Source organism: Vibrio ishigakensis (assembly GCF_024347675.1).
Taxonomy (GTDB): domain Bacteria; phylum Pseudomonadota; class Gammaproteobacteria; order Enterobacterales; family Vibrionaceae; genus Vibrio; species Vibrio ishigakensis.
This window is the reverse complement of the sequence record NZ_AP024881.1, coordinates 2537320-2594990: the sequence shown is the minus strand read 5'-3', so window position 1 is coordinate 2594990 and position 57671 is coordinate 2537320. Positions and strand designations below refer to the sequence as shown.

The 57671-nt window shown below is 46.4% G+C and carries 51 protein-coding genes, 10 tRNA genes and 1 pseudogene (2 of these 62 only partly in view); 23 read left to right on the top strand and 39 right to left on the bottom strand.

The annotated features are described in order from the left end of the window. The 3 genes from Pcarn_RS11910 to pepA form a co-directional block, all read right to left on the bottom strand. Window positions 1–1723: the 5' portion of a valine--tRNA ligase gene (locus tag Pcarn_RS11910; protein ID WP_261834072.1), read on the bottom strand. Its footprint begins 1136 nt before the window's first position; only the first 1723 of its 2859 coding nucleotides appear in the window; its start codon is at window positions 1721–1723; its stop codon lies beyond the left edge, outside the window. A 108-nt stretch (window positions 1724–1831) separates the two neighbouring features. Then, on the bottom strand, window positions 1832–2278 hold the full coding sequence (locus Pcarn_RS11905) for a DNA polymerase III subunit chi (protein ID WP_261834071.1): 447 nt from the start codon (window positions 2276–2278) through the stop codon (window positions 1832–1834). Between the two features lie 160 nt (window positions 2279–2438). After that, window positions 2439–3947, bottom strand: coding sequence for a leucyl aminopeptidase (pepA, locus tag Pcarn_RS11900; protein WP_261834070.1), 1509 nt, complete (start codon window positions 3945–3947; stop codon window positions 2439–2441). Between the two features lie 219 nt (window positions 3948–4166). Here pepA and lptF point away from each other — a divergent pair, with 219 nt between their 5' ends. Beyond that, window positions 4167–5267, top strand: coding sequence for an LPS export ABC transporter permease LptF (gene lptF, locus Pcarn_RS11895; protein ID WP_261834069.1), 1101 nt, complete (start codon window positions 4167–4169; stop codon window positions 5265–5267). Further along, a complete protein-coding gene (gene lptG, locus Pcarn_RS11890; protein ID WP_261834068.1) occupies window positions 5268–6338 on the top strand; it encodes an LPS export ABC transporter permease LptG in 1071 nt (356 codons plus the stop codon). 38 nt (window positions 6339–6376) lie between these two features. On the opposite strand, the gene Pcarn_RS11885 is transcribed toward lptG, so the two are convergent. Continuing rightward, window positions 6377–6850, bottom strand: coding sequence for an RDD family protein (locus Pcarn_RS11885; RefSeq protein WP_261834067.1), 474 nt, complete (start codon window positions 6848–6850; stop codon window positions 6377–6379). A 188-nt stretch (window positions 6851–7038) separates the two neighbouring features. Between Pcarn_RS11885 and Pcarn_RS11880 the strand changes: the two genes are divergently transcribed. Together Pcarn_RS11880 and Pcarn_RS11875 are read left to right on the top strand one after the other, a co-directional pair. Continuing rightward, a tRNA-Leu gene (locus Pcarn_RS11880) sits at window positions 7039–7123 on the top strand. 318 nt (window positions 7124–7441) lie between these two features. After that, window positions 7442–8464: a hypothetical protein gene (locus tag Pcarn_RS11875; RefSeq protein WP_261834066.1), complete on the top strand. Its 1023-nt coding sequence runs from the start codon at window positions 7442–7444 to the stop codon at window positions 8462–8464. Between the two features lie 163 nt (window positions 8465–8627). On the opposite strand, the gene glmS is transcribed toward Pcarn_RS11875, so the two are convergent. Together glmS and Pcarn_RS11865 are read right to left on the bottom strand one after the other, a co-directional pair. Further along, window positions 8628–10460 carry a glutamine--fructose-6-phosphate transaminase (isomerizing) gene (gene glmS / locus Pcarn_RS11870; RefSeq protein ID WP_261834065.1) on the bottom strand — a complete coding sequence of 611 codons (1833 nt, stop codon included), beginning with the start codon at window positions 10458–10460 and terminating at the stop codon, window positions 8628–8630. Between the two features lie 47 nt (window positions 10461–10507). After that, a complete protein-coding gene (locus Pcarn_RS11865) occupies window positions 10508–11275 on the bottom strand; it encodes a DeoR/GlpR family DNA-binding transcription regulator (RefSeq protein WP_261834064.1) in 768 nt (255 codons plus the stop codon). A gap of 283 nt (window positions 11276–11558) precedes the next feature. Here Pcarn_RS11865 and nagB point away from each other — a divergent pair, with 283 nt between their 5' ends. Next, on the top strand, window positions 11559–12359 hold the full coding sequence (gene nagB / locus Pcarn_RS11860; RefSeq protein ID WP_261834063.1) for a glucosamine-6-phosphate deaminase: 801 nt from the start codon (window positions 11559–11561) through the stop codon (window positions 12357–12359). A gap of 79 nt (window positions 12360–12438) precedes the next feature. Here nagB and Pcarn_RS11855 read toward each other — a convergent pair whose 3' ends face one another. The 3 genes from Pcarn_RS11855 to Pcarn_RS11845 all read right to left on the bottom strand — a co-directional run bounded on the left by Pcarn_RS11855 (window position 12439) and on the right by Pcarn_RS11845 (window position 16161). After that, window positions 12439–12975, bottom strand: a complete 537-nt coding sequence (locus Pcarn_RS11855; RefSeq protein WP_261834062.1) for an MltR family transcriptional regulator — start codon at window positions 12973–12975, stop codon at window positions 12439–12441. A 50-nt stretch (window positions 12976–13025) separates the two neighbouring features. After that, on the bottom strand, window positions 13026–14174 hold the full coding sequence (locus tag Pcarn_RS11850; protein WP_261834061.1) for a mannitol-1-phosphate 5-dehydrogenase: 1149 nt from the start codon (window positions 14172–14174) through the stop codon (window positions 13026–13028). Between the two features lie 94 nt (window positions 14175–14268). Continuing rightward, complete coding sequence (locus Pcarn_RS11845) at window positions 14269–16161, bottom strand: PTS mannitol transporter subunit IICBA (protein WP_261834060.1); 1893 nt, start codon at window positions 16159–16161, stop codon at window positions 14269–14271. Window positions 16162–16598: 437 nt separating this feature from the next. On the opposite strand from Pcarn_RS11845, the gene Pcarn_RS11840 reads away from it, so the two are divergent. The 3 genes from Pcarn_RS11840 (at window position 16599) to Pcarn_RS11830 (ending at window position 19450) form a co-directional block, all read left to right on the top strand. Next, the gene (locus Pcarn_RS11840; protein WP_261834059.1) at window positions 16599–17252 is read left to right on the top strand and encodes an HAD family hydrolase; all 654 of its coding nucleotides are present in this window, start codon (window positions 16599–16601) and stop codon (window positions 17250–17252) included. Window positions 17253–17350: 98 nt separating this feature from the next. Next, the gene (manA, locus tag Pcarn_RS11835) at window positions 17351–18547 is read left to right on the top strand and encodes a mannose-6-phosphate isomerase, class I (RefSeq protein ID WP_261834058.1); all 1197 of its coding nucleotides are present in this window, start codon (window positions 17351–17353) and stop codon (window positions 18545–18547) included. Window positions 18548–18550: 3 nt separating this feature from the next. Then, window positions 18551–19450 carry a LysR family transcriptional regulator gene (locus tag Pcarn_RS11830; protein ID WP_261834057.1) on the top strand — a complete coding sequence of 300 codons (900 nt, stop codon included), beginning with the start codon at window positions 18551–18553 and terminating at the stop codon, window positions 19448–19450. 19 nt (window positions 19451–19469) lie between these two features. Here the strand turns inward: Pcarn_RS11830 and malE are convergent, their stop codons facing one another. Then, window positions 19470–20639, bottom strand: a complete 1170-nt coding sequence (malE, locus tag Pcarn_RS11825) for a maltose/maltodextrin ABC transporter substrate-binding protein MalE (protein WP_261834056.1) — start codon at window positions 20637–20639, stop codon at window positions 19470–19472. A 239-nt stretch (window positions 20640–20878) separates the two neighbouring features. Between malE and Pcarn_RS11820 the strand changes: the two genes are divergently transcribed. Next, on the top strand, window positions 20879–21289 hold the full coding sequence (locus Pcarn_RS11820; RefSeq protein WP_261834055.1) for a VOC family protein: 411 nt from the start codon (window positions 20879–20881) through the stop codon (window positions 21287–21289). Window positions 21290–21346: 57 nt separating this feature from the next. Here Pcarn_RS11820 and Pcarn_RS11815 read toward each other — a convergent pair. From Pcarn_RS11815 to mutY, 12 genes are all read right to left on the bottom strand, one after another. Next, window positions 21347–21422: transfer RNA gene (locus Pcarn_RS11815), tRNA-Asn, on the bottom strand. Between the two features lie 8 nt (window positions 21423–21430). After that, window positions 21431–21506: transfer RNA gene (locus Pcarn_RS11810), tRNA-Thr, on the bottom strand. 56 nt (window positions 21507–21562) lie between these two features. Next, window positions 21563–21638: transfer RNA gene (locus Pcarn_RS11805), tRNA-Phe, on the bottom strand. 530 nt (window positions 21639–22168) lie between these two features. After that, window positions 22169–22244: transfer RNA gene (locus Pcarn_RS11800), tRNA-Asn, on the bottom strand. Between the two features lie 8 nt (window positions 22245–22252). Beyond that, a tRNA-Thr gene (locus Pcarn_RS11795) sits at window positions 22253–22328 on the bottom strand. Between the two features lie 139 nt (window positions 22329–22467). Continuing rightward, window positions 22468–22543 (bottom strand) — tRNA-Asn (locus tag Pcarn_RS11790). Window positions 22544–22588: 45 nt separating this feature from the next. Beyond that, a tRNA-Phe gene (locus Pcarn_RS11785) sits at window positions 22589–22664 on the bottom strand. A 7-nt stretch (window positions 22665–22671) separates the two neighbouring features. Next, window positions 22672–22747, bottom strand: a tRNA-Thr gene (locus Pcarn_RS11780). Window positions 22748–22802: 55 nt separating this feature from the next. Continuing rightward, window positions 22803–22878: transfer RNA gene (locus Pcarn_RS11775), tRNA-Phe, on the bottom strand. A gap of 99 nt (window positions 22879–22977) precedes the next feature. Further along, window positions 22978–24117 (bottom strand): membrane-bound lytic murein transglycosylase MltC, encoded by a 1140-nt coding sequence (gene mltC, locus Pcarn_RS11770; protein ID WP_261834054.1) that lies wholly within the window; start codon window positions 24115–24117, stop codon window positions 22978–22980. A 62-nt stretch (window positions 24118–24179) separates the two neighbouring features. After that, window positions 24180–24452 (bottom strand): oxidative damage protection protein, encoded by a 273-nt coding sequence (locus Pcarn_RS11765; RefSeq protein ID WP_261834053.1) that lies wholly within the window; start codon window positions 24450–24452, stop codon window positions 24180–24182. Between the two features lie 10 nt (window positions 24453–24462). Further along, the gene (mutY, locus tag Pcarn_RS11760; protein ID WP_261834052.1) at window positions 24463–25506 is read right to left on the bottom strand and encodes an A/G-specific adenine glycosylase; all 1044 of its coding nucleotides are present in this window, start codon (window positions 25504–25506) and stop codon (window positions 24463–24465) included. Between the two features lie 156 nt (window positions 25507–25662). On the opposite strand from mutY, the gene trmB reads away from it, so the two are divergent. From trmB to glsB, 3 genes are all read left to right on the top strand, one after another. Next, window positions 25663–26382, top strand: a complete 720-nt coding sequence (gene trmB / locus Pcarn_RS11755; protein WP_261834051.1) for a tRNA (guanosine(46)-N7)-methyltransferase TrmB — start codon at window positions 25663–25665, stop codon at window positions 26380–26382. Between the two features lie 65 nt (window positions 26383–26447). Then, window positions 26448–27479: a TRM11 family SAM-dependent methyltransferase gene (locus tag Pcarn_RS11750; protein ID WP_261834050.1), complete on the top strand. Its 1032-nt coding sequence runs from the start codon at window positions 26448–26450 to the stop codon at window positions 27477–27479. 72 nt (window positions 27480–27551) lie between these two features. Next, complete coding sequence (glsB, locus tag Pcarn_RS11745) at window positions 27552–28472, top strand: glutaminase B (RefSeq protein WP_261834049.1); 921 nt, start codon at window positions 27552–27554, stop codon at window positions 28470–28472. Between the two features lie 164 nt (window positions 28473–28636). Here glsB and hemW read toward each other — a convergent pair whose 3' ends face one another. From hemW to proC, 5 genes are read right to left on the bottom strand one after another with little or no spacing between them, the layout of a single operon-like run. Continuing rightward, window positions 28637–29815: a radical SAM family heme chaperone HemW gene (hemW, locus tag Pcarn_RS11740; RefSeq protein WP_261834048.1), complete on the bottom strand. Its 1179-nt coding sequence runs from the start codon at window positions 29813–29815 to the stop codon at window positions 28637–28639. Next, window positions 29812–30417, bottom strand: coding sequence for an XTP/dITP diphosphatase (locus Pcarn_RS11735; RefSeq protein ID WP_261834047.1), 606 nt, complete (start codon window positions 30415–30417; stop codon window positions 29812–29814). Before Pcarn_RS11735 ends, hemW begins: the two co-directional genes overlap by 4 nt. 3 nt (window positions 30418–30420) lie before the next feature. Further along, entirely contained in the window at window positions 30421–30864 is a 444-nt protein-coding gene (locus tag Pcarn_RS11730) for a DUF4426 domain-containing protein (RefSeq protein WP_261834046.1), read from the bottom strand. 17 nt (window positions 30865–30881) lie between these two features. Continuing rightward, the gene (locus tag Pcarn_RS11725; protein ID WP_261834045.1) at window positions 30882–31451 is read right to left on the bottom strand and encodes a YggT family protein; all 570 of its coding nucleotides are present in this window, start codon (window positions 31449–31451) and stop codon (window positions 30882–30884) included. A 24-nt stretch (window positions 31452–31475) separates the two neighbouring features. Then, a complete protein-coding gene (gene proC / locus Pcarn_RS11720) occupies window positions 31476–32294 on the bottom strand; it encodes a pyrroline-5-carboxylate reductase (protein ID WP_261835679.1) in 819 nt (272 codons plus the stop codon). Window positions 32295–32653: 359 nt separating this feature from the next. Between proC and Pcarn_RS11715 the strand changes: the two genes are divergently transcribed. Both Pcarn_RS11715 and Pcarn_RS11710 read left to right on the top strand, forming a co-directional pair. Next, window positions 32654–33610, top strand: coding sequence for a TAXI family TRAP transporter solute-binding subunit (locus Pcarn_RS11715; RefSeq protein ID WP_261834044.1), 957 nt, complete (start codon window positions 32654–32656; stop codon window positions 33608–33610). Between the two features lie 55 nt (window positions 33611–33665). Next, complete coding sequence (locus Pcarn_RS11710) at window positions 33666–35825, top strand: TRAP transporter permease (protein ID WP_261834043.1); 2160 nt, start codon at window positions 33666–33668, stop codon at window positions 35823–35825. A 36-nt stretch (window positions 35826–35861) separates the two neighbouring features. On the opposite strand, the gene Pcarn_RS11705 is transcribed toward Pcarn_RS11710, so the two are convergent. Then, window positions 35862–36566 (bottom strand): YggS family pyridoxal phosphate-dependent enzyme, encoded by a 705-nt coding sequence (locus Pcarn_RS11705; protein ID WP_261834042.1) that lies wholly within the window; start codon window positions 36564–36566, stop codon window positions 35862–35864. A gap of 24 nt (window positions 36567–36590) precedes the next feature. Between Pcarn_RS11705 and Pcarn_RS11700 the strand changes: the two genes are divergently transcribed. Together Pcarn_RS11700 and Pcarn_RS11695 are read left to right on the top strand one after the other, a co-directional pair. Further along, a complete protein-coding gene (locus Pcarn_RS11700) occupies window positions 36591–37631 on the top strand; it encodes a type IV pilus twitching motility protein PilT (protein WP_261834041.1) in 1041 nt (346 codons plus the stop codon). An 8-nt stretch (window positions 37632–37639) separates the two neighbouring features. Beyond that, window positions 37640–38743, top strand: a complete 1104-nt coding sequence (locus Pcarn_RS11695; protein WP_261834040.1) for a PilT/PilU family type 4a pilus ATPase — start codon at window positions 37640–37642, stop codon at window positions 38741–38743. On the opposite strand, the gene ruvX is transcribed toward Pcarn_RS11695, so the two are convergent. The 8 genes from ruvX to metK all read right to left on the bottom strand — a co-directional run bounded on the left by ruvX (window position 38740) and on the right by metK (window position 45105). After that, the gene (gene ruvX, locus Pcarn_RS11690) at window positions 38740–39165 is read right to left on the bottom strand and encodes a Holliday junction resolvase RuvX (protein WP_261834039.1); all 426 of its coding nucleotides are present in this window, start codon (window positions 39163–39165) and stop codon (window positions 38740–38742) included. The genes Pcarn_RS11695 and ruvX overlap by 4 nt on opposite strands. Continuing rightward, window positions 39162–39722, bottom strand: coding sequence for a YqgE/AlgH family protein (locus tag Pcarn_RS11685; protein WP_261834038.1), 561 nt, complete (start codon window positions 39720–39722; stop codon window positions 39162–39164). The genes ruvX and Pcarn_RS11685 overlap by 4 nt, the downstream gene beginning before the upstream one ends. A gap of 52 nt (window positions 39723–39774) precedes the next feature. Next, on the bottom strand, window positions 39775–40722 hold the full coding sequence (gshB, locus tag Pcarn_RS11680; protein ID WP_261834037.1) for a glutathione synthase: 948 nt from the start codon (window positions 40720–40722) through the stop codon (window positions 39775–39777). A 9-nt stretch (window positions 40723–40731) separates the two neighbouring features. Further along, the gene (gene rsmE, locus Pcarn_RS11675) at window positions 40732–41463 is read right to left on the bottom strand and encodes a 16S rRNA (uracil(1498)-N(3))-methyltransferase (protein WP_261834036.1); all 732 of its coding nucleotides are present in this window, start codon (window positions 41461–41463) and stop codon (window positions 40732–40734) included. Between the two features lie 68 nt (window positions 41464–41531). Further along, window positions 41532–42233 carry an endonuclease gene (locus tag Pcarn_RS11670; RefSeq protein ID WP_261834035.1) on the bottom strand — a complete coding sequence of 234 codons (702 nt, stop codon included), beginning with the start codon at window positions 42231–42233 and terminating at the stop codon, window positions 41532–41534. 64 nt (window positions 42234–42297) lie between these two features. Further along, complete coding sequence (locus Pcarn_RS11665) at window positions 42298–42792, bottom strand: SprT family zinc-dependent metalloprotease (RefSeq protein WP_261834034.1); 495 nt, start codon at window positions 42790–42792, stop codon at window positions 42298–42300. An 83-nt stretch (window positions 42793–42875) separates the two neighbouring features. Next, the gene (locus tag Pcarn_RS11660) at window positions 42876–43673 is read right to left on the bottom strand and encodes a DUF2189 domain-containing protein (RefSeq protein WP_261835678.1); all 798 of its coding nucleotides are present in this window, start codon (window positions 43671–43673) and stop codon (window positions 42876–42878) included. Window positions 43674–43950: 277 nt separating this feature from the next. Next, the gene (gene metK, locus Pcarn_RS11655; RefSeq protein ID WP_261834033.1) at window positions 43951–45105 is read right to left on the bottom strand and encodes a methionine adenosyltransferase; all 1155 of its coding nucleotides are present in this window, start codon (window positions 45103–45105) and stop codon (window positions 43951–43953) included. Between the two features lie 347 nt (window positions 45106–45452). Between metK and tkt the strand changes: the two genes are divergently transcribed. Further along, the gene (tkt, locus tag Pcarn_RS11650; RefSeq protein ID WP_261834032.1) at window positions 45453–47447 is read left to right on the top strand and encodes a transketolase; all 1995 of its coding nucleotides are present in this window, start codon (window positions 45453–45455) and stop codon (window positions 47445–47447) included. 31 nt (window positions 47448–47478) lie between these two features. Here the strand turns inward: tkt and Pcarn_RS11645 are convergent, their stop codons facing one another. Continuing rightward, complete coding sequence (locus tag Pcarn_RS11645; protein WP_261834031.1) at window positions 47479–48417, bottom strand: glycosyltransferase family 2 protein; 939 nt, start codon at window positions 48415–48417, stop codon at window positions 47479–47481. After that, window positions 48417–50186, bottom strand: a complete 1770-nt coding sequence (locus tag Pcarn_RS11640) for a hypothetical protein (protein WP_261834030.1) — start codon at window positions 50184–50186, stop codon at window positions 48417–48419. The genes Pcarn_RS11645 and Pcarn_RS11640 overlap by 1 nt, the downstream gene beginning before the upstream one ends. A 139-nt stretch (window positions 50187–50325) precedes the next feature. Between Pcarn_RS11640 and epd the strand changes: the two genes are divergently transcribed. The 6 genes and pseudogenes from epd (at window position 50326) to Pcarn_RS11610 (ending at window position 57126) form a co-directional block, all read left to right on the top strand. After that, the gene (epd, locus tag Pcarn_RS11635; RefSeq protein ID WP_261834029.1) at window positions 50326–51351 is read left to right on the top strand and encodes an erythrose-4-phosphate dehydrogenase; all 1026 of its coding nucleotides are present in this window, start codon (window positions 50326–50328) and stop codon (window positions 51349–51351) included. Between the two features lie 152 nt (window positions 51352–51503). Beyond that, on the top strand, window positions 51504–52667 hold the full coding sequence (locus Pcarn_RS11630) for a phosphoglycerate kinase (protein WP_261834028.1): 1164 nt from the start codon (window positions 51504–51506) through the stop codon (window positions 52665–52667). A 125-nt stretch (window positions 52668–52792) separates the two neighbouring features. Further along, on the top strand, window positions 52793–53869 hold the full coding sequence (fbaA, locus tag Pcarn_RS11625; protein WP_261834027.1) for a class II fructose-bisphosphate aldolase: 1077 nt from the start codon (window positions 52793–52795) through the stop codon (window positions 53867–53869). 208 nt (window positions 53870–54077) lie between these two features. Further along, window positions 54078–54953: a small-conductance mechanosensitive channel MscS gene (mscS, locus tag Pcarn_RS11620; RefSeq protein WP_261834026.1), complete on the top strand. Its 876-nt coding sequence runs from the start codon at window positions 54078–54080 to the stop codon at window positions 54951–54953. Window positions 54954–55113: 160 nt separating this feature from the next. Further along, window positions 55114–55806: an SIMPL domain-containing protein gene (locus tag Pcarn_RS11615; protein WP_261834025.1), complete on the top strand. Its 693-nt coding sequence runs from the start codon at window positions 55114–55116 to the stop codon at window positions 55804–55806. An 82-nt stretch (window positions 55807–55888) separates the two neighbouring features. Continuing rightward, a pseudogene (locus Pcarn_RS11610) lies at window positions 55889–57126 on the top strand (IS3 family transposase). Between the two features lie 32 nt (window positions 57127–57158). Here Pcarn_RS11610 and serA read toward each other — a convergent pair. Beyond that, window positions 57159–57671 carry the final stretch of a phosphoglycerate dehydrogenase gene (gene serA, locus Pcarn_RS11605; protein ID WP_261834024.1) on the bottom strand. 717 nt of this gene lie beyond the right edge of the window, so the window shows 513 of its 1230 coding nt (coding positions 718–1230); the start codon falls outside the window, past its right edge; the stop codon is at window positions 57159–57161.

Below are 57671 nucleotides of genomic sequence, written 5' to 3'. Positions count from 1 at the left end.
CAAGGTCGATACCATCGATCATGTCGATTGGGTCTAGAACGTTACCCTTGGACTTAGACATCTTGTCGCCGTTCTCATCACGGATAAGGCCAGTAACGTAAACAGTCTTGAATGGTACTTGTGGTTTGCCGTTTTCATCTTTACAGAAGTGCATGGTCATCATGATCATGCGAGCAACCCAGAAGAAGATGATGTCAAAACCAGTTACCAGCACATCTGATGGGTGGAAGGTCTTCAGGTCTTCAGTGTTCTCTGGCCAGCCTTGAGTACCGAATGTCCATAGCGCAGAAGAGAACCAGGTATCCAGTACATCGTCGTCTTGGCGAAGAACAACTACAGGCGCTAGGTTGTTGTTTGCACGCACTTCTTCTTCAGTACGACCTACGTATACGTTGCCGTCGTTGTCGTACCATGCTGGGATGCGGTGACCCCACCAAAGCTGACGAGAGATACACCAGTCTTGAATGTCACGCATCCAAGAGAAGTACATGTTTTCGTATTGCTTAGGAACGAATTGAATCTCGCCATCTTCAACCGCTTTGGTTGCCGTCTCTGCTAGAGGAGCAGTACGCACATACCATTGGTCAGTTAGCATTGGTTCGATAACCACACCACCACGGTCGCCGTAAGGTACAGTTAGGTCGTGGTCTTTGATTTCGTCTAGTAGACCTAGCTCTTCAAACTCAGCCACGATAGCTTTACGAGCGGCGAAGCGCTCCATGCCGTGATATTTAGCAGGAAGCTCAGTTGAGTATGCATCGCTTGGCTCACCGTTAGTGGTGAACACCTCAGCCGCATCGCGGATGTCAGCGTTGAAGGTCAGGATGTTGATCATTGGTAGGCTGTGACGCTTACCAACTTCGTAGTCATTGAAGTCGTGCGCAGGTGTGATCTTCACACAACCTGTGCCTTTTTCCATGTCCGCGTGCTCATCGCCTACGATAGGGATAAGACGGTTTACAACAGGAAGCAGGATCTCTTTGCCGATTAGGTCTTTGTAGCGTGGATCTTCTGGGTTTACAGCAACACCAGTATCGCCAAGCATGGTTTCAGGACGAGTGGTCGCAACTACGATGTAGTCTTTGCCATCTGCAGTCTTAACACCGTTTGCTAGAGGGTAGCGGAAGTGCCACATGTGGCCCTTCTTGTCTTTGTTCTCTACTTCTAGGTCTGAGATAGCTGTATGTAGCTTAGGATCCCAGTTAACTAGACGCTTACCACGATAGATTAGGTCGTCTTCATATAGGCGAACAAACACTTCTTGAACCGCGTTAGATAGGCCATCGTCCATAGTGAAGCGCTCACGGTCCCAATCAACCGATGCACCCAGACGACGAAGCTGTTTGGTGATAGTGCCACCAGATTCGCCTTTCCATTCCCAGATCTTGTCAATGAAGGCATCACGACCGTAATCGTGCTTAGTTTTGCCTTCTTCTGCTGCGATCTTACGCTCAACTACCATTTGAGTAGCGATACCGGCGTGGTCGGTACCTACCTGCCAAAGGGTGTTTTTGCCTTTCATACGCTCAGCGCGGATTAGAGTATCCATGATGGTGTCTTGGAACGCGTGACCCATGTGTAGACTGCCGGTGACGTTCGGCGGTGGGATCATGATGCTGTATGATTCTTTGGTCGTGTCACCGTGTGGCTTAAAGTAGCCTTTTTCTTCCCAAGCTTGGTAGGTTGCTTGTTCAATCGAAGTTGGATTATATGTCTTTTCCATAATGCTCTTACATGGATCGTTAGATAGTTGAGTTAAGGGCAAACTGCATAAATTAAGGGTTTAGCCTAGTTAAGGGCTAAAAACTTTAGCTATGGAGTTTGAGCCACATTATTTTTTGATGGTGATGGTTTGCATTTGATAGCCCGCCTGACGGTAAATTTTATACCTTTCTCTGGCGGTATGCTTTGCTTTTTCATCGCAAGGGACGAAGTCTACCACTTGATGCACACTTCGAGCAAAGTTTGTCTCATTATTCGACACGTTGATGAGTAAGTTTCGGTTTCTGGAGAGGTGAGCGGGTAGAAAACCTATTTCAACGGGGGTGCCCTGGCGTGGGCCTTCACCGGTTAGGTTATGCGGAATAAAGGCATCATTATCTTGTTGAAACAAGAAGTCATCCCAAGATTCTGCGTCTTGTCTGTCGTCGGTATGCAGGTAGATGCGAGCACCTTGCGAAACAAAGTGCTTCAGTAGATAGAGAACATAGTCTTGAAAGCCTTGTGGACTATCGGCCTGACTGTCTGGCTCTATGATGTAAAAAGTGGCTGTGGTCATAAATCAATATACCCTTCTTACTTGAAGATGCTGGGGTGTTGGCTGGCACTCGCCAACGCCATCACATAGTTTATCTATGCTCAGGCGCTTGGCTCGTTGGCCGCCTACCAGCATCTCCAATCATTTCGGGTATACGGCCTCCCGAGGGAGGCGTAATCTATTACTCTTCGATCTCTTGGCCGCTGCGATTCAGTAGGAACTGAACCAGAAGCGATACTGGACGTCCGGTTGAGCCTTTGGCTTTACCTGACTTCCAAGCTGTTCCTGCGATATCCAAGTGAGCCCAGTTGTACTTCTTGGCAAAGCGCGCTAAGAAACAGCCAGCAGTGATGGTGCCTGCTGGGCGACCACCGATGTTTGCCATATCTGCGAACGGGCTAGCTAGCTGCTCTTGATACTCATCAGCCATAGGCAGACGCCATGCGCGGTCACCAGACTGCTCAGAAGCGTTTACCAGCTCGTGTGCAAGCGGGTTGTGGTTTGATAGAACACCACTGATGTGATGACCCAGAGCAATCACACATGCGCCAGTTAGAGTCGCAACATCGACAACTGATTCTGGCTCAAAACGCTCAACATAAGTCAGCGCATCACACAGCACTAGACGACCCTCAGCATCGGTGTTCAGAACCTCAACAGTTTGACCTGACATGGTAGTCAGAATGTCACCTGGACGGTATGCGTTGCTGCCTGGCATGTTCTCACAGCCAGCAAGTACGCCAACCACGTTAATAGGTAGGTTTAGCTGAGCCAGCGCTTTCATTGCACCGAATACACTTGCCGCACCACACATGTCGTACTTCATCTCGTCCATACCTTCGCCTGGTTTAAGCGAGATACCGCCTGAGTCGAAGGTTAGGCCCTTACCGATAAGTACAATAGGTTTAGCGTCTGAGTCAGGGTTACCCTTGTAGTCGATAACCGACATCATAGATTCGTTGTGAGAGCCACGACCAACCGCTAGATATGAAGTCATGCCTAGCTTTTCCATCTCTTGCTCACCGATGATCTTAGTGGTCACGGTATCGTAATCATCTGCTAGACGACGAGCCTGAGAGGCTAGGTATGCTGGGTTAGCCACGTTTGGTGGCATGTTGCCCAGATCTTTAGATGCGTTAACACCAGCCGCAACCGCAAGACCGTGCTTGATAGCGCGCTCACCAATGCTCAGCTCACGACGAGTTGGTACGTTAAATACTAGCTTGCGTAGCGGGCGACGAGTCTCAGGCTTGTTGCTCTTGAACTGATCAAAGGTGTACAGACCTTCGTGCGTTGCTTCAACTGCCTGACGAACCTTCCAGTAAGTGTCACGGCCTTTAACGTGCAGTTCAGTTAGGAAACATACCGCTTCCATTGAGCCGGTTTCGTTAAGGGTGCTGATGGTTTTTTGAATGATCTCTTTATATTGGCGCTCACCGAGCTCACGCTCTTTACCACAGCCAACAAGAAGAACGCGTTCAGAAAGCACACCAGGTACTTGGTGCAGGAGGAGCATTTGTCCTGGCTTTCCTTCTAGGTCACCACGACGCAGAAGTGAGCTTAGGTAACCATTACTGATCTCATCAAGCTGCTCTGCTACTGGTGAAAGACGACGTGGCTCGAATACTCCAACGACAATGCAAGCACTGCGCTGTTTCTCTGGGCTACCACTTTTTACACTGAACTCCATGCCTACTCCTACATCCTGAAGACAAACAACAATAAATGTTAGATAATGACGACTTAACTTGTTGAATCTTGGTCAAGAGCTATGTTTACTCAAGAAGTTTGAGCAAGTTAAATTGTTGTCGATTTATAAAAAAAATTGAAAAATAAAAGTTTCAATCAGAAATTATAGCGATTCCTGCAAAAATACAAGTTTTGCATCTGAGCTTATAGGGAATTTAGCGTGATTATTGTTAGATATTTGATCCGCGAGACCATAAAGAGTCAATTAGCGATCTTTTTCGTCTTGTTTTTGATCTTTCTAAGCCAGCGATTCATAAGCGTACTGGCAGAGGCATCCGACGGTGATATACCGGCGCGCCTAATCATGACTATTGTCGGTTTGAACATGCCTGCTATGGGCTTGTTGATGCTTCCACTGAGTCTATATATTGGTATTTTGCTCACTTTTGGTCGTCTGTACGCCGAGAGTGAAATTACAGTGATGAACGCGACTGGTATAGGGAACAAGTTCCTTATTCAGGCCGCGCTGTATCTTGCGGTTATCACCTCAGGTGTGGCTGCATTTAACTCTTTATACTTTTCGCCTTGGTCGCAAGACAAAGAAGCGCAGATCATGGATCAACTTGCTGCTGATACCAGTGTCGAGCTTTTGCAAAAGGGTCAGTTCCAACGTACGCCTGACGGCAGTGCGGTGGTGTTTATTGATGACCTGAAAGATAAGAAGCTCACTAATGTGTTTATTGCACAGACAGTTGGTCAGGGTTCGATTCGCCCTAGTGTAGCGTTTGCTGATTCTGGGGTAGCCCAAGAGCTTGCTGACGGTCGCCAGATCCTGAAACTGTTTGATGGTACTCGCTTTGAGGGAATTCCCACACAGCTTGACTATATGCAGACGGACTTTGATGAGTACGATGCGCTGATTGGCCAGCGTGAAGTAAAGCCTAAAGGGCGTGATTTTGAAGCGATTCCAACTATTGAGCTTTGGAATAACCCAGATCGCCGCGCTAGAGCGGAGCTTCATTGGCGTATCAGTTTGATTATCTGTATTCCGCTACTGACGTTGGTGGTTATCCCTCTATCAAAGGTAAACCCTCGTCAGGGGCGTTTCGCTAAGATGGGACCAGCAATTTTGTTCTATCTTGCTTACTTTATGTCTATCAGTGCGGCCAAATCAGCGATTGAGGATGGCAAAATCTCTGAAGTAATCGGAATGTGGCCGATGAATATCGGTCTTCTAGTGGTAGGTGTGGTCTTGAACAGTTTGGATAGTCTGCCGGTAAGGCGCTTCAAAGATAAGATTCGTCAGAAGAGGGCAGCATAGATGTTTAAGATACTAGACCTCTATATCGGTCGCACCATTATCGCGACCAGCTCTATCTGTTTGGTTACCCTAGTTGGGCTATCTGGCATCATCAAGTATGTTGAGCAACTGCGTAAGGTAGGTCGTGGTACCTATGACCTTATGCACGCCTTGTACTTCGTACTGTTGAGTGTCCCTCGTGATATCGAGCTCTTTTTCCCTATGGCAGCGTTGCTTGGCTCTTTGATCGCCCTAGGAACACTAGCAACCAGCTCCGAGCTGACCGTTATGCAGGCCTCTGGTTATTCAAAGCTAAACATAGGTATGTCAGTGCTTAAAACCGCGCTGCCACTGATGTTTATGGTCATGCTATTGGGTGAATGGGGCGCGCCTCAGGCTCAGAAGATGGCTCGTGAACTGCGTACCCTGTCTGTATCTGGTGGTCACATGGTATCTACCCGTGCCGGTGTTTGGGCGAAAGATGCCAATGATTTTATCTATATTGGTCGTGTAAATGGTGATGAGCTGAATGCGGTTAATATCTGGGAATACGATGCCGATAAGAATCTGATTCGAAGTATCTTTGCCCAGAAAGCAGAATATATTGGCGACAATGATTGGGAACTGCAAAAGGTAACAACTACCCTGTATACCAATGAAACACAGATCACCAAGGATACAGAGCCGACAATGGAGTGGAATAGCACGCTCGCTCCAGACAAGCTTGAGATAGTAACGGTAAAACCGGAAGAGCTATCTCTGTCGGGGCTAAATAGTTACGTCAATTATCTTAAAGACTCAGAGCAGGATGCATCTCGTTATGAGCTTGCGTTCTGGCGCAAGATATCTCAGCCATTGTCTATCGCGGTAATGATGTTGCTTGCACTCTCATTTGTATTTGGTCCGCTGCGAAGTGTAACCATGGGCGCGCGGATACTGTCGGGTGTAATTGCAGGCTTTGCCTTTTACATCTCTTCAGAGTTCTTTGGACCGCTGAGCTTGGTATATCAGATACCACCAATGTGGGGGGCTATAGCACCAAGCTTTGCCTTTATGCTGGTGGCGATACTCTTATTGAGGCGGAAGCTATAAATAAAAGAAAGGAGAGCATTTGCTCTCCTTTTTGCTATTTAAACCTTGGGTAAAACCACAACCTCAGATTTTGCCCAGATATCGTGGAATCCACGTTTTTGAGGGTCGAGCGGTACAGCGAAGTTACTCAGACCAAATGCTGAGGTAGCCACGCGAATTACTGCTTGGGTAATGCTGATGTTGGTGCCATCGGGGTTTTGTACTCTCAGCTTCCAAGCGCGCATGCCAACGGTTTGACCTGCTTTGCTCCAGAAGTACACAAAGAAGCCAATCCAGATTGTCGCTAGGTAGGCAGTGAATAATAGGCTCCATACCGGATGGCGACTCAGATAGTCGCTGACATCGATATAGTTGCCGTAATCCATCAAGCCAGCAGCAACCAGAGCTTCGAGAATCGCGATAACAATACCCGCTGCCATCATCTCGATAGCGATAATTATTAAACCGTCATAGAACCAGGCGGCAAGACGACGAAGTAGACCTGATTTAGGTAGGGTAGAAGATTTGTTCATTTTGAATGAAAGATAAAACTGCAAAAACTCGCGCCAGAATAGCCATTTACTCAGATATTGCCTAGCCATAAGGGGGGAAAACTGCCTCCCGTGTCTAAAAAAACAACGAACAAATAGAAATTATAAGATTTGATGTTGCGCCCTTAGTGCTGACACGTATAATGCACAACGTACCTCTGAGGTATAAAGCCGGTGTGGTGAAATTGGTATACACGACGGATTCAAAATCCGTTGCCTTCGGGCGTGGCGGTTCAAGTCCGCCCACCGGTACCATTATTTAGAAGGGTCGCTATTATAGCGACCCTTCGTCGTTTCTAGGCTTTGGGTTTTTCACTGGTTTGTACTTCAGTGAATCAAATCCTGCCTTTTCAAACAATCACTCTGCTAGCTCATATCTATCTCATAACTCTTCAATTTTCATTTAAGTAGGAACGTATTTTCATTTTTGAAATCATATTCTGTGCCTGTTTTCATATGTGCAAAAAAACATCATTATCGATAGCGAATTAATCACTAGTTTTAACCAAGCGATTGTCGGAAGTTGTATCGGGGGGGGCCTGATGAACGTTTGCATAATGTTTGGAGAAAAACATGTACAAATTAATCATACCTGCACTTTTAACCGCTTCTCTTGTTGGTTGTGGTAGTGATAGTGGCTCTAAAGCACCTGAAGTTCAGCCAAACAATGGTAATCCTGAGGCGATCGCCCAGAAAGTTCCTCAGCCAATTGCTCAAAAAGAACCAAGTTTGAGAGTGAATAAGACTCCGACACGAGTTTATGGTAACAAGACACCTAATCTGGTTGATGATGAAGGTCGCATCGCTCCACCAAACTATAAGGGCGACACTCCAGGACGTGGGCAGCTTATTGACCCTAATGCTCAAATTGCGCCACCGACCTACACTGGCGATACTCCTGGAATGGCTCAGTTGACCCCTGAAGCTCGCCGTGAAGCGGAACGTACATATCACGAGAAAGTAGCTTCGAGAAAAGCTGAAAAATCGATGAATGCTGCAAGAAATACAGCAGAGTTAACTGCTACTGAGAGAGAACAAGCCATCTTAGATGCTAATGCAAGAAATGAAGCGATTAACCGTCAAGATGAGTTGAAAGAAACATCTCTTCAACAAGATCTAGCTAACCAGCCGTCGGTAGCAGACCAGTTACAAGGCCTTAAAGACGGTACACTGGAGCGAGGTGAAGATGGTACTTTGCACCCTGTTCCTGGTGAAGACATGTATGTTGCTAGGTTAGTAGATACTTCTACACCAAATGTAAAAGAGGCAACGACCTTTGATGGTACAACTGCACTGTTTGCTCTTGTACCTCAGAAAGAGCTTTCTCTAGCAATGTCTCAAGTGGCTGCCGATGAATACAACGGTTCTGCTACTGTCGTTGTTGATGACTTGACCCTTGATATTTCAAGCTATGTTGCAATTTCTAATGATGAAGATGTAGACCTGAATATTCAGCCACAAGATTTGACCGAGCTGAACAATATTCACCACACTGCCTTCACACAACTTAAAGAGCTGGTAGGTAGCGATGGTATCTTGAGACTAGTAATAGGCTCACACACAATTAATCTTCGAGTGGAAGATACACAAGCTTAATAAAAAGCAAAGCCACCAATTAAATGGTGGCTTTTTTGTTCCTATTTTCATCAGAATGTTTTGATTCACCTGCAGCAAATGGCAAACCGATGGGGCTATGAAGCAGACACAAAAAAAGGGGCTAAAAGCCCCTTTTCCAATTCAATCTACCTCGACGCAGTCATTACTCAACAGTAACCGCTTTAGCTAGGTTACGTGGTTGGTCAACGTCGGTGCCCTTGATTAGTGCTACGTGGTAAGACAGAAGCTGCATTGGCACTGTGTAGAAGATAGGTGCCGTTACTTCATCAACGTGAGGCATGCGGATGATCTTCATGTTTTCGTCTTCTTCGAAGCCAGCTTTCTCGTCAGCGAATACATACAGTAGACCACCACGTGCACGAACTTCTTCGATGTTTGACTTAAGCTTTTCTAGAAGGTCGTTGTTTGGTGCAACAACTACTACAGGCATGTCTGCATCGATAAGAGCTAGTGGGCCGTGTTTCAGCTCACCTGCAGCGTATGCTTCAGCGTGGATGTATGAGATCTCTTTTAGTTTTAGAGATGCTTCCATCGCAATTGGGTAGAACTCACCACGACCTAGGAAAAGGGTGTGATGCTTGTCAGCGAAATCTGGTGCTAGTGCTTCGATCTCTTTATCAAATGTTAGCGCTTGCTCGATTTGTGCTGGAAGCGCGTGTAGAGATTTTACGATCTCAGCTTCACGCTCTGCAGTTACACGACCTTGTAGACGACCGATAGAAACAACCATCATTAGCATAGCCGCTAGCTGAGTGGTGAATGCTTTAGTCGATGCAACACCGATCTCGGTACCTGCGCGCGTCATGAAGGCGAAGTCAGATTCACGAACCAGTGAAGAACCTGCAACGTTACAGATAGTCATTGCAGCCATATAACCTTTCTCTTTTGCTAGGCGAAGAGCTGCTAGGGTATCTGCAGTTTCACCAGATTGAGATAGGGTTACAAGTAGGCTGTTTGGACGAGTTACAAACTTGCGGTAGCGGAATTCAGAGGCAATTTCTACATCACAGCTTACGCCAGCGATAGATTCGAACCAGTAGCGTGCTGCCATACCTGAGTTGTATGAAGTACCACATGCGATGATTTGAACGTGCTCAACCTTCTCAAGGATCTCTTCCGCTTTAACACCGATAGCATTAGTGATAACTGCTGTATCAGAGATACGGCCTTCCATAGTGTTGATAAGCGCAGTAGGCTGCTCGAAGATTTCTTTCTGCATGAAGTGACGGTATTGACCTTTGTCACCTGCATCGTGCTCAGCGTTAGACTCGTGAGCTTCACGAGTAACAGAGTTACCTTGCGCATCAAAGATAGTAACGTCACGACGAGTGATTTCCGCAACATCACCTTCTTCTAGGTAGATAAAACGGCGAGTCACGTTTAGCAGTGCAAGTTGGTCAGACGCTAGGAAGTTTTCGCCAACACCTAGACCGATTACGATAGGGCTACCTGAGCGAGCTACTACTATGCGAGAAGGGTCTTTGCGGTCAACAGCTACTGTGCCGTATGCGCCTTCAAGCTGCTTGGCTGTTTTTTGTAGTGCTTCAAGTAGCGTCTCAGAAGTACGCAGTTCCCACTCAACCATGTGAGCGATAACTTCGGTATCGGTTTGAGACGTAAATACATAGCCACGGCTTTGAAGAAGCTCACGCAGCTCTTCGTGGTTCTCGATGATGCCGTTGTGAACTACTGCAATGTCACCAGACATATGTGGGTGTGCGTTTTCTTCGCTTGGTTCACCGTGAGTTGCCCAGCGAGTGTGAGCGATACCAGTACCACCAGTTACGTCTTCAGCTTCAACTGCGTCAGCCAGTTCTTGAACCTTACCTAGACGACGAACGCGAGTTAGGTTTGAGTCTGCATCTACTACAGCAACACCAGCTGAGTCATAGCCACGGTACTCAAGGCGACGAAGGCCTTCAACTAGGATTTCTGCTACATCACGTTGTGCTACTGCACCAACAATTCCACACATGTTTTATTCTCCGGTTTCTAGTCGAAACTATGTAATAGCTTTAAAAATTATGCTGAAGCACGTAGAACACGTACTTGCTTAGATTCAATAATAGACACTTGTTCGTCGGTCAGGTCGACATCGGTGATTAGGATGTCGATGTTTTCCCACGCAAGTTCTAGGTTAGGGATACGACGCCCCACCTTTTCAGACTCGATCATTACGATAACTTCACGGGATACCTCTGCCATGACGCGGCTTAATCCCATCAACTCATTAAAGGTAGTCGTGCCGCGCTCAAGGTCTACACCGTCAGCACCAACGAATAGCTGGTCGAAGTCGTATGAGCGAAGGGCTGCTTCTGCCACTTGTCCTTGAAAGGCATCTGAATGGGAGTCCCAGGTACCACCTGTCATCAGCAGGGTTGGCTCACTTTCTAGCTCGTTTAAAGCGTTAGCTAGATTGAGTGAATTTGTCATGACCACCAGACCACGCTTCTCATTCAAATGAGGAACAAGAGCACCTGTAGTGCTACCAAAATCAATAATGATGCGGTTGTGGTCCTTGATTAATCCAGCTGCCATTTCAGCCATGGCCAGCTTGTTTTGAGAAACCTTCTTCTCAACAGCTTCTTGTAGGCTTTCGGTTGGAATAGAGACGGCACCGCCATAGCGACGTAGGAGTTGACCACTTTGCTCCAGAGAGGCGAGATCTTTGCGAATGGTGACTTCAGAGGTTTCAAATCGTTGAGCTAGTTCTTCTACGGTTACCTCTCCTTGCTGTTCAACAAGGGTGGCTATGGTATTTCTTCTTAGCTGAGTATTTCGTTTGGTCATAACAATGAAGTTTCGTTTCGATTTGTAAATTCTTTCACATCGAAACTTATCTGTCCACAAACGAAACTAAAAATATTAAATAAATAGGAGGTTCTTTGTCTAAAACATAATTCACCTAGAAAAATAATTACTAGTGTTTCGGGAATGTCTTCGATCTGAAAGATAGCTATTCATAAAAAATTAATGAGATATAGTTAAAAATTTGACCTAAAACAGTGGACAAAAAGACAACTTAATTTACACTACAAAAAAACATTGAAACCAAATCCCTAAAGGTAGAGTTATGAGACTGATTCCACTTACAAATGCAGAAAAAGTAGGTAAATGGGCTGCGCGCCACATCGTTGAGAAGATCAATGCTTTCCAACCAACTGCGGAGCGTCCTTTTGTTCTTGGTTTGCCAACTGGCGGAACGCCAATGACAACCTACAAAGAGTTGATCAACCTTTACCAACAAGGTGAAGTGAGCTTCAAACACGTTGTGACCTTCAACATGGATGAGTACGTGGGCATCGACCCTGAGCATCCAGAGTCTTACCGCTCTTTCATGTATAACAACTTCTTCAACCATGTTGATATCCAAGATGACAACATCAATCTTCTTGATGGTTTAGCGGATGACATCGATGCACACTGTGCAGCATACGAAGAAAAGATCCGTTCATACGGCAAGATCAACCTGTTCATGGGTGGTGTAGGCATCGACGGTCACATCGCATTTAACGAACCGGGTTCTTCTCTGTCTTCTCGCACTCGTATCAAGACACTGACAGAAGATACTCGTATCGCAAACTCTCGTTTCTTCGACAACGATATCAACCAAGTGCCTAAGTACGCTCTGACTATCGGTGTTGCGACACTGCTTGATGCTGAAGAGGTGATGATCCTATCTCTAGGCCACAATAAGGCACAGGCTCTGCAGATGGCTATCGAAGGTAGCGTAAATCACATGTGGACTGTAACTGCGCTTCAAATGCACCAAAAAGCAATCATCGTTGCTGATGAGCCAGCTCAACAAGAGCTTAAAGTGAAGACGCTACGTTACTTCCAAGAGCTAGAAGCTGAGAACATCCAAGATCTATAATCGAAAGATAAAAGGTTGGCTAGCAAACCCCTGACATGAAAGTGTTGGGGGTTTTTCTTTGGCCGAAAAAAGATAAAGTTTAGGAGTTGAGGGCGTTATCGCGGCCCAAAGATTGAATGATATCTGTGATGGCAAGAACTATGGTTGAGCGAACCTTTTGAAAGTGTCTTGCGAGAAACATATCTAGGGTAGAGCCGGAGAGTGAAGAGACTATCTCTTCATCAAATTCTAGAGGCATTATCGTACTGATAGAATTAACCCTATTTAGCTCGAATAGAACATTTGGGTCGTTAAAACTGACTTTGTCACCTTCGAGCTTTGCCCATTCGCGAAGGGTTACAAATACCTCAATATCATCGTAAACCTCTTTGCTGATGCTTCCTAAACCAAGCAAAAGCTTGGTTCTTACTAGGATCTCTCCTAGAGGACCATCATTAGTAAGCAAGGGGTCGACCACGTATTTTACCGAATAGTCCTCCTTGTGGAAGATTGCCTTTAATAGGGCATCCACAGTGTCTTCGAGGGCATCGTAGGCCGTCATTAGGCATTCGCTGGCTGTTTGCGAATCGGCTAGGGCTTCGAGCAGTTCGGTTTCGTGTTCTGAAGAAATGGGCATTAGATTCTTTGAACTAAAAAGTGCCGCCGGAGCGGCACTCGATATTGTTATCATTTAAGTGCTAAATATGTTTGTTCAGCCAGTTTAACAACTTCAGCATCAACTTTCAGCTCAGAGTAGTGAGCTAGTGTCTCTGCAAAGCCTTTTTCTGCAAACATAGCCTGAAGCTCAACCGCTTGTGGGTCGTCATCATTCTTATAAAGGAATGCAGCTGCGATACCTTTTAGTAGATGAGAGTTTGGCAAGCCGTACTCTAGAGTACCGTTTAGCGGCTTAACCAGGCGGTCTTGCGGACTTAGCTTACGGATTGGCTGACGACCAACACGGTCAACTTCATCACGTAGGTAAGGGTTTGCAAAGCGGCCTAGGATCTTCTGAATGTACGCCGCGTGCGCTTCTGGGTCGAAACCATAACGACGGATAAGCACCTCACCGGACTCTTGCATTGCCGCAAGTACATCTGAATGGATTGCTGAATCTTCGATAGCGTCTTTGATGGTCTCGTGGCCCGCTAGTACACCAAGGTATGCGGTGATCAGGTGACCAGTGTTAAGAGTAAATAGCTTACGCTCAACGAATGCCATCAGATTATCGGTACGCTCCATGCCAGGGATGTTTGGAATCTCACCCTTGAACTGAGTCTCATCTACGATCCATTCGCTGAAGGTTTCAACGGTAACCGCTAGTGGGTCAGTCTCGCCTTCTTCTGCTGGTGGAACGATACGGTCAACAGCAGAGTCTACAAAGCCAATCTGCTGTTCAGCTTTTGCTTTGGTCTCTTCTGAAAGGTGACCAAATACCGCTTCTTTAAGCTGGCTAGTACCACGAACCATGTTCTCACATGCGATGATGTTAAGTGGCGCTTCATTGCCGTTAGCGAAGCGAAGCTCAATACCGTCCGCGATAGTCTTAGAGATGATGTTCAGTACTGTTGGGCCTACTGCTGTAGTAACCATGTCTACTGATGCAATCAAATCTACAATCTCAGGGCTGGTTGAGTTGATTGCAGTAACGTTAGTTACCTCTTCAACCACAACGTCCGCACCTACTACTTTAACTGGATATTGGTTGCGCTCGATAAGGGCGTTAACCACAGTTTCGTTTACGTCAGCAAAGGTAACTGCGATACCTGCGTCTGCCAGTAGTTTTCCGATAAAGCCACGGCCGATGTTACCTGCGCCGAAATGTAGAGCTTTCATACTAGTACCTAAATATTGTTGGGAATAAAAAAGGAGGCCAGCGTAATTGAGGGGACTGGCCTCTGCCACTTAGGAGCAATGACGCAAAGGTGAATTAGTTACCATTCAGAATGCGTAGTACATCTTCTTTGTTAGAGGTTGTTTGTAGCAACGCAACTGCTTCTTCGTCATCAAGTGAATTCGTGATAGCCATTAGCACCATGTTGTGCTCATCGCCTTGTGCTGCGATACCGATAACCATCTTAGCTACATCGTCCTCATCTTCGCCCCACTGAATACCTTCAGGGTATTGGCAGAATACGATGCCGGTTTCTTTAACGAACTCTTTCGCTTCGATAGTGCCGTGCGGTACAGCGATAGACTCACCTAGGTAGGTAGATACAAGCTCTTCACGAGCAAACATACCGTCTACATACTCAGGAGCTACCTTGTTTAGCTTAACCAGTTGCTCACCAGCAAACTTAATTGCGTCTTGTTTGTTGTCTGATTTCAGACCTAGGAATACGCTCTCTTCAGTCAGTTCTAGTTTGTTGCCTTCTTCCTCAGCTTTCTCTTCAACTGCTTGAGCAGGAGCGGCTTCAGTTGAGCCTGATTGTGCGTCAACAAGTTGAGCTACTAGGTCGTCATATACTGCACCATCAAGGAAGTTGCTTAGCGAGATGTGGTGTGCGTTTGGCACTGTAGCGCGAGCACGGTCAGTCAGATCTCTGTGTGTGATAGCAATATCTACATCTTCTGGTAGTGAGTTGATTGCTAGGTTAGTTACTGAGATGTTTAGACCCGCAGCCTCAACCTTCTTACGAAGTAGGCTTGCACCCATAGCACTTGAGCCCATACCTGCGTCACACGCAACGATGATTTTCTTAACTTTTGCTAGGTCTAGTTCAGCTGCAGCACCTTTTGAAGAAGCCTTCATGTCTTTCATTTGGCTTGCTGCTTTTTCTAGCGAGTCTTCATCTTCATCAGTGTCTGCTTGAGTCTTCATTAGAAGAGACGCAACTAGGAAAGATACTGCTGCTGCTGAAACTACTGACAAGATTACGCCGATGAATGAATCCTTTGGAGTCATTAGAAGTACAGCGAAGATAGAACCAGGAGATGCTGGAGAGATTAGGCCTGAGTTAAATAGAACGTTAGTGAATACACCCGTCATACCACCAGCGATAACCGCAAGAATTAGACGTGGGTTCATTAGAACGTATGGGAAATAAATCTCGTGGATACCACCAAAGAAGTGGATGATAGATGCACCCGCAGCAGACTGCTTCGCGTTGCCTTTACCAAACATCATGTAAGCAAGCAGTAGACCTAGACCCGGACCTGGGTTTGCTTCAATCAGGAAGAAGATAGAACGACCTAGTTCTTCAGATTGCTGCACGCCAAGTGGAGTAAAGATACCGTGGTTGATTGCGTTATTTAGGAAAAGGATTTTCGCTGGCTCAACAAAGATAGACGCTAGAGGCAGTAGGCCCGCGTTTACCATGATGTCTACACCTTGTGCTAGCGCAGCAGATAGAAGTTTTACAGCTGGACCAATAACGAAGAAAGCGATGATCGCACAGATCATACCAACGATGCCCGCAGAGAAGTTGTTAACCAACATCTCGAAGCCGCTCTTAACCTTACCTTCTACAGAAGCATCAAACTTCTTGATAGCTAGACCACCAAGAGGACCAACGATCATTGCACCCATGAACATAGGAATGTCGGTACCAACGATAACACCCATAGTCGTGATCGCGCCCACGACTGCACCACGATCTCCACCAACAATCTTACCACCTGTGTATCCTATCAGCAGTGGAAGTAGGTAGGTGATCATTGGACCAACAAGTTGCGCCAGGGTCTCGTTAGGGAACCAGCCTGTTGGAATGAATAGAGCGGTGATAAAACCCCAAGCGATGAATGCGCCAATGTTTGGCATCACCATGTTGGAGAGGAATCGACCGAAGTTCTGGACTTTTATCTTCGCTTCTGGAGATAGCATAAGGGTGACCTCGATTTATTATGTTCGCCTCAGGGGGCATAGGTTGTTCGTTGTTTCAATGCCAGAAAATCTAACACACCTTTCCTAAAATGCCTCCCTGACACTAAATGTGTGATCTATATCACCTTTAAAAATTGTGATTGTTTGTGTCTATGTGATTTTAATCACATATTGATGCTGTTTATAAATTACAGGTTCATTTTGTTGAGAATTGATATCAACTATAGGTGATATTGGTCACATATTTATTTTGTGGGCTTTAAAAAAGTTGGTGATGTAGATCACTAATTTGGAATTAATAGTCCTTTGGTACGCAAAAGTGCGGTTTTAGTAAGCTGGTTTAGATTGTTTACTATGCGAAATGTCGTACCTCCAGATGGACGTGTAATTTTATTACAATGTTTGGTTTTGGATTTTAATTTTTAGAAGGCGGAAAAATGAGCGGAAATAAATACAAGGCTCTGTTGTTCGATATGGACGGGTTAATCTTTGATACCGAATCCGTGTACAAGAAGAGTTGGGTGTATGCTGCTGAAAAACAGGGATTGGAGCTACCAGATTCACTTTATCAAACCTTTATTGGTGTAAAGGACGTAGAGTGTGAGCGCATGCTATCGGACTTTTATACCGACAAGAGCTTTGATCTGGAGCTGTTTAAATCAGTGCGTGATAAGCACTTTCATAGTCTGAGAGCTGAGGGTATCGACTATAAGCCTGGATTTAGCGATCTTATGGAGGCAGCTAAGGCAAAGAACTATCGTTTAGCACTTATCACTTCATCAACACTTCCAGATGTAAAGGTGAACTTTACTGGTTCTGACTATCTAGATGGTTTTGAGGTAGTGGTTACCGCTGAGGATGTGACTCAAGGTAAGCCGAATCCAGAGGGCTATCTAAAAGCCATCAAACAGCTCGGACTGAAAGCTGAAGAGTGTGTGGTGTTTGAAGATTCGAACAACGGTATGCGCGCGGGTTTGTCGGCCGGTTGTGTATGCGTCATGGTGCCAGACCTGCTTCCTGCAGAGGCAGAGATTGAGCAAAAAGCGAATCATATCCTAGGATCTCTGGATCAATCAATTGCGCTCCTTTAATACCAATTTAATACAAATTCTTGATCTTAGTACTATCTCGACTTTGGGATGTACGCTAGTCTAGCCTGCAAAAATAAAAGACATAAGTGGGAGTAGTAATGGACGTTTTGAAACAAAGGTTCTTTCCGATGCAGAATGTTATCCAAAATTTTGCGTGGGGCAGTACCTCTTCTCTGAACACCCTGTTTGGCATCGACAACCAAGAGGGTCAACCACAGGCTGAACTTTGGATGGGGGCGCATCCAAATGGCTGTTCACAGGTGACGGTTAATCAAGAAAAACTGAATCTGTCTGAGCTTATCTCTGCGGATATGGAATCGGTACTTAATGCTGAGACTGCAAAACAGTTTGGTGAATTGCCTTATCTATTCAAGGTGTTGGCGGCGGAAAACGCGCTGTCTATTCAGGTTCACCCAAGTAAGGCACAAGCAGAGCAAGGGTATGATTTAGAGAACAAAGCTGGAGTGGACGTCAAAGCCTCTAATCGTAACTATCGTGATGCGAACCATAAGCCTGAGCTTGTGTACGCGCTGACTGAGTACGATGCGATGAATGGCTTTAGGGATTATGCCGAGATCGTTGAGCTTTTTGAGCAGGTTGCTATATCTGAGCTGGGAGCTGAAGTAGCGAGCTTCAAACAAGCTTTGAATGTAGAAGGTCTTGAGCAGTTCTTTAGCTCTATCCTTCGTCTTGAGGGCGATAAGAAGCAATCAGTGCTGGATAAGCTATTGGCCTATGCTGAAGCGAACACGCAAGAGAAATTATTTAATCAAATCATGCTCCTTGCGGAGCAATACCCTGGTGATGTTGGCTTGTTGAGCCCTCTAATGCTCAATCTCATCACCTTGAAACCGGGTGAGGCTATGTTCCTCGATGCCTGCACACCGCACGCTTACATCAAGGGTACAGCGCTAGAGATCATGGCAAACTCTGACAACGTTTTGCGCGCAGGTCTGACGCCTAAGCATATAGATGTAGACGAGTTGGTTAGCTGTACTCTGTTCGAGCCAAAGCCTTTCGATTCACTGTTAACAGAAGCTGTTCTGTCTGAAGGCGGTGAGCACTACCCAGTGCCTGTGCCTGATTTTAAGTTCTCTATCTACACGCCAACCCAAGGTGTGCAAGTAGAGGTTAAGAGTGCAGAGATCCTGATGGCGCTTGAGTCAGACCTGACATTAACCCATGAATCAGGCGAGTCTGTTTCTATAGCTATGGGTGAGTCGGTATTCGTGCCATTCTCGAGCCAAAGCTACAGCATGCAGTCCAGCGGTCGAGTGGCTAGGGCTTACAACTAGTTTATGGATAAACTGAATCGCCAGTTCTATGAAGTAGCGAGAAGCGGCAGTATTAAGGCTGCCGCTGAGAAGCTTCACATCAGCCAACCAGCACTCACCACGGCCATCAAAAAGCTTGAGGGTAATCTTGGTATGCCTCTGTTTCATCGACGCTCTAAGGGCGTTGAGCTGACAGAGTATGGGCATGTCTATTTCCAGTATGTTCAGGACATCCAAGAGAAGCATAGCCTGATGCTGCATCAACTCTCTGATATGCAAGAGAGGAGTAGCGGCAAGGTTAAGCTAGGTGTCGGCGAAGCCTGGTGGGAGTGCTTTGTCTCTGATGCCGTGACGGACTTTAGCCAGAAGTACAGTAACAGCTCTTTGCACCTAGAATTTGGTAACGGGCTCTCTTTGATTCATCACCTGTTAGCCGATGATATAGACCTGTTTGTAGGGCACGAGATCTTAGGTCTAGATACTAGGCACAAGATACGCTTTATCCCGCTGTTTCAAGACACAGAAGCATGGTACGTACGAGATGGACATCCACTGCTTGGCAGCTATGAGGCGTTCGCTAAAGCAAGTGAATTTCCATTGCTAAGGGTTACTCCAGACCACTCACGCCACGGTGATATCCTCAACCAGCAGTCGCTCGAGAAAATGTCTCTAATAGAGCGCTCTAAGCAGGTGATATACAGCGTTTATTCCCTTTCGGCGAGTATTGATATGTTAACGCGTAGCGATGCCGTCATGCCGTATACAAACCGCATGATAAGTAGATTTGAAGATAAGGGTGTGCGCGTTTTATGTCTTAATGAAGCTCAGATGGGGCAGGTTGGCATTTATACCAAGGCTGGCGAGCTAAGCGATAAAACCAGAAGCTTAATTGACTTGATAACCACATATAGTAATAAGGGCTGATTTCTCAGCCCTTATATTTTTATCTTAGGATTTGTTTGGCAGCGTCATCCAGTGCTTCTTTTGGCGTCTGCTTACCTAGAATCGCACTTTCGATAGCAGCACCTTCAGCAAACCAATAGGCGGTCATCTGAGGGATGTTCGGCATAATCTCGCCGTTCTGCGCGTTAATCATGGTAGACTTGATACGCTCGTCCGCTTCTAGCTTTTGCTGGAATGATTTAAGGGTTACGGCACCGAGTGGCTTGTCATCATTCATTAGCTTTAATGACTCATCTTTGAACAGGTAGTTCTCTAGGAACTCTACTGCTAGGTCATCGTTTGGACTCGCTGAGTTGATACCTGCACTCAATACGCCTACGAATGGGTTACCTCTACCACCATCAAGGGTTGGCAGCACTGCCACACCGTAATCGACCCCCATTCTATCTAGATTGCCCCAAGACCATGGGCCGTTGATGGTCATAGCCACATTGCCTTTGCTGAACTCAGCTTCAGCTACAGAGTAGTCCATGTCAGGATTCACAACCCCTTGGTTTACCATATCAACAAGGAACTGCAGGCCCTGAACGCCTTTAGCGTTGTTTACACCTGTGTCATTGGCGTCGTAGCCAGTTTCTGTTGTTTTGAAGGCATAAGCACCGCTAGCTGAGATCATTGGCCAAGTGAAGTAAGCATTCTTGATGTCCCACATGATGGCTTCTTTGCCTTGTGCCTGCATCTGCTTGTTTATTTCAACTAGCTCTTCCCAAGTCTTCGGAGCCTCTTTGATAAGTGCTTTGTTGTAGATAAGAGATGGTGCTTCGATTGCGAGTGGATAACCCATGATCTTGCCGTTAACTGAAACCGCATCCCAGCTAAAATCTACAAGCTTCTCTTTGAATTCTTTGCTTGGTTTAACTTCTTTGATTAAACCCGCTTCAGCGTAGCCACCGAACCTGTCGTGAGCCCAGAAGATAATGTCAGGGCCTGCGCCATTTGCCGCAGCTTGCTGGAACTTCTCTTCAGGTTTATCAGGATGCTGAACTCTTACAGGGATACCTGTATCTGCGGTGAATTGTTTACCAACCTCGGCTAGGCCTTCATAGCTTTTATCACCGTTGATCCAGATGGTCAGTTGCCCCTCTGTTACCGCATAAGAAGGTAGAGCACAACATAGGGCAGCAGCACAGAGAGAGAGTTTCAGTTTCATCGTTATATCCTTGTTCGGTATTGTTTTTATGAGCTCAGAGTAGGGAAGCCAACTTAAAAAAAGAAATACAATATTCGGATTTAGATATAAACAAAATCAATATCACTGCTGAATCAGTAGGCGTATTTGGTTCAAGAAGGCAGTCCTTATTGGTCGTTAGCAATTGAACGAATCGACTTGCACATATTTAAACTCGGTTCTAGTTTGAGAAGAAGCCTATCTCAACATAAGGAAGCAGAATGAGTCAGCTCACCCCCTATCTGTTCTTTTCAGGCAAATGTGCACAAGCTCTCGAATTTTATAAAGGCGTCTTTTCTGGCGAGGTTACAGCACTTCAGCATTTCTCTGATGCACCTCAGGCAATGGAGGGCGTTGAACCTGACTGGATAATGCATGCTGAGTTTAAATGTGCTCACTTTCACTTGATGATGTCCGACGGTTTGAAACGAACTGAGAGCGATGGCCCTATAGCATTGTCGATCATGCTAGATGATATGAGTGTGCAGGCTGAAATCTTTGCTGCTCTGTCTGAGGGAGGAGAGGTGGTTATGCCGCTAACGGATACTTTCTGGGGAGCTCACTTTGGACAGTTGGTGGATAAGTTTGGTATTCGATGGATGCTGCATTGCCAGACGAGTGAATCTATCTAACCAATCCCGAATTACAGACGAAAAAAAACCGCACCCAAGGGTACGGTTTTCTTAATTTGGCTCCCCCTGCGGGACTCGAACCTGCGACATACGGATTAACAGTCCGCCGTTCTACCAACTGAACTAAGGGGGAATTATAAGTGGTGCCGACTACCGGAATCGAACTGGTGACCTACTGATTACAAGTCAGTTGCTCTACCTACTGAGCTAAGTCGGCACGCTAAATTCTTGGTTTTGCACCTTGATTATCGTCTTAGACGCTAATCGAAAATATGGTGCCCGGAGGCGGAGTCGAACCACCGACACGCGGATTTTCAATCCGCTGCTCTACCAACTGAGCTATCCGGGCAACGAGGTGTATTAAACGGTTTTTCCCTTTTAACGTCAACACTAAAATGCAAAAAAAGTTTCGTTTGATGAAATTCTAGTCCGAATGGATTGTTTTTGTATGTTTCCTAGCTTAGTTTTACTAATTAATAACCTATATTTTTCAATTTATTCTCAATTAATAAGCCAATCAAGAGAGGCAACCCTAAGCTAATATTCTGCTGTTTGTATCAGTAGAGCTACATTTTGTTTTTTGATTGTTGTTCTAGCAGGGGATTTTTCTTATAGGAGCTTAGTTTGGCTAATAAGATTTTGTAGATGGGGAGATATTGAACAGGCTTGCTATCAGCTATCAGTTGATGGTGTTTGGGAATAGATTGGTATTAGAGTTCAGGGAATATAAATGCAAAAAAGGCTCTAGTCGTAAGACTAGAGCCTTCAATGTGGCTCCCCCTACGGGACTCAACGCGCCGGGCTTCCGGCTGCGGCATATCATCGTTCGCAAAGAGTAGATATAAAAAAACCGCACCCAAGGGTACGGTTTTCTTAATGTGGCTCCCCCTGCGGGACTCGAACCTGCGACATACGGATTAACAGTCCGCCGTTCTACCAACTGAACTAAGGGGGAATTATAAGTGGTGCCGACTACCGGAATCGAACTGGTGACCTACTGATTACAAGTCAGTTGCTCTACCTACTGAGCTAAGTCGGCGCCTGTAGTTAACTGATTTCTCAATCAACGTTTTAAAATGTCTCCATCTGTGGACTCGAACGCGCCGAGCTTCCGGCTGTGACATATCATCGTTCACAAAGGAGTTAGTTGCTCAATTATTAAATCAATCAACTTAAAATGGCTCCCCCTGCGGGACTCGAACCTGCGACATACGGATTAACAGTCCGCCGTTCTACCAACTGAACTAAGGGGGAATTACTTGCGAGAATCTCTTAGTTAAGAGTATCTGCACCAAATAATGGTGCCTCGAGGCGGAGTCGAACCACCGACACGCGGATTTTCAATCCGCTGCTCTACCAACTGAGCTATCGAGGCAAAAGAATGGTGCCGACTACCGGAGTCGAACTGGTGACCTACTGATTACAAGTCAGTTGCTCTACCTACTGAGCTAAGTCGGCACACTTTATTCTTTCTAACTAATTGTTCGTGTCTAGCACCAACAATATTAAATTGTGGTGCCCGGAGGCGGAGTCGAACCACCGACACGCGGATTTTCAATCCGCTGCTCTACCAACTGAGCTATCCGGGCAACGGAGCGCTATTAAACGTATTTTTGCGGTTGCCGTCAACCTGTTTTTTGTTTTTTTTATCGAATCTGTATCGTTTGCGCTTAATTTGAGCGATTTGTTCAACCTTTGCCTTGATTGAACTCTCTTTTGTAGTTGGTCACCTTTTCTAGGTAACGTCTCGCTTCCGCGTTGCGGTGTTTATTGGTCAGTGCCCAGTACACCTGATTTGGCTGCAAAGAGTTCAATCGAGTCATAGCATTAGAGCGACTATTACTGTCAAAGGTGTTCAATACCCCTCCAGTACCGCCGTTGTATGCAGATATCATGCTGTACTCAAGCGAGGTTGGATTGCGCACATCCTTGAGATATCGATTCTTCAGAATATAAAAATAGGCGGTACCCGTATCGATATTGTTTTCTGGGTTGAACAGATATTCGGGTGTTGGGGTGCCCGGTTTTTTCTTCACTAGCTTGAATACGTCAGCCCCAGCTGTCTTAGGTACAACCTGCATCAATCCATAGGCATTGGCCCAGCTCACCGCATAAGGGTTAAAGCTACTCTCGGTTTTGATGATGGCGTAGATAAGGTCTTCAGGGATGCCATAGCGCTGAGAAGCACGGCGCACAATATCGGCGTACTTGTAGGAGCGAACTGAAGAGTGAGTAGCAACCATAGGTATTTCAACGTAGTGAGCTACCTTGAAGTCCACCTTCTTAGTTTTCATTTTATTTGCAATCAGATACTCCGCAAAGCGATTGGCGCGCCAGTTCCACTGCATAGGCTTACCGTCTTGGTCCACAACCTGTTTGTATAGGAAGGGTTCTCCACCTAATTGGATCGCAGATGATGAGAAAAGATCGACATGAGCGGGATCGTCGGGTGTTAATAGGGTAGTAACAATCGCTTTCTTTAGGTGCGCGGTAGGATCTTTTGAGGCAACGGTTTCTATAGTTATCTTACCGGCTGCAAAGTTTACCTCGGCGCGACTCTCATAGTTATCTATGTATTTTACATAGTTACTTTTACCGGCAACCTTAACCTGCTGCTTACCCCATTTCTTTTCGATATCACCGGTAAAGCTGTTGATCAAAGAGTCGAGCGCAGCGGTGTCTTTCTCAAATTGACCTGGCTTGGGCGCTAGATTTTTTGCAGCAAAACGGCTGGTGGGTTCATAGTTGACGTCGTAGATCTTCTCAACGAATTCGCGACTACAGCCAGAGAGGATAAGAGGGAGAAATAGGTAAAGCAGTTTTTTCATTTGATGCCAATAAAGATATAAAAAAGAGTGACTTAATAGCCACTCTTTATAGGTGATGAGTTCTACTTGCTCGGAGGAGTATAGCCGTCGATTACGATATCTTTCCCCTCGAATAGAAAGTTTACCATTTCGGTTTCTAGACGCTTTCTGTGCTCTGGGTCCATCATATTTAGCTTGTGTTCATTGATAAGCATGGTTTGCTTACCTTGCCAAAGCGCCCATGCCTCTTTTGAGATGTTGTCAAAAATACGTTTGCCTAGCTCACCTGGATACAGTTGAAAATCCAAGCCATCAGCTTCTTTCTTTAGATGTTCGCAGAATACGGTACGGCTCATCGAAATGTCCTTAATTCAATTCATGATGCAGCGTTGAAAGTAGAGCCTTTACAGGGGCTGCCAATCCGAGCTGCTGTGGTTGAGATAAGTTATACCAAATACCTTTATTCTGTTCCATTACTTGAGTCGGTTGGTCGGATAAATCGAACAGAATTGGAGTGATATCCAGGTGATAGTGGCTAAAGGTGTGCTTGAAGCTTATCAGTATCTGTTCACTCTTTATTAGCTTTCTATCGGGTTTAAGTGATTGATTATCATCGATTGATTCAGTTTCAGGGAAGCAGTGCAGCCCCCCCCAAACACCTGCTGGCGGGCGCTTTTCAAGCCATACCTGACCATTGCAGTGAAAAATAAGAAATGTGGTTTGTTTAGTCGGTTTCTCTTTTTTCGGTTTCTTGCCAGGGTAATCAAGCGGATTACTTTGCTTATTTGCAACACACAGTTTCTTCACCGGGCAAAGTGTGCATTTAGGCTTGCTACGGGTGCACAGCATGGCTCCCATATCCATCATTGCCTGGTTGTAATGCTCTACTTCTGTGCTTGGTGTATGCTGCTCAGCAATTTCCCACAATTGGTTTTCAACGGTTTTCTTACCCGGCCAACCCCCTATAGCATTTGCTCTTGCCAATACACGTTTGACGTTGCCGTCGAGGATAGCGTGAGGCTGATTGTAGACTGATGAAAGGATAGCTCCTGCTGTGGAGCGACCAACTCCGGGTAGCGCTAACACATCCTCAAATTCAGTTGGAAACTCACCATTGTGCTCATCGCGAACCATCTGTGCTGCTTTATGCAGGTTTCTTGCTCTAGCGTAGTAGCCAAGACCGGTCCAAAGGTGCAATACCTGATCGATATCGGCATCGGCTAGCGAGACAATATCTGGAAACTCCTCTAAGAAGCGCTCGAAGTAGGGAATGACAGTAGCGACTTGCGTCTGCTGCAACATGATTTCCGAGAGCCATACCTTGTATGCGGTTTTGTTTTGTTGCCAAGGAAGGTGTTTACGTCCGTACTGGTGATACCAAGTTAGGATCTGCTGAGCGAAAGGGGTCACTAAATTTTCCATCGTGTAGTGCTAAGAGGAGCTAAAATTGCACCACAACTCAGATAATTTGCAAGCACAAGTGCGGTGAACAGTGGTGAAATTCTCGCATATTGTAGCGACTTGAGTATAATCCCCGCTTTGATTAATCGATGAACAGGCAGAACAATGAGCGAAGTAACGACTAATGAATACACTGAAGACGGAAAACTAGTACGTAAAGTACGTAGTTTTGTACGTCGAGAAGGTAGACTAACAAAAGGTCAAGCGGCAGCCATGGAAGAGTGCTGGCCAACTATGGGCATCGATTACCAAGAACAACTACTGAACTGGGAAGAGGTGTTTGGCAACGCTAATCCTGTAGTGCTTGAGATCGGTTTTGGCATGGGTACTTCTCTGGTTGAGATGGCAAAAAATGCGCCGAATAAGAACTTTATCGGTATCGAAGTGCACCGCCCGGGTGTAGGTGCTTGTTTAGCGCTAGCACGTGAAGAAGGTGTAACTAACCTCCGCGTAATGTGCCACGATGCCGTAGAAGTGTTTGCGAACATGATTCCTGATTCAAGCCTGCATACGCTACAACTATTCTTCCCTGACCCATGGCACAAGAAGCGTCACCACAAGCGCCGTATCGTTCAGCTAGATTTTGCTGAGATGGTTCGTCAAAAATTGATTCTTGGCTCAGGTATCTTCCATATGGCAACTGACTGGGAGAACTATGCAGAGCACATGATTGAAATCATGGACCAAGCTCCTGGTTACGAGAACATTGCTGAAGAGGGCGATTATATCCCTCGTCCAGAAGAGCGCCCATTGACCAAGTTTGAGGCGCGTGGTCATCGCCTAGGGCATGGCGTTTGGGATATCAAATATAAGCGTAACGCTTAATTGATTACTCTCTATAAAGCGATGCATCAGGCATCGCTTTTGGTTTCTACCCTATAGGAAAAAGAATGTTTCAGTACGCGATTCTTGCTAACCCAGGACACAACCGAATCTACTTTGATACTGCAGTTAAGATTGCTTGTTCTGAGCTAAAGGCTATCTTGGACTCTATGGGTCTGACAGTCACTGAGGTTACAGAAAAAGAGATTGGTCTTCCTGCTGCCTTGGTGTTTGAGAGTGAGCAAGAACTAAACGAGGCTCAGCTGACCCGTATTTCAGCATCATCTATCTACTACGCTATCTTTCAAGTTGTTGAAGGTGGTCTGCTTAAGCCATTGCAGCCAACGCCGTTCAATACCTTCCCTGAGAGCATGAGTCAGATCCTGCGCTACACAGGCAAGACCAACGAGCAGTTTACTCGCTTGATGGTGAATTTAGGTTTGAGTGCTGCCGCGACAAATAGCGAACAGAAATGCTTGATGGATCCTATGTGTGGTAAAGGCACCACCCTTTATGAGGGCTTGATCCAAGGCCTAGATGTGATGGGTGTCGAGATCAACGCCAAATGGGTGCAAGAGACGCAAACTTTCATTGTTAAGTACATGAAAAATGGTCGCTTTAAGCATAAGGTAACCAAAGAGAAACGTACTGGTGCTGGTGGTAAAAAGGTTGCTGATGGCTTTGCTCTGCAGGCGGCTCACTCAAAAGAAGCGTTTGCCAATGACCAAGCACAGAGCATGAAGCTATATGCGGCTGACACTCGAATCATTAACCAGATCGTAAAGAAGAACAGCTGTGATGTGATGGTATCGGACCTTCCTTACGGTGTTCAGCACGGCAGTAAGAACGCCAAAGATACCAAGATGGCTCGTAGCCCTTTGGAGCTTTTAGAGGAAGCGCTACCAGCGTGGAAGCAGGTGCTCAAGCCAAAAGGCGCAATCGTACTTTCGTTTAATGAGTTTACGCTGAAATGGAAGCAGCTAGCTGAACTGTTTGAGAGCCAAGGCTTTAAGGTGATGGATGAGGAGCCTTATATTGGTTATCTGCATCGCGTTGACCAGTCTATTAATCGAAACATCTTTATTGCAGTTAAACCTTAACCTGCGACCATAATAAGAATAAAGAGAAGCCAACGTGATGTTGGCTTTTTTATCCCCCGAAGAAGGTGAGCAATGAAACCTACTACTCAAATTCTGCAAGATATTCTAGAAGAAGTGACTCCATTGATAGGGCAAGGGAAGGTTGCTGATTATATTCCAGCTCTCGCTAGGGTACCGAATCATAAGCTAGGTATCGCGGTTTATACCAATGAGGGTGAAGTGCTTAAGGCTGGGGATGCCGATGAGGCTTTCTCTATTCAGTCTATCTCTAAGGCGCTTAGCTTGACGATGGCAATGCGTCTTTATGATCAACCAGAGATTTGGGCTCGAGTAGGTAAAGAGCCGTCAGGTCAGGCCTTTAACTCCATGATCCAGCTTGAGATGGAGCAGGGTGTACCGCGCAATCCCTTTATTAACGCAGGCGCTATTATTATCGCCGACTTGCTTAACTGCCGCCTATCGGCACCGCGTCAGTATCTTCTGGAGTTTGTACGAGAGCTTTCTGGTGACTCGCATATCATCTACGACAAGATAGTTGCTGCCTCAGAGATGATGCACGGCGATCGTAACGCTGCTATCGCTTATCTGATGCGCTCGTTTGGTAATTTCAATAGTGAGGTTATTCCGGTTCTGCAGAACTACTTTTATGCCTGCGCCCTTAAGATGAGCTGTGTGGATTTGGCTAAGACCTTTAGCTATCTGGCTAACAAGGGTGTATCGGTGCAGACGGGTAAGAGAGTGGTTTCTGCGACTCAAACCAAGCAGCTTAACGCGCTGTTGGCTACCTGTGGTCTATATGATGGCGCGGGAGAGTTTGCTTATCGTGTTGGGATGCCTGGCAAGTCAGGTGTTGGTGGTGGGATCATCGCTGTTGTGCCTGGGGAGATGACGATATCGGTTTGGTCGCCTGAGCTTGATGCTTCCGGGAACTCGCTGGCGGGTACTAGAGCGCTAGAGTTGCTGTCTGAGCGAATCGGACGTTCGATTTTTTAACTGACCTTCCTTAGGTGGAAGATCCCGGATAACGCGATGCGCTTCCGGGATGACGGTCTCTCAGGGGGCTTTCTTTACTATCATCATTATTCAGAACACGTCATGCCGGTATGCTCTTGAGCCGGCATCTGTAGGTGGGAGTTTCTTTCACTGATAGCTGATCGCTACTCTTCCTCAGCCATAAACGCCTCAAGCAAGTCATTTAAAAACAACTTACCTTTCTGCGTGATCTGCCAATGGGTATCACTCTCGGTGAGGTATTCCATCTCCAGAGCCCAATCGATTGTTTCTTGAATCGAGCTCAATGGCAGGCCAGTAGTATCGATAAAGTCCTGCTTAGGGCAGGCTTCAATCAAGCGGAAGCGGTTCATAAAGAACTCAAACGGACGGTCTACTTGTTCCACATTGTGCTCACTATCAAGGTATGGCTTTACCATGTTTTGATAAGCGGCTAGATACCCTCTAGGGTGTTTAATCTTGGTGGTGCGGATAATGCGACCATCTTCAAAACTCAGCTTGCCGTGAGAACCACAGCCGATCCCCAGATAGTCGCCAAAGCGCCAGTAGTTGAGGTTGTGCTGGCATTGATATCCTGGTTTGCTGTAGCCAGAGATTTCGTACTGCACATAGCCTGCGTCTGTGAGTCTCTTGTGCCCTTGTTCGAAGATATCCCATAGGTCATCGTCATCGGGTAGAGTTGGCGTCTTGTAGTAGAACATAGTGTTTGGTTCTATGGTCAACTGATACCAAGACAGGTGCGGTGGAGCGAGTTCGATCGCTTTATCTAGATCTCTCAGCGCCTGATCGATGCTTTGGTCTGGAAGGCCGTGCATCAAATCAAGATTAAAGCAGTTTAGGCCAATCTTATGCGCAAGCTTAGCCGCATTAACCGCTTCATCTTGACCATGAATACGACCAAGTCGTTCTAGTTTCTGCTGCTCAAAACTCTGCACTCCAATAGAGATACGGGTAACCCCAGCTTCAACATATTTAGCGAAACGCTCAGCCTCTATGGTGCCTGGGTTAGCCTCCATAGTGATTTCTATGTTGTCAGAAAATGGGATTCTTGCTTCGACCCCTTTAAGAAGCCTAGCTATCTCACCCTCGGAGATAAGGCTCGGGGTACCACCACCGATAAAGATGGAGGTCAGCTCTCTATTTTGTACAGAATCGCTGTATTTTTCGATGTCGGTTGCTAGGTCTTCTAGCAATGCATCGATATAGAGCTGTTCTGGGATATCACCCTTGAGTGCGTGGGAGTTAAAGTCACAGTAAGGACATTTCTGCACGCACCAAGGAATGTGGATATACAGACCGAGAGGCGGTGGAACTAGGGTGCTCATAGAACCTTTTTCAGCTCTTGGAATAGCAGAGTTAGAGCCTTGCCGCGGTGTGATAGTTCTTTCTTACGCTGTGGAGCAAGTTCGGCAGAGGCGCAGCCATCTTCAGGCACAAAGAACACAGGATCATAGCCAAAGCCGTTTTCACCATGAGCTTCTTCTAGGATGCGTCCTTCCCACTTGCCGTGACAGACGATTGGGGTTGGATCCTCAGCATGACGCATATAAACCAGTACACAGTGGAAGCGAGCAGAGCGTTCTTCTGTCGCAACGCCTTGCATCTCTTGCAGTAGCTTATCTAGGTTTTGCTGATCGCTAGCGCCTTCACCTGCAAATCTAGCAGAGTAGATACCTGGAGCACCTTGTAGAAAATCGACCTCTAGACCCGAGTCATCCGCGATAGCCGGAAGACCTGTCTCTTTGGCTGCATGGCGCGCCTTGATAATGGCATTCTCGATAAAGGTAGTGCCGGTCTCGGCTACCTCAGAAACGTTGAACTCGTTTTGCGCTCTAACATCGAAACCAAAGTCCGCGAGTAGGCTCGCCATTTCGCGAACCTTGCCTTGGTTGCCGGTTGCTAATACAAGTTTTTGAGATGCGCTCAAGGGTTACTCCTGAATATGAAAGGTTTGGTTGAATCTGAGGATGCCACTGCCTTTATTGCCACCATCAACATTGATTTCAAAGCTGAAGGTCTCGTTCTCAGTGATAGGAAGCTCGGCAATGTAGTAAATAGCTTCACCTTGTTGGATTTGCTTGAAATCTAGTTTTCGGGTGTTGCCGACTAGATTTTTAGCCTGTCCTTTGAGAGAGACTTGGGTTGCTTTCTTGCCCACGGTATAGAGGTCGAGGGCGCTGATATTGATCAGCGCAACATAAGGGTTTCGCTTGAGTTTCAGCTCGCGCGCAACCTCAGCGGGGATAAAGGTGGAGTTAAATGCTGAGTAGTGCACTTCGATATCCTTAAAGCGCATAAACTGCTCCGCCATGCTAGGTGCTGCGAAGCTGATAAAGGCCACTAAAGATAGGAATCGGATCAGAGCATTTTTCATTATATCCCCCTGAGAAGTTACAAGCTGTACCAGATAGGACCGAATAGGCTGCTAGTCAGGTCGCCAATTAAGAAGTTAGCGAACTGAAGAATGATAAACAGCACCAGTACACTTAAGTCTAGTCCGCCCATCGCTGGGATAAAGCGGCGGATCGGAGCAAGCATTGGCTCAGTCAGTTGATGGAATACATACTCGATAGGGCTACGACCTTGGCTAACCCAGCTAAGGATTGCACGTAGGATAAGAACCCAGAATAGTAGAGTACCAGCTGCTTTAACCAGAGCCATTAGGCCAATAATGAGTAGGTCAGGACTAAAGCCCATAGCGCCATTCGAGGCGATGGTCATCAGTAGGACAAACTTAAGTACACAAAGCACATACGCAAATAGCACTGTCGCTAGGTCAATACTGCCGATAGATGGAATGATGCGACGTAGAGGTTTAACTACTGGTTGTGTTGCCTTAACGACAAACTGTGAAAACGGATTGTAGAAGTCAGCGCGCGCCGCTTGTAGCCAGATGCGCAGGATAACAATCATGATATAAAGGTCGAAAAAGGTGTTGACCAAAAACTGCATAGAGTTCATTGCAATTCCTTGTTTGATATAGATTTAAAATAGGGATTCCATCTCTTCCGCACGCTTGATAGCAGCGCGCATTGCCGCTGATACCGTGTCCGGAAGTTTGTGATCTTTAAAGGTTTCAATGGCTTGTGCTGTGGTGCCACCCTTTGAGGTAACTTGGGCTCTAAGGGTTTCAAGATCAAGCTGAGGGTTAGCTACCACCATTTGTGCTGCGCCCAGTGCAGATTGTTGAACCAGCTCACGAGCGGTCTCTTCAGAGAAGCCCTGCGCTTGAGCTTCTTTTTGCATCGCTTCCATAAATAGGAAGAAATACGCAGGAGAGCTACCCGCTGCTGCAATGATGTTGTTGATGCCAGACTCTTGTTCAACCCAGCATACCTTGCCAACTGCTTCCATAAGCTGCCCTGCGTATAGCTTGTCTGAATCAGAAACAGATTCAGGGGCGTATAGTCCACTCATACCCAAACCAAGCAGGGAGGGGGTGTTTGGCATAACACGAATGATGTCTGCTGGTGTGCCTAGCATCTCTGCAAGACGCGGTACTGTGATGCCTGCAGCAATAGAGATAACGAGTTTGCTTGAAAGGTCTAGCTCGGCAAAAGGTGCCAGAACCTGCTCCATAATCTGTGGTTTTACCGATAGAACTAGCACATCAGCTTGTTCGGCGGCTTGTAGGTTTTCAGACGTAGATTGAATACCGTACTCTTGTGCTAACGCATCTCTTCTGTCTGGGCTAGGGGCCGTCGCAGTAATGTTTTGTGCTGGATATCCGCTTTCAACCAATCCCGCGATGATAGAGCGAGCCATATTGCCTGCACCAATAAAGGCAATCTTTCTGTGTTCAATCTGTGCCAAGCTACGAATCCTTGTCTAGAAACCTTTTATTAAAGGCAGATTATCTTACTTTAGAACCAGTGTAAGCAACCTAATTCGAAAACTCAGCAACAGGCCCTACTCATACCATTTGAATATTAATCGATGCCTGTCACAGAACCTAGTTAATAAGTGCTTTTATCACACACTTTTCCCGTACGAAGATTGACCAAATTAAACTTGGTATTAACAATTTGTTTACGGAGCATTAATTTCTGAAGTTTATGATTTTTATGCCTTTTCAGGGGCTATTGGCCTTCTGACTCTAGCAACAGTTAATTGCATAAGGTCAATAGATCCTCGGTAATAATAACTAGATAGGACGTCACAACATGAAACAGAAAATCTTCGGTGCCCTGCTGGCGCTTACTGTATCCGGTGCGGCTGTGGCTGAGATGCCAAAAAGCTTCACCGTAGGCACAGCATCTCAGGGTGGTACCTATTTCACCTATGGCTCGGGCTGGGCAAACCTAGTGTCGAGTAAGCTAGGTATCCCTGGTGGTGGTGAGGTAACCGGTGGACCAACGCAGAACCTCGCCTTGGTACACACAGGTGAGCTTGAATTTGGTTTGACGACCATGGGACCTGCCTCTGAGGCCCTTGCCGGCAAAAGCCCACTGATGCCAGGTATGAAGATGGATCAGGTGCGTGCAATCTTCCCTATGTATCAGACTCCATTCTCTATCACGACCCTTTCTTCATCTGGTATCACTTCGATCTCTGAGATCCCTAAAGGTGCGAAGATCGGTTTCGGTCCAGCGGGTTCAACCTCAGACACTTACTTCCCTAAGATGCTAACCATGCTGGGCGTGGACTATCAAAAACGTAATGGTGGTTGGAACGACTTAGTTGGACAGCTTCAAGATGGATTGATCGATGTGATCGCCTTTGCAGCGGGTATTCCAATTCCAGCGGTGAGTCAGCTAGAGGTACAGCAAAAGATCAACATCATCTCTATGTCTGATGATGAGATCGCTAAGATCACTAGCGAGTTCCCTGTTTCTCCTTTCGAGATCCCAGCTTCGACCTATACAACTTTGGGTGATAAGTCTTCTAACGTAGTTTCTATGTGGAACTTCGCTATCGCGAATGCCTCTCTTGATGATGACTTTGTTTACAAGGTAGTGAGCATAGTAATGGGACAGCACGACGACATGATGCGTATTCATAAGTCTGCGAAAACCACGATTCCAGAGAACTACATCCACAATACTACAATTAAATGGCACCCAGGTGCGGTGAAATGGTTCGAAGAGAACGGCTATAAGATCCCTGAAAACCTGAAGTAACTCTGTATGGGTGGGGCGCTTTTGTGTCTCGCCCTTTGTTTTATAGAGAGTGCCTATGAACGATACAACAAAACTAAATACTGAAGACGTCGACAGAGACATAGTGATGCCCAATCAGCGTATCTTTTCCGGTTGGATGAGTGTGCTTTTTATTGTGGTCACCATAGCTTACGCTCTGTTTCATATTGTCTCGCTAAATATCTATCCTTTGGAAAGCTGGACCTATCGCATCATACACGTTGCCGGTGCTGTGGGTATTGGCTTCATTTTATATAGCTCAAGAACCTTTAAAGACCATGGCTCTGATTCTCGAATAGAGCAGAACAAGTTTTATCTGGCGATAAGTGGTATTGCTTTGGCTTTGATCCTGTATGCCACTTACGCCTTAGGTGTTATCCATTTCCAACTGGCAGCAGGTGAATACCCGACCCCTGATTTTGAGACACTCCATTTTGGTTACCCACTCACGGCAGGCGCTGTGATGGCCATAGTGGCGGGATTTTTTCAGCCTAAGCTAAGGCACACCGTATCTTTGTCAGACCTAGGATTAGTGCTCGCTATGTTAGCGGCATCCTACTATTTCTTGGTTAACTTAGATGCGACTGCACTGCGTATGCGTGCGGGTACCAACTTTGTGACTCAAGGAAATGTGTGGGCGGCCTTAACAGGTATGTTGCTTCTATTAGAGTTAACACGTCGATTGACGGGTAATGCGCTGGTGGTGATCATACTTGCTTTCGTTGGCTACGGCTTTGCGGGTCCTTGGCTGCCGGGCTTTTTGAATCACAACGGCTTCCAGTTCAACCGCATCATTACCTATCTCTATACCGATAAGGGTATTTTGGGTACTACAACAGCGGTATCTTCCACCTATATCATTCTATTCATCATTTTTGCCGCCTTTCTGCAGGTGTCTAAGGTAGGCGAATACTTTGTTAACTTCTCTTTTGCTCTAGCAGGCAGAAAGCGTGGTGGTCCGGCTAAGGTAGCCATCTTCTCATCTGGCTTGATGGGCACCATCAACGGCACCAGTGCGGGTAACGTGGTTGCGACCGGTTCTTTGACGATACCTTTGATGCAAAGGGTTGGCTATAAGCCGAAGGAAGCGGGGAGTATCGAAGCGGCCGCTTCTACCGGTGGGCAGATCATGCCACCTATCATGGGGGCTGGTGCCTTTATCATGGCGGAGATCACTGGTATTCCTTATACCGAGATAGTGGTAGCGGCCATTCTTCCTGCTATCTTCTACTTCTTTAGTATCTATTTGATGGTGGATACGGTAGCGGCGCGAGAAGGCATGCTAGGTCTTCCTAAGGAGCAGATTCCTAAGCTTGGTCTTATCATGAGACAAGCGTATCTGTTTATGCCGATCCTGATCCTTATCGTGGCTCTGTTCCTAGGCTATTCAGTGATCCGCTCCGGTAGCTTGGCTATCGTAGCGGCTATTGTGGTGAGTTGGCTGACGCCATATAAGGTGGGTATACGCGGCATAGGTAGAGCGCTGAACACGGCCTCTATGATGTCGGTACAGATCATCACAGTGTGTGCCGCTGCCGGTATCATTGTTGGCTGTATTGCGCTTACCGGTATCGGGGCTAGGTTCTCCTCTATGCTGTTGGCGCTAGCGGAGAACTCTCAGATCTTAGCGCTAGTGTTCGCCATGCTTATCTCTATCATCCTTGGTATGGGCATGCCGACGACTGCGGCCTACGCCATTGCCGCATCGGTAGTGGCGCCAGGCTTGATTGAGATAGGGATAGAGCCGTTGGTGGCGCACTTCTTCGTATTCTATTACGCGGTGCTGTCAGCTATCACACCACCAGTTGCATTGGCGAGCTATGCGGCTGCAGGTATCTCTAACTCTAACCCAATGGAGACCTCGATTACTTCGTTCAAGGTAGGTATCGTCGCCTTTGCTATTCCATATATGGCTTACTTTAATCCAGTGGTATTCATGGACGGGAATAGCTTTGAGATCGCTTATACCTTCTGTTTCGGTATTGCGGCTATTTACTTGATGATAGGCAGTATCCAAGGGTGGCTATTTGGCCCCGCTAAAAAGCTACTGCGTCTTGCCTGTTTTATCTATTCTATCCCGATGATAATGGGCTTTATGGTGTTCGAGATAACGGGGGTTATTTTATTGGGGGCACTGTATATTAAGAACCGAAAGAATAAACCCGTCTCAGGGCTTGCCGAGAGTCGGGTAGATTAAACGAAAAAGAGCTCTGAAATCAGAGCTCTTTTTTTATCACTTCTTATAGTCTCGGGCACCGAAGATAGCGGTGCCGATGCGCACCATGCTACTGCCTGCCTCGACCGCAGCCTGCATATCACCGCTCATTCCCATAGATAGTGTGTCTACTTGAGGATACTGAGCCTTCAGCTGCTCAAACAGAGCCTTTAGTTCATTAAATGCATCTAGCTGCTGCTGATAATCCTGCACGTTAGCTGGGATGGACATAAGGCCGCGCAGGGTGATGTTTGGAAGCTCAGAGATGGTCTTTGCAAGCTCTAGAGCTTCTTGCTCATGCACACCTGACTTACTCTCTTCAGCACTGGTGTTTACCTGGATCAGAACCTGCAGTGGTTCTTTATCCTCACCGCGTTGATCGCTAAGACGTTTGGCTATCTTGGCACGCTCCACAGAGTGAACCCAGTCAAAGTTTTCTGCAATCGGTTTGGTTTTATTGGATTGGATCGGTCCGATAAAGTGCCATTCGATATCAAACTGACTATGATGTTCTTGAAAATATTGAATTTTTTCTACGCCTTCTTGCACATAGTTCTCGCCAAATTGTCTATGGCCAGCCTCTATGGCATCGAGGATCGCTTGGTTTGGCTTGGTCTTGCTGACGGCAAGAAGTTGCACCGACTGAGATGGGCGCCCAAACTTAAGCTCATAGTCACGAATCTCGCTTTGGATTCGCTCTAGGTTTGATTGGATTGTCTGCATAGTTTTGACTTAACAGGAATTTTTATGGATATCACGGAATTGCTTCGCTTTAGTGTAAAGCATAATGCATCAGATCTACATCTGTCATCGGGTTTACCTCCCATGGTGCGAATCGATGGTGATGTACGTCGCTTAGAGATAGATGCGCTGACGGAGAACGAAGTGCATAACCTAGTGTTCGATATTATGGATGATGCTCAGCGCAGTGAATTCGAAGCCAAGCTAGAGATAGATTTTTCTATCGAGCTGCAATCGGTAGGGCGCTTTCGTGTGAATGCCTTCCAGCAAAGCCGTGGTGCGTCGGCCGTGTTCCGAACCATTCCGACCGTTATCCCATCCCTTGAAGAGCTCGAGACGCCCCCGATCTTTGAAAAGATTGCCAATTATGAGAAGGGCTTAGTCTTGGTCACCGGGCCTACTGGTTCGGGTAAATCCACCACCTTAGCGGCCATGGTTGACCATATTAACAAGCATCAGAACAAGCATGTGTTGACCATAGAAGACCCAATCGAGTTTGTGCATCACAGTGATAAGTGCCTGATAAACCAAAGGGAAGTACATAGAGATACCCACAGTTTTAAGGCGGCGCTTCGCTCTGCGTTGCGTGAAGACCCAGACGTTATCTTAGTGGGTGAGCTTAGGGATATGGAAACCATAAGCCTTGCTCTGACTGCGGCTGAAACTGGGCATCTAGTATTCGGTACCTTGCATACGAGCTCAGCGGCTAAGACTATCGATAGGGTTATCGATGTCTTTCCTGCTGGAGACAAGAACATGGTGCGCTCAATGCTGTCGGAATCGCTAAGAGCAGTGATAGCACAAAAGCTATTGAAGCGAGTTGGCGGAGGGCGTGTGGCCTGTCATGAGATCATGCTGGCGAATCCTGCTATTCGTAACCTAGTTCGCGAAGACAAGGTGGCGCAGATGTATTCCGTGATTCAAACAGGTGCGGCGCAGGGAATGAAAACCATGGAGCAATCGGCGCGTGAGCTTCTGCAAAGAGGGGTGGTCTCGGTTGATGAGGTCAACGCTAAGATTGAGCAGACCATGGGGTTGGAGTTCTAGGAGGGCGTATGGAGCTAAAACAAGTGTTAGAGGCCATGATTGAGCAGAAGGCCTCAGATCTCTATATCACGGTAGATTCACCCTGCATGTTCCGCATCGATGGCGAGCTAACCCCATTTGGTGAAAAACTGCATCAATCTGGGGTGACGGCTCTGCTCGATAGCATCATGGATAATGACAGGCGCAAAGAGTATCGCGCCTCTCGCGAGTCTAACTTTGCTATCGAATCTGGCGAAGGAAGATTTAGGGTCAGTGCCTTTTTCCAGCGAGACCTTCCGGGGGCGGTTATTCGTCATATTGAGACGCGAATTCCAACTATGGATGAGCTAGGCCTGCCACAAAGCATTAAGGATCTTTCGCTAGTTAAACGAGGGCTAGTGTTAGTGGTGGGGGCAACAGGCTCAGGTAAATCCACCACACTTGCTGCTATGGTTGGGCATAGAAATCAGACTCAGCGAGGGCATATCCTAACCGTTGAAGACCCTATCGAATTTGTGCATCAACATAACTCGAGCATCGTTACTCAGCGTGAGGTGGGATTAGATACCGAGAGCTATGAGATTGCGCTTAAAAACTCTCTTCGTCAGGCACCAGATATGATAGTGATAGGCGAGATACGAACGCCTGAGACTATGCGCTATGCCATGACCTTTGCAGAAACGGGTCATCTGTGTGTTGCGACCTTGCATGCAAATAATGCTAACCAAGCCCTAGAGCGTATCTTGCATTTGGTTCCTAAAGAACAACGAGAGCATTTTTTATTGGATCTTTCGTTGAACCTAAAAGGGATAGTTGCTCAACAGTTACTCAAGGATAAAGAAGGCAAAGGACGTCACCTTGCGCTTGAGGTACTCCTGGCAACGCCAAGGGCATCAGAGTTGGTGCGTCAGGGAGAGATCTCCGAGGTGAAGAACTATATGTCTAAGACCAACAATGAGGGAGTTTGCACCTTTGATAACTCTCTATTCCAGTTGGTTATAGATGGCAAAGTCAGTGAGGAAGATGCACTGAGATCGGCTGACTCTAGCAATGAACTGCGCCTAAAACTAAAGAATCACCGCGGAGGTGATTCTAGTAGTAGCTTGGATACGGTGAGTATCGATATGGGCTAACCCCATTGATTTTCGAACCAGCTTTCGAGGATAACCACTGCTGATTGACAGTCTACATTGCCCTTAGATAGGGCCTTGTAGCCACCCATAGAAAAGAGCTCGGCGCGCGCTTCTGTGGTTGATAGGCGCTCATCGTGCAGCTCTACTTGAACTCCAAACATACCGTGTAATCGGTTAGCGAATTTCTTTGCCCTTGGAGTGATGGTGGCGAGTTCTTTGCCGTGAAGGTCTGTTGGCAAACCTACTACAACCAAATCTGGCTTCCACTCTTTGAGTTGAGCCTCGATATCGTTCCAGTTTGGGATGCCGTCTTTTGCTTTAAAGGCTTTTAAAGGTGAGGCTGTGCCTGTGACCTCTTGGCCTATGGCGCTACCAATACTCTTGGTGCCATAGTCGAAGGCCATGATGGTTCTGTTACTCATGCGTGTCCTATTTGGGCAGAGAGTTGGGCTACATCGATACCTAAAGATTTTACTGCACTGTTCCAACGCTCTTGCACTGGAGTGGTAAAGATAATCTCAGGGTCGGCTTCCATGGTGAGCCAAGAGTTCTCTGCAAGTTCGTTTTCAAGCTGTCCCGCTTCCCAGCCCGAATAGCCTAGGGCGACTAGATACCTATCTGGCTCATCTGCTGTACCCAGCACCTCTAGAATATCTTTTGAGGTAGTCATACTCAGGGCTTCAGTCATGTCGATGCTTGACTGATACTTGTCTTTTGGCTGATGCAGAATAAAACCACGATTCTCCGCCACAGGGCCACCGTTATGTACTGGCTGATTGAGGCTATCTTGGTCTTGTGGAAGTTCTGGTTCAACCTCCACCTGCTTGAGCATACCGCCCACAGTGATATCGATAGGGGCGTTGATCATGATACCCATGGCGCCATTTTCATTGTGCTCACAGACATAGATGACCGAGCGCTTGAAAAACGGGTCTTTCATAGAGGGCATGGCTACCAGAAAGTGATTGGTCAGATTCATGCACTATCTCCAAAATGTCGACCACCATTGCTGGTGGTCGTTACAACTAGATTTATGGGCGAACGTAGCGCTCGATTGCTTCCATCAGCTTGCCTGTGATTGATACATCGAATGCAGCTTCAATTTCGCGAATACAGGTAGGGCTGGTTACGTTGATTTCAGTAACCTTATCGCCGATCACGTCAAGACCGACGAAGATCAAACCCTTCTGTTTAAGTGTAGGCGCAATTGCATTCGCTATTTGCCAATCTGTGTCGCTAAGTGGGCGAGCAACACCGGTACCGCCAGCGGCTAGGTTACCGCGAGTTTCACCTTCAGCAGGGATACGAGCTAGGCAGTAAGGCATAGGCTCACCATCGACGATAAGGATGCGCTTGTCACCGTTACTGATATCAGGCACGAAGGTCTGAGCTAGGGCATAGTTTTGACCATGGTTAGTCAGAGTCTCGATGATTACCGATACGTTAGGGTCGTTCTTCTTCACGCGGAAGATAGATGCGCCGCCCATGCCATCAAGAGGTTTTAAGATCACGTCGCCGTGCTCTTCTTGGAATGCCTTAATCTTCTCAGCTTTGCGGGTCACGATAGTGGTTGGAGTTAGGTCAGCAAACCAAGCCGTGTACAGCTTTTCGTTACAGTCACGCAGGCTTTGTGGCTTGTTTACGATAAGGGTGCCTTTCTCTTCCGCACGCTCAAGGATGTAAGTCGCGTAGATATACTCGGTATCGAACGGAGGATCCTTGCGCATCAGCACTACGTCTAGGTCAGAAAGTTCGATGGTCTGCTCAGATAGGAACTCGTACCAAGAGTCAGGGTTTTGCTCAACCTTTAGAGTCTTGGTATCTGCCATAGCAACGCCTTGATCTAATTGAAGATCTTGCATTTCCATGTAGTGGATTTCATAGCCACGTTTCTGTGCTTCAAGAAGCATAGCGAAGCTTGAGTCTTTCTTGATGTTGATGGACGAGATTGGGTCCATCACTATCCCTAATTTGATCATTGTTGTCTCCTAACCAAGGTCGCCGAAGCGGACTTGCAATGCGGTAATAGCGGTTAGCGCCGCGGTCTCAGTTCTAAGAACGCGAGGGCCTAAAAGGGTTTGTTCAAAGTTCTTTTCGCTGGCCATTTCGATTTCGCCATCGGATAGACCACCTTCTGGGCCGATCAATAGCTTCACCTTTTGTACAGGCTCAGGTAGCGAGTTAATAGAGTAGGGTGCGCGTGGATGAAGGTTTAGCTTGAGGCCTTGGTACTCCTCCTCACACCAATCTTCCAACTGCATAATAGGGCGGATAACAGGCACCTTATTTCGGCCGCACTGCTCACACGCTGAGATGGCAATCTTTTGCCATTGCTGAAGTTTTTTCTCGAAGCGCTTAGCGTCAAGTTTTACTCCGCAGCGCTCAGATAGCAGAGGTGTGATTGTGTTTACCCCAAGCTCGACAGACTTCTGGATGGTGAATTCCATCTTGTCACCACGAGAGACTACCTGCCCAAGATGAATATCCAGTGGCGATTCCACATGACTTTCTGTCTTGGACTTTATCTCTACGGTCACGTTCTTCTTGGTGACCTCGGTGATAGAGGCTAGGTATTCGAATTCAGAACCATCGAACAAGAGAACCTCTTGTCCAGGTTGCATTCGTAGGGCTCGGCCGACATGCCCAGCTGCATCTTCGCTTAGCTGAACAATGGACGCAGACTCAATTGGATTTGGGTGATAAATCCTTGGGACGCGCATAAGGGATGTTTCCGTAACTATTTGAACTAATGCTTAATATGGTATCTCGCATAGCAAATAACAAGCCTCTAGTTCACTTGAGAACATTGCTCGCGGACAAAGGGGTTGGAATTTCCTTGGATAGCTTGGATTTGTCTGTCTCTTTGGCACTCCCAGTCTGTGACTGGGTACTGACGATTCCAGGCATGCATTAGTTGTTGTTGCTGTTTAGACAGCCTGATTGGATACTGGTTTTCCATATATAAATAAGCGCGAGCGACGGGGCCACGAGCCCCCTCTGGAGGCATTACCATGTCGTCTTTAAAGCTTACATACATGCTGCACTGACCATAGCTAACATCAGAACTGTTGGGTTTCCATTGGTTGAATTGATAGTTGGAGCGATCGCCGTTTACTTCACCTATAGCAGGTACTAGGTTGTGTAGATCTGCTTCCATCACTTTGTAGGTTGAGTCATTCTTGGTGCAGTTTTTACGACCTCCATCCTGCCAGCATTGGCGTTGTTGTCCTAGGTGCGCGGCAGGGACTATATGTTCCCACTCGATGTGGCTGGCACGCTTTTTTTGCTTACGTACTTGATAGCCACAGCTATTCAGATCAGGTATGCCTTTTTTGCCGTTCCACTCAATATCACATCCACAATAGAAGCTAGTGGGATGCTGCTGATAGATAGAGACAGCAAGCTTTTTGGATTGATAAAAAGAGTGTGGAGCTGCCAGTGAAATTGTAGAAAACAGAACAGCAAACAGGGCGAGGAAGCGAAACAACATCTTGAATACTACTTAAAACAAAACCGGCGCATGATAGCGCCTTGAAGAAAAATTAACCAGTGGCTTAGGAGAGCTGTTTGCCGGTAAAGATCAGTTTGTCTCCACAAGAGCGGCAGGAGTAACTCATCTCACCTCGAACAACCTTGTTATGTCGACGGATGGATAGCGGGTAATGATTGCAACCACACTGGTACTCAAAGGTTTTACCCTGTACCGATTGAACGTCCATAGAGTGAGTGCGCTTGGCCGGTATCTTAAATACTCGCTCCATAGTGTATTGCCATTCTTTTCCATGTGGGCGAACGCGACCAAACAGTTGATAGGTTATTAGATGGGCCAACTCGTGAGGCAATACCTCTTCGATGAACGCCTGTTTGTTCTCTTCGGCCAATATAGGGTTCAGCTTGATGATGTTCTTTTGTAGCAGAGCTTGCCCCGCAGCTTTCCCGCGCAGATTCAAAAGTAGTTCAGGTTTGGGAAACTGCTTATCGAAGTGTTTATTAGCGGTTGCGAGTAGGCTGTCTAGCTTCTGATTTAGCTTGAGCTGATATTGATTCATCTTGGAGCAGGTGTGGTAAAACTGACATCAGTGTATCTGTTAGCTGAACATAAAAAAAGCGGGCATCAAGCCCGCTCGATTGTTTAGTGATGTTTTTTCTGTATGGTGGCGTGGTACGCATGCCATGTTCCGTAGCCTAGGATAGGCATGGTTACTATCATGCCAATGCCATAGGTAGCAAAGCCGATCAGTACACCTCCGCAGATGATCACCGCCCAAACCGCCATAGGTGCTGGATTCTTTCTTACCGCATTAAAGCTGGTGAAAACTGCCGTCATCATGTCTACACGGCGCTCTAGCATTAGCGGAATAGAAAATACTGAAATGCTGAACACTAGGCTAGCTAAAATGAAACCTGCGATAGAGCCCGTGATCAGGAAAGGTGCAAACTCGATAATACTAGCCCCGGCTACCGATGGGTATAGAGCATGCAACAGGGCTGCAATGCGCATCCAGAAAATCATGGTAACAACCAAAAGCACAGCGAATGCCCATTGTGAGGTAGAGTTTCTACCAATGGCTTTCATCGAGTGTACTAGGTTTGGTTGTTTACCTTTTTCTCTAGACCAACTTACGTCATATAAGCCCAAGGCCAGAAACGGCCCTATTAGCATGTAGACGATTAGTGCTGGCAACACCACGAGGTGAGAGTGCACACCCTGAAGGTTAATTAAGCCCACAATGCCCGCTGCTGCGGCAGCAAAACAGAAGCCATAAAAGAAGCTAATTATGGGTGAACGCACCATATCGTTGAGACCCATGGCTAACCACTGGAATGGGTCTGAGATGCTTATCTGGTTACAAGGTATGGTCTTAGCGTATTCGCCGTCGCTGATACGCTCAGAATCCTGAAAGTCGTTTTCATTAAATGTACGAGGCATGACATCCTCCTGTTTTTGTCCCGTAAACTCGTCACCTGCTTCGAAGTAGCGCTCTTCTCTAATACGAGGGTGACGGCAAACTGTAGCCAAAAATTTTTTCATCGTTCCTGATGCTATACAAAACTTGATTGGCTTCACAGTTCCTTCAGGTATAACTATTGTCGCTGATGGTGCTAAATACAAATTTTGCACAGAAATTGTGCTTGCTAGTTTTCTACAGGTATAAAAAAAAACCTCAGCAAGCTGAGGTTTTTTCAAGATTAGGGTGTCGAGGCGATTACTTAATGCCTGCGAACTCTTTCAGCATTTCTGCTTTGTCAGTCGCTTCCCATGGGAACTCTTCGCGACCGAAGTGACCGTATGCTGCCGTCTTCTTATAGATAGGCTGAAGAAGGTTTAGCATCTCTTGTAGGCCGTAAGGGCGTAGGTCGAAGTGCTGACGTACCGCTTCGATGATGATGTCGTGAGACACTTTCTCAGTACCGAAGGTTTCAACCATGATAGATGTTGGATCAGCAACACCGATAGCGTAAGAAAGTTGGATTTCACAACGATCGGCCATGCCTGCCGCAACGATGTTTTTAGCAACGTAGCGAGCTGCGTATGCCGCAGAACGGTCAACTTTAGATGGATCTTTACCAGAGAATGCACCGCCACCGTGACGAGCTGCGCCACCGTAGGTATCAACGATGATCTTACGACCTGTAAGACCACAGTCACCCATAGGACCACCGATTACGAAACGGCCAGTTGGGTTGATGAAGAACTTAGTTTCTTTGTTCAACCACTCAGAAGGAAGTACAGGCTTGATGATGGTTTCCATCACAGCTTCACGTAGGTCTGGAGTAGAGATGGTGTCACAGTGCTGTGTAGAAAGAACTACAGCATCGATACCAACGATCTTACCTTGGTCGTACTGGAAAGTTACCTGAGATTTTGCATCTGGGCGCAACCATGGAAGGGTGCCGTTCTTACGAACTTCAGCTTGCTTCTCAACTAGACGGTGAGAGTAAGTGATAGGAGCTGGCATAAGAACGTCGGTTTCGTTAGTTGCGTAACCGAACATGATGCCTTGGTCGCCCGCGCCTTGATCTTTAGGGTCAGCTTTATCAACACCTTGGTTGATGTCTGGAGACTGCTTACCAATGGTGTTTAGTACTGCACAAGAGTCAGCATCGAAGCCCATGTCAGAGTGAACGTAACCAATTTCACGAACGGTTTGACGAGTTAGCTCTTCGATATCAACCCATGCAGAGGTGGTCACTTCACCACCAACCATTACCATACCGGTCTTCACGTATGTTTCACACGCAACACGTGCTTTAGGGTCTTGCTCAAGAATTGCGTCTAAAACCGCATCAGAGATTTGGTCTGCAATTTTGTCAGGATGTCCCTCAGAAACCGATTCAGAGGTAAACAGGTGCTTAGCCATGCTGGGCTCCCTTATTCTGTAGTTAAGAAAAGACGCTTAAAGCGTCTTTTTTGATGATTATTTAGTAGATGTTTCTACTTCTGGACGTCTATTCTAATTTTGAATGAGTGAAATACAAGTTTTTTTGTATATAAAAGTTAGCCAAACGATTGCGCGATATGGGGCTAGTTTATGTAAATTGGCTAAAACTTGTTGCACACCAAAGTTTGAATAGTTGCGTTTGCATATTTGAAAGGGTTTGCGGTAATAATTATGCTCTGCGACAATAGTCGCGCTTAGTGCTCGTCCTAGTTGGGCATTAAGGTCAGGAATCATTTAATCAATTGCATACGCACTCAGGAGCAGACATGTCTTCCCGTAAAGATCTAGCCAATGCAATCCGCGCTCTAAGCATGGATGGTGTACAAAAAGCTAACTCTGGTCACCCAGGCGCCCCAATGGGGATGGCTGATATTGCCGAAGTATTATGGCGTGGTCACTTGAACCACAACCCTTCAAACCCAGAGTGGGCTGACCGCGACCGTTTTGTACTTTCAAACGGCCACGGCTCTATGCTGATCTACTCTCTGCTTCATCTATCAGGCTACGAGCTATCTATCGATGACCTGAAAAACTTCCGTCAGCTTCACTCTAAGACTCCTGGTCACCCAGAGTACGGCTACGCACCGGGTATCGAGACTACCACTGGTCCTCTAGGTCAAGGCATCACAAACGCTGTAGGTATGGCGATTGCTGAGAAAGCTCTGGCGGCTCAATTCAACAAGCCAGGCCATGACATCGTTGACCACTTCACTTATGTATTCATGGGTGACGGCTGTCTGATGGAAGGTATCTCTCACGAAGCGTGTTCACTTGCGGGTACTCTAGGCCTAGGCAAGCTGATCGCATTCTGGGATGACAACGGCATCTCTATCGACGGTGAAGTTGAAGGCTGGTTCTCTGACGATACTCCTAAGCGTTTTGAAGCGTACGGCTGGCACGTAATCCCAGCGGTAGACGGTCACGATGCTGACGCTATCAACGCAGCAATTGAGGCGGCTAAGGCGGACCCACGTCCTACTCTTATCTGTACTAAGACCATCATCGGCTTTGGTTCTCCAAACAAAGCAGGTTCTCACGACTGCCACGGCGCACCACTAGGTGAAGCTGAAATCGCAGCGGCACGTGAATTCCTAGGTTGGGAGCACGCACCATTTGAAATCCCAGCTGACATCTACGCTGAGTGGGATGCGAATGAAGCGGGTAGAGCTAAAGAAGCAGCTTGGAACGACAAGTTCGAAGCATACTCAAAAGAATTCCCTGCAGAAGCGGCTGAGCTTAAGCGTCGCGTAAACGGCGACCTTCCTGCTGAGTGGGAAGCGAAGACTGCAGAAATCATCGCTGACCTTCAAGCAAACCCAGCGAACATCGCATCACGTAAAGCATCTCAAAATGCGCTAGAAGCGTTCGGTAAGATGCTACCTGAGTTCATGGGTGGCTCTGCTGACCTTGCTCCATCAAACCTAACCATGTGGTCTGGCTCTAAGTCTCTTGAAGCTCAAGACTTCTCAGGCAACTACATCCACTACGGTGTGCGTGAGTTCGGTATGACGGCGATCATCAACGGTATCGCACTGCACGGCGGCTTCGTACCTTACGGTGCAACCTTCCTAATGTTCATGGAGTACGCGCGTAATGCTATGCGTATGGCGGCTCTGATGAAGGTTCAGAATATTCAGGTTTACACTCACGACTCAATCGGTCTGGGTGAAGATGGCCCAACGCACCAACCTGTAGAGCAACTTGCTTCTCTGCGTGTAACTCCAAACATGAGCACATGGCGTCCATGTGACCAGGTTGAGTCTGCTGTGGCTTGGAAACTGGCTATCGAGCGTAAAGATGGTCCAACATCTCTGATCTTCTCTCGTCAAAACCTTGCACAGCAAGAGCGTGACGCAGAGACAGTAGCAAACATCGCTAAGGGTGGTTACATCCTCAAAGATTGTGAAGGTGCGCCTGAGCTGATCATCATTGCAACCGGTTCTGAGGTTGAGTTAGCAGTAGCAGCGCAAGCTGAGCTTTCTGCACAGGGCAAAGCTGTACGCGTAGTATCTATGCCTGCAACTGACGTGTTCGACAAGCAAGATGAAGCATACCGTGAAGCGGTTCTACCTGCATCAGTAACTAAGCGCATCGCAGTTGAAGCGGGCATCGCTGACTACTGGTACAAGTACGTTGGCTTCGGTGGCAAGATCATCGGCATGACTACCTTCGGTGAGTCTGCACCAGCAGGTGAACTATTCAAGATGTTTGGCTTTACTACTGAAAACGTAGTAAACACAGCGAAAGAGCTTCTAGCTTAATCGTCTAAATATCTAGATGAGAGCCAGCAGATTACTGCTGGCTTTTTTTATGTCCGAAGAAAGGCGTTCTGAGGTATGTAACCATCTTTCGCTCCTTTCGTCCCCGGCTGACGTTATCTAGAATTAGTCCACTAAATAGGGACATGACCGCAATGAGTGCGATGGAGCTTGCAAGGATTGCGGTTGGGAATCTCGGGACTAGGCCCGTTTCGAAGAACTCAAATATAACAGGCAGGCCTAAGAAAAGAGACAGGGTGATTAATGTTGCTGAGATACAACTAAAGAAGAAAAGTGGTCTTACATCTCTGAGCAGGAACATAATAAAGTTAAGTATTTTGAATCCATCTCGGTAGGTTTTTAGTTTGCTTTCAGTTCCTTCTGGACGAGAGATGTATTTTGTAGGAACTTCTTTGATAGGGATTTTGTGCTGAAGGGCATGAACGGTTAGCTCGGTCTCTATTTGAAAGCCGTCGCTGAATATGGGTAGTGACTTTACAAAGCGATTGCTCATGATTCGGTAGCCAGAAAAAACGTCTTCTAGCTTCGAGTTGAATGCTCGATTTATCAGATTAGAAAAGACTTTATTTCCAAGTACGTGTCCCTTCGGATACGAGCTTAGTTCTCGAGAGCGAGTCCCTACTATCATATCCAATCGCTCGGATACGAGAGTGTCGATAAGCTCGGGACAGATGCTCGCATCATAGGTGTTGTCCCCATCAGCCATAACGTAAACGTCTGCTTCTATGTCAGCGAACATTCGCTTGACCACTTCCCCTTTACCTTGTCTAGGCTCAAATCTGACAATAGCTCCAGCTTGTCTTGCTTCTTCTGCGGTTTGGTCACTAGAGTTGTTGTCGTATACATATATGGTTGCTCTCGGCAGGGCTTGCTGGAAGCTTGCAATAGTCTCTCCTATTGCTCCTTGCTCGTTGTAACAGGGAAGAAGAACTGCAATGTCCAAATCCATCATTACACCTCTTTGATTTTAAATAATTGGTAGTCATCCTTTGACGGGGTATTAACTCTTTCTGCCCATATAGGTAAGTCACCTGACTTGAGTCGTAATATCAGGGCTCCCTCATTAGCGTTTTTTTCAATTACTCTTAACTGATTGTCTCTGTTGATCAGTATGTAACTTACGTGATGTTTTTTGAGTAATTTAAAAGCCCTATTCATATCGGTTTCAAGGAAACCTGAGATCATGAAGCTATTACCATGAGTATTCCTGTGATAGGGCGCGGCTACTATCTTGTTGTCACTGAGAGCCAAGATTTTAGCCCCTGTTTCTATTCCGGTCATAAGGACAGTGTCGCTGATCTTGTACTCTGAAAGCAGCTCAGGTAATGAGGAGGGGAGGCTGGTTTGATTTTTCTCAGCACTTTCTGGTTTGGGTAGCATATAGCTTAATAACAATATGGTGACTAAAGGCGTAGCTAGGATTAGCGCAAATGCTTTAATAACTTCGAGCTTTGGCTCCTTGAACCATTGGTAGATGACATAGGCTTGTAGTGGGGCACTTAGAATGAAACATAGATTGATAGCTCTTATTTGCCACAGTAAGGCGATCACTAGATTCAATATCAGTAGTGAATAAAGCAGGCTTATAGCCGTCGTCTTGTTTTTTATTAATGGATAGCAAATTGCAGGGATAAAATAGAGAAAGTAGTTTTCCACTGAGAAAAAGCCATCTTTTTGCATCCAATCCCACATGGAAAGAGCTTCTGATACGTTACTTAGCCAAAATTCTTGAAGTATTGCTGGGTAATCAGCGTAGGCTCCTTTTATTAGCTCCGGGTACAGCAACACTAATGAGCCAAAGATAGGTAAAGCGATTAAAGCTGTAAAAAAGATTCGCTTTATCGGATTGAGCACCTTAGTAAGACATTTTTCGTAGATTAAGAGAAGTGCACCTCCACCTAAAAAACACAGAACAAATGGCAGAGAAATAGCGTCATATCTTGGATAGAAAAACTCTGATATGGGCCTGTTTATCAACATTAGAACAAGACCGAGACCAAACACAGTAAAGCAGAGTCGCCTTAAGTGAGAGACTCTTGAAGAGTCATACCAGATCGCATGTAGTGTATATACACCGAGATAAAGCACCCACAAGATGAAGTTTTCTAACCCTGTCCAGAGAGATAGGGCGAGCACTAGCCCTTGTAAATATGCCCACCATCGTTCCTGAAACTGCTGCTGTGTGATAGGCGAGAAGAGCAAGAAAGCCACAACGAACAAGAGTTGGACGTTATGGTGGTCGATAGAGCCTGGAAGAAATTTGCCAATTAATGGCGAGAGCAAGATAAATAGAGTAGCGACAAATCTCTGTTCTTTCCCTAGATAATGGTCGCAATAAGCAAAGCCCAAAATGGCCAGAAGCAAAAGATAGAACAGAGGAACCACACTCATCGCAATGGCATGAGCTGTGGCGGGTTCTAAAAACTCCATAAACAAAAGGCTAGTTGCCGCTAACGGGATATCTGGGAGGCGTGACCAGTGGATGAGGACACCGTCTTGAGGATTGAAGTCCGGCATGGGTTGAAGGTACCAATTACCGACTTCTAGCCAAGAAGTAAACTGCACGTAGCGCATGTAGTTGTCGTTGTCGCCCAGTTGCAGGGTAGACACGTTTGGCCATTCTTTAATTAGATAGGCTGTTGAGAGAACGAACCAAAATAGAACGACAAAACCGAGATCCTTGCGGTTTGTCCATAACCAACTTCGTAGCACTTTGAGCATCCTTGTTCATTTGCTTTCTTTAGCATGGGCGAATTAGTCAATGCAATCAAGCGACTATGATTACTACATGGATCTCCAATTGTGATCTGATACACTTCCGTGACATAAAAAGACAAGAAGCAGGGTAGGGAGTAACACCATGCTAAGAGTGGCGATTAATGGCTTTGGCCGTATCGGTCGAAACGTCCTACGAGCCGTGTACGAAAGCGGTAAACATTCTCAGATTCAAGTGGTTGCGGTAAACGAATTAGCGCAGCCGGATGCGATGGCGCATCTACTTCAGTACGATACTAGTCATGGTCGCTTTCAGAAGAAGGTCTCTCATACCCAAGAGTACCTTTACGTGCACCATCAAGATGGTAGCAAAGATGAGGTTCGTATCCTTCACCTAGCCGATATTGAACTGCTTCCTTGGCACGACCTAGATGTGGATATTGTTCTGGACTGTACCGGTGTGTTTGGCTCTCAAGCGGATGGACAGCAACATATCAAGGCCGGGGCTAAGAAGGTGCTCTTCTCTCACCCTGGCTCTCAGGATCTAGACAACACTATCATCTACGGTGTTAACCATGACACCCTTAAAGCTGAGCACAAGGTAGTATCCAACGGCTCTTGTACCACCAACTGTATCGTTCCTATCATCAAGGTTCTCGATGAAGCCTTTGGCATTCAGCACGGTACTATTACCACCATTCACTCCTCAATGAACGACCAGCAAGTCATTGATGCCTATCACTCAGATCTGCGTAGAACCCGAAGTGCCAGTCAGTCAATCATTCCGGTGGATACTAAACTGCACAAGGGAATTGAAAGAATCTTTCCAAAGTTTGAAAATAAATTTGAGGCGATTTCGGTGCGAGTGCCAACTGTTAACGTAACAGCTATGGACCTGAGTGTAACTGTAGATACAAAAGTGAAAGTTAATGACGTAAATCAAACACTCCTGCAGGCCTCTCAGTGTACATTACAGTCAATCGTTGACTATACTGAAGCGCCGCTCGTATCCATCGACTTTAATCACGACTCTCACAGTGCCATTGTAGATGGCTCTCAGACTCGTGTTAGCGATGGCCAACTGGTTAAGATGTTGGTGTGGTGTGACAATGAATGGGGCTTTGCTAACCGTATGCTGGACACCGCTCTAGCGATGCAATACTCAAAATAATACATAGCTCAAAATAAATGAATAAAGTTTGTACTTTATGCCTTGAACTTGTGTAGATTGACCCCATGTAAATCTCATATTGACTGAATTCGAACGCCTGAGCCGAGGCTTGGGTGAAAAATTTTTGTAATATTTATACAAGAGGACAAAGAATGTCTGTAATCAAGATGACTGACCTGGATCTAGCAGGTAAACGCGTATTTATCCGTGCTGACCTAAACGTTCCAGTAAAAGACGGTAAAGTAACTTCTGATGCACGTATCCTTGCATCACTTCCTACTATCAAGCGTTGCCTAGAAGCTGGCGCTAAAGTAATGGTTACTTCTCACCTTGGTCGTCCTACCGAAGGCGAGTACGCTGAAGAATTCTCTCTACAACCTGTTGTTAACTACCTAAACGACGCTCTAGATTGCGAAGTTAAGCTAGCTAAAGACTACCTAGAAGGCCTAGAGCTAAACACTGGTGAGCTTGTTGTTCTTGAAAACGTTCGCTTCAACAAAGGCGAGAAGAAGAACGAAGAAGAGCTTTCTAAGAAGTACGCTGCACTATGTGACGTATTCGTAATGGATGCATTTGGTACGGCTCACCGTGCTCAAGCATCTACTCACGGTGTTGGTACTCATGCTCCAGTTGCATGTGCAGGTCCTCTACTTGCAGCAGAACTTGAAGCACTAGGCAAAGCAATGGACAACCCAGAGCGTCCACTAGTTGCTATCGTTGGTGGTTCTAAGGTTTCTACTAAGCTGACTGTTCTTGAGTCTCTATCTAAAGTAGCTGACCAACTAGTAGTTGGTGGTGGTATCGCAAACACCTTCATCGCTGCTGCTGGCCACAACGTAGGTAAGTCTCTGTATGAAGCAGACCTAGTTGAAACTGCTCAGAAGCTAATGAAAGAGTGTTCTATCCCAGTTGCGACTGACGTTGCTTGTGCAAAAGCATTTGATGAGAACGCTGAAGCTGAAATCAAGAACGTTGCAGACGTTGCAGATGACGACATGATCTTCGACCTAGGTCCTGATTCAACTGCAGCTCTTGCTGAAATCATTGGCAACGCTAAAACCATCCTATGGAACGGCCCTGTTGGCGTATTCGAATTCAAAAACTTCGAAGCGGGTACAGAAGGTATCTCTCGTGCAATCGCTGAGTCTGCAGGTTTCTCTGTAGCAGGCGGTGGTGACACGCTAGCGGCTATCGATAAGTTCGGTATCAAGGCTGACGTTTCTTACATCTCAACTGGTGGCGGTGCTTTCCTTGAGTTTGTAGAAGGTAAGGTTCTTCCTGCTGTAGCTATGCTAGAAGAGCGTGCTAAAGCGTAATATTTTTAGGCGGGATCACTCCCGCCTTTTTTAATTTTTTTGCTACAATGCGGCAGTGTTGTATGCGATATTTTTCATACTTTGCAAAGTGCAATTAATTAACGACAGAAAATAGGATTAATTCCATGTCTAAGATCTTCGATTTCGTAAAACCAGGTGTGATTTCTGGCGACGACGTACAAAAAGTTTTTGAAGTAGCAAAAGAGAACAAATTTGCTCTTCCAGCAGTAAACGTTGTTGGTACTGACTCTGTAAACGCAGTTCTAGAAGCTGCTGCGAAAGTAAAATCTCCTGTTGTTGTTCAGTTCTCGAACGGTGGTGCTGCTTTCTTCGCTGGTAAAGGCGTTAAACTAGAAGGTCAAGGTGCTCAAATCCTTGGTGCTGTAGCTGGTGCTAAATACGTTCACGCTGTAGCTGAAGCTTACGGTGTTCCAGTAATCCTACACACTGACCACGCAGCTAAAAAACTTCTTCCTTGGATCGACGGTCTACTAGACGCGGGTGAAGAGTTCTTCGCTCAAACTGGTAAGCCTCTATTCTCTTCTCACATGCTAGACCTTTCTGAAGAGTCTCTAGAAGAAAACATCGAAACTTGTGCTAAGTACCTAGAGCGCATGGCTAAGATGGGTATGACTATCGAGATCGAACTAGGTTGTACTGGTGGTGAAGAAGACGGCGTAGACAACACTGATATGGATCAGTCTGAGCTATACACTTCTCCAGAAGACGTAGCTTACGCTTACGAGAAACTAAACGCTGTTTCACACCGTTTCACTATCGCAGCTTCTTTCGGTAACGTACACGGTGTATACAAGCCAGGTAACGTTGTTCTAACTCCAACTATCCTACGTGATTCTCAAGCATACTGTGCAGAGAAGTTCGGTATCGCTCCTAACGCTCTAAACTTCGTATTCCACGGTGGTTCTGGTTCTACTGAAGCTGAAATCCAAGAGTCTATCGGCTACGGTGTAATCAAAATGAACATCGATACTGATACTCAGTGGGCTACATGGGATGGCGTTCGTCAATACGAAGCTGAAAACCGTGATTTCCTACAAGGCCAAATCGGTAACCCAACTGGTGAAGATGCACCAAACAAGAAGTACTACGATCCACGCGTATGGCTACGTGCAGGTCAAGCTTCAATGGTTACTCGCCTAGAGAAAGCGTTCGCTGACCTAAACGCAGTAGACGTACTATAATAAGCTCGCAACTTATTAATTAGTTTAGAAAAACCCGCTCTCGTAGCGGGTTTTTTTTGTCTTCTGTACTATAGTTTTTGGGTGATATACTCAAAGTTCCAAGGAATTGAATTTTCTGACAATTTCTTGACCTTAGATGCATATACGGAAGTATGATGCAGATCACATAAATGATTTGTAACGCTTTATTACGGAAGAGAATTTTACGATGTCACAAGAAGCAGAAGTACCTGAAGTCCCAAGTGTAGACGCCCTTCATGAAGGTATGCAGGAAGCCCATCATTGGTTGACCAACAACCAAGACCTACTGATCGGTTATGCCGTCAATATTATTACCGCTATTCTCATTCTCTTTATCGGTAATATCATCACTAAAATGATCGCAAACAGTGTCGGTAAGATGCTTGAGAAGCGACGTATGGATAAAGCGGTTGTTGACTTTGTTCATGCCATGGTTCGCTATCTACTGTTTGTAATCGTGCTAATCGCCGCTCTTGGTCGTCTTGGCGTTCAAACAGCATCAGTGGTTGCTGTAATCGGTGCCGCGGGTTTGGCAGTTGGTCTTGCTCTACAAGGCTCACTATCTAACTTTGCCGCAGGCGTGCTTATCGTCGCATTCCGTCCATTCAAGTCCGGTGACTATGTAGAGATTGGTGGTGTAGCGGGTTCTGTAGAATCTATCCAGATCTTCCAAACTGTATTGACTACTCCAGATAACAAGATGGTTGTTGTACCAAACGGCAGTGTTATCGGCAGTCCAATCACTAACTATTCGCGACACGCTACACGCCGTGTTGACCATGTTATCGGTGTTTCTTATGGTGCTGACCTTAAGAAGACCGAACAGGTTATTCGCCAAACCCTTGAAGCCGATGATCGTCTAATCAAAGAGAAAGGTATTCAGATTGGTGTACTAGCTCTTGCAGATTCTTCAGTAAACTTTGTAGTTCGCCCGTGGTGTAAGACAGAAGATTATTGGGATGTATATTTTGATACGCTGCAAGCTATCAAGATTGCACTGGATGAGAATGGTATCGAAATTCCATTCCCACAAATGGATGTTCACCTAAACAAGGTCGACTAATCCGCAAACAGATACAAAGGGATGCCAAATAGCATCCCTTTTTTGCGTTTGATGCTTTAGAGAGTCGCGAGCCGGGTTGGGACTAAAAAGCAGTGTGTTATGAAACCTTCACCGGCAACTAGAGTCCTAATCCTATGTACGCATAGTTATAGAGGTGTTTATGAAGTGGATAAAAACGTTGTTGTTGGGTGGTATGGCTTGTTTGCCGTTGCAGATGGCACAGGCTCAGAGCTTTGATTTTCCGCATCTGATAACGACAGGTCAGGGCGAGGTTACCGCGACTCCAGATAAGGCTGACGTTGCGCTGCAGGTGGTTATCAACGATGAGAGCGCTGAGAGTGCCAAACAGCAGGCGGATAAGGTTGTTGCTCAGCTTAGAAAGGCACTAAACGACTTGGGCATCAGCGAGGCTAGCATCCAATCCGGCAATCTTAATATTGCCCCTCAGATCCACTATCCAAAGAATGGTACACCTGAAACCAAGGGCTATAGAGCAAATCGCAGAATCAATGTGGAGATAACCAACCTAGCTATTTTGCCTAAGGTTTTAGAGGCATCTTTAAAAGCAGGAGTGAATCGTGTGGATAGCGTACGCTTGGGTGTTCAAGATGCAGACATGTACCAATCCAAAGCACGGCAAGCTGCTGTGAAGGATGCTCAGGCTAAAGCTAAGGCATTAGCGCAAGACTTTGGCGAAGACCTTGGAAATGTATGGCAGATCCAATATCAGTCTTCATCGGCATCGCCTGTGATGCGCGCTATGAGCATGGATGAAGCGAAAGAGTCTTCTGGTTATGTAGATTCCACCATCACTATCCGCGATAGAGTAAGCGTGGTGTATAAACTGGATTAAACGAAAAAGCCCTTCGATATCGAAGGGCTTTTTTCTGTGATTTGTCCCGTCCTGAAATGTGTTTACACATTGAGGACGAATTATGACTACTTCAAACAGACCCTACATTAAGCGCACTCAGTGCGATTACACACTAGGCTTTAAATTACAGGTCGTTGCCGCTGTTGAAAGAGGCGATATGACCTATAAACAAGCCCAAGCTATCTATGGTATCCAAGGCCGTTCGACAGTTCTAACCTGGCTCAGAAAGCACGGTCAGATGGATTGGACGCGAAACCCAAGGAGAACAGCCATGCATAAAACCGCTAAGACAAAAGAGTCTCCTGCTCAAAAGATAAAGCGTCTCGAGAAAGAACTTGAAGATGAACGTCTAAAAACTCTTTTCTATAACGAAGTGATAGATATTCTTGATGCAGAGTATGGGACCGGCCTCAGAAAAAAGTATATAGACAAGGGGCCAGAAGCGTTCAAAAAGAGAAAAGCGTAAGTTTAAGTCGGCTATGTCGACTACTTTGATTCACTAGGCAAAGTGTTTATCAACGTGAAAAACGGGAGGCTGTACGTCAGGCTGAGCTTGAGTCTGTCCGGCAAATGGTGCTTGAACTTAGGCGCTATATGCCTCGTTTAGGAACAAGAAAGCTGTACTTTTTACTTAAACCGAAGTTTATCGCTCAAGGTATCAAGCTTGGTCGAGACGCATTCTTCGACTACTTAAGACAAGAGTTGTTACTCGTTCGGCCCAAGCGCAGTTATACAAAGACAACCAATAGTAAACATTGGATGAAGAAGCATCCTAATCGACTGAAGGACTTTGTTCCTTGTCGGCCTGAGCAGGTACTGGTCAGTGACATTACTTATGTTCAGTCGCGCGAGGGAACCCACTATCTGTCGTTAGTCACAGATGCTTTTAGCAGAAAAATAATGGGATACGAGCTCAGTAACGAGATGAAAACGACGGACGTAGTAAAGGCGCTAGACATGGCGATAAATAAACGCCAATACCACAGTCCATGCATCCATCATTCTGATCGTGGGCTTCAGTACTGCTCAGGTCTTTATCAAGAGCGCCTGAAGATTGGCAACATGCTGGCTTCAATGACGGATGGATACGACTGCTACCAAAACGCACTGGCGGAGAGGATAAATGGCATACTTAAACAGGAGTTCTTACTGGAAACTTGTCAGAATATAACTGAGTTAAACAAGCTAATCAGTGAATCCGTAGCTACCTACAACAGCATCAGGCCACACCTCAGCTTAGGGATGAAGACACCAAATGAGGTACATGAAAAAAGCCAACAGCTAATGCTGTTGGCTTAAGAAAACTGTCAACGTATTTTAGGACGAGACAATTAGTGAAGCAGACGAGCTCGAACGGTACCGTCGATCTCCTTAAGTTTGGCTAGCGCTTCTTCTGAGCGAGCCGCTTCTACGTCGATAACTACATAACCCATATCGCCTTTAGTCTGTAGGTACTGACCTGCGATGTTGATATCCGCTGATGCGAAGATGGTGTTGATCTGGGTTAGGATACCAGGACGGTTCTCGTGAATGTGAAGCAAGCGAGATGTACCACTGTGCTGCGGTAGAGATACCTCAGGGAAGTTAACGCTCGAGAGTGTAGAGCCGTTATCAGAGTACTTAGCCAGCTTACCCGCAACCTCAAGACCGATGTTCTCTTGTGCCTCTTGGGTTGAACCGCCCACGTGAGGAGTCAAGATAACGTTGTCGAACTTGGTCAGTGGCGACTCGAAGGTATCTGCATTGGTCTTAGGCTCAACAGGGAATACGTCGATAGCCGCACCAGCAAGGTGACCCGCTTCTAATGTGTCACATAGCGCTGGAATATCCACTACAGTGCCACG

Excerpts from the sequence above, each read along its gene's own strand:
- gshB (WP_261834037.1), bottom strand. The coding sequence starts at position 40,722 with ATGATCAAATTAGGGATAGTGATGGACCCAATCTCGTCCATCAACATC.
- hemW (WP_261834048.1), bottom strand. The coding sequence starts at position 29,815 with ATGAGCACCCTAGTTCCACCGCCTCTCGGTCTGTATATCCACATTCCT.
- Pcarn_RS11865 (WP_261834064.1), bottom strand. The coding sequence starts at position 11,275 with ATGACCAAACGAAATACTCAGCTAAGAAGAAATACCATAGCCACCCTT.
- glmS (WP_261834065.1), bottom strand. The coding sequence starts at position 10,460 with ATGTGTGGAATTGTTGGTGCAGTAGCACAACGTGATGTAGCAGAAATC.
- Pcarn_RS11710 (WP_261834043.1), top strand. The coding sequence starts at position 33,666 with ATGAACGATACAACAAAACTAAATACTGAAGACGTCGACAGAGACATA.
- ruvX (WP_261834039.1), bottom strand. The coding sequence starts at position 39,165 with ATGAGTAACAGAACCATCATGGCCTTCGACTATGGCACCAAGAGTATT.
- pepA (WP_261834070.1), bottom strand. The coding sequence starts at position 3,947 with ATGGAGTTCAGTGTAAAAAGTGGTAGCCCAGAGAAACAGCGCAGTGCT.
- Pcarn_RS11830 (WP_261834057.1), top strand. The coding sequence starts at position 18,551 with ATGGATAAACTGAATCGCCAGTTCTATGAAGTAGCGAGAAGCGGCAGT.
- Pcarn_RS11845 (WP_261834060.1), bottom strand. The coding sequence starts at position 16,161 with ATGCTATCTCCAGAAGCGAAGATAAAAGTCCAGAACTTCGGTCGATTC.
- rsmE (WP_261834036.1), bottom strand. The coding sequence starts at position 41,463 with ATGCGCGTCCCAAGGATTTATCACCCAAATCCAATTGAGTCTGCGTCC.
- Pcarn_RS11840 (WP_261834059.1), top strand. The coding sequence starts at position 16,599 with ATGAGCGGAAATAAATACAAGGCTCTGTTGTTCGATATGGACGGGTTA.
- Pcarn_RS11905 (WP_261834071.1), bottom strand. The coding sequence starts at position 2,278 with ATGACCACAGCCACTTTTTACATCATAGAGCCAGACAGTCAGGCCGAT.
- Pcarn_RS11820 (WP_261834055.1), top strand. The coding sequence starts at position 20,879 with ATGAGTCAGCTCACCCCCTATCTGTTCTTTTCAGGCAAATGTGCACAA.
- Pcarn_RS11685 (WP_261834038.1), bottom strand. The coding sequence starts at position 39,722 with ATGAATCTGACCAATCACTTTCTGGTAGCCATGCCCTCTATGAAAGAC.
- Pcarn_RS11875 (WP_261834066.1), top strand. The coding sequence starts at position 7,442 with ATGTACAAATTAATCATACCTGCACTTTTAACCGCTTCTCTTGTTGGT.
- manA (WP_261834058.1), top strand. The coding sequence starts at position 17,351 with ATGGACGTTTTGAAACAAAGGTTCTTTCCGATGCAGAATGTTATCCAA.
- nagB (WP_261834063.1), top strand. The coding sequence starts at position 11,559 with ATGAGACTGATTCCACTTACAAATGCAGAAAAAGTAGGTAAATGGGCT.
- metK (WP_261834033.1), bottom strand. The coding sequence starts at position 45,105 with ATGGCTAAGCACCTGTTTACCTCTGAATCGGTTTCTGAGGGACATCCT.
- glsB (WP_261834049.1), top strand. The coding sequence starts at position 27,552 with ATGAAACCTACTACTCAAATTCTGCAAGATATTCTAGAAGAAGTGACT.
- Pcarn_RS11645 (WP_261834031.1), bottom strand. The coding sequence starts at position 48,417 with ATGATGGATTTGGACATTGCAGTTCTTCTTCCCTGTTACAACGAGCAA.
- malE (WP_261834056.1), bottom strand. The coding sequence starts at position 20,639 with ATGAAACTGAAACTCTCTCTCTGTGCTGCTGCCCTATGTTGTGCTCTA.
- Pcarn_RS11670 (WP_261834035.1), bottom strand. The coding sequence starts at position 42,233 with ATGTTGTTTCGCTTCCTCGCCCTGTTTGCTGTTCTGTTTTCTACAATT.
- Pcarn_RS11850 (WP_261834061.1), bottom strand. The coding sequence starts at position 14,174 with ATGAAAGCTCTACATTTCGGCGCAGGTAACATCGGCCGTGGCTTTATC.
- Pcarn_RS11750 (WP_261834050.1), top strand. The coding sequence starts at position 26,448 with ATGTTTCAGTACGCGATTCTTGCTAACCCAGGACACAACCGAATCTAC.
- Pcarn_RS11640 (WP_261834030.1), bottom strand. The coding sequence starts at position 50,186 with ATGCTCAAAGTGCTACGAAGTTGGTTATGGACAAACCGCAAGGATCTC.
- Pcarn_RS11885 (WP_261834067.1), bottom strand. The coding sequence starts at position 6,850 with ATGAACAAATCTTCTACCCTACCTAAATCAGGTCTACTTCGTCGTCTT.
- tkt (WP_261834032.1), top strand. The coding sequence starts at position 45,453 with ATGTCTTCCCGTAAAGATCTAGCCAATGCAATCCGCGCTCTAAGCATG.
- lptG (WP_261834068.1), top strand. The coding sequence starts at position 5,268 with ATGTTTAAGATACTAGACCTCTATATCGGTCGCACCATTATCGCGACC.
- mscS (WP_261834026.1), top strand. The coding sequence starts at position 54,078 with ATGTCACAAGAAGCAGAAGTACCTGAAGTCCCAAGTGTAGACGCCCTT.
- Pcarn_RS11695 (WP_261834040.1), top strand. The coding sequence starts at position 37,640 with ATGGAGCTAAAACAAGTGTTAGAGGCCATGATTGAGCAGAAGGCCTCA.
- Pcarn_RS11730 (WP_261834046.1), bottom strand. The coding sequence starts at position 30,864 with ATGAAAAATGCTCTGATCCGATTCCTATCTTTAGTGGCCTTTATCAGC.
- epd (WP_261834029.1), top strand. The coding sequence starts at position 50,326 with ATGCTAAGAGTGGCGATTAATGGCTTTGGCCGTATCGGTCGAAACGTC.
- Pcarn_RS11705 (WP_261834042.1), bottom strand. The coding sequence starts at position 36,566 with ATGCAGACAATCCAATCAAACCTAGAGCGAATCCAAAGCGAGATTCGT.
- mltC (WP_261834054.1), bottom strand. The coding sequence starts at position 24,117 with ATGAAAAAACTGCTTTACCTATTTCTCCCTCTTATCCTCTCTGGCTGT.
- Pcarn_RS11630 (WP_261834028.1), top strand. The coding sequence starts at position 51,504 with ATGTCTGTAATCAAGATGACTGACCTGGATCTAGCAGGTAAACGCGTA.
- Pcarn_RS11855 (WP_261834062.1), bottom strand. The coding sequence starts at position 12,975 with ATGCCCATTTCTTCAGAACACGAAACCGAACTGCTCGAAGCCCTAGCC.
- Pcarn_RS11660 (WP_261835678.1), bottom strand. The coding sequence starts at position 43,673 with ATGCCTCGTACATTTAATGAAAACGACTTTCAGGATTCTGAGCGTATC.
- Pcarn_RS11665 (WP_261834034.1), bottom strand. The coding sequence starts at position 42,792 with ATGAATCAATATCAGCTCAAGCTAAATCAGAAGCTAGACAGCCTACTC.
- Pcarn_RS11615 (WP_261834025.1), top strand. The coding sequence starts at position 55,114 with ATGAAGTGGATAAAAACGTTGTTGTTGGGTGGTATGGCTTGTTTGCCG.
- Pcarn_RS11715 (WP_261834044.1), top strand. The coding sequence starts at position 32,654 with ATGAAACAGAAAATCTTCGGTGCCCTGCTGGCGCTTACTGTATCCGGT.
- Pcarn_RS11725 (WP_261834045.1), bottom strand. The coding sequence starts at position 31,451 with ATGAACTCTATGCAGTTTTTGGTCAACACCTTTTTCGACCTTTATATC.
- Pcarn_RS11700 (WP_261834041.1), top strand. The coding sequence starts at position 36,591 with ATGGATATCACGGAATTGCTTCGCTTTAGTGTAAAGCATAATGCATCA.
- fbaA (WP_261834027.1), top strand. The coding sequence starts at position 52,793 with ATGTCTAAGATCTTCGATTTCGTAAAACCAGGTGTGATTTCTGGCGAC.
- Pcarn_RS11765 (WP_261834053.1), bottom strand. The coding sequence starts at position 24,452 with ATGAGCCGTACCGTATTCTGCGAACATCTAAAGAAAGAAGCTGATGGC.
- trmB (WP_261834051.1), top strand. The coding sequence starts at position 25,663 with ATGAGCGAAGTAACGACTAATGAATACACTGAAGACGGAAAACTAGTA.